Below are 57,671 nucleotides of genomic sequence, written 5' to 3'. Positions count from 1 at the left end.
GCCGCTCCACGACGCGGGCGTCTTCGGCTTCAAGTGCTTCCTGTCGCCGTCCGGCGTCGAGGAGTTCCCCGAGCTCGACCAGGAGCAGCTCGCCCGCTCCATGGCGGAGATCTCCGGGTTCGGCGGGCTGCTGATCGTGCACGCAGAGGACCCGCACCACCTGGCCGCCGCGCCGCAGCAGAGCGGCCCCCGGTACGCCGACTTCCTCGCCTCCCGGCCCCGGGACGCGGAGAACACCGCGATCGAGGGCCTGATCTCGCACGCCAAGCGGCTCGGCGCCCGTGTCCATGTCCTGCACCTGTCCTCCAGCGACGCCCTGCCGCTGATCGCCGCCGCCAAGCGGGACGGGGTCGCCGTCACCGTCGAGTCCTGCCCGCACTTCCTCACGCTCACCGCCGAGGAGGTCCCGGACGGCGCCACCGAGTTCAAGTGCTGCCCGCCCATCCGTGAGGCCGCCAACCAGGACGCGCTCTGGCAGGGCCTCGCCGACGGCACCATCGACTGCATCGTCTCCGACCACTCTCCCTGCACCACCGACCTCAAGACCCCGGACTTCGCATCCGCCTGGGGTGGCATCTCCTCGCTCCAGCTCGGCCTGCCCGCGATCTGGACCGAGGCCCGCAGGCGCGGCCACACCCTCGACGACGTCGTCCGCTGGATGGCGAAGGCCCCCGCGGAGCTGGCGGGCCTGACCGCCAAGGGCGCCATCGAGGCAGGCCGCGACGCCGACTTCGCGGTCCTCGCCCCCGACGAGACCTTCACCGTCGACCCCGCCCACCTGTTCCACCGCAACCAGGTGACCGCGTACGCGGGCAGAACGCTGTACGGAGTCGTCAGATCGACGTGGCTGCGTGGCGAGCGGATCGTGGAGAACGGCAACCTGGCCGCGCCGACGGGCCGGCTGCTCGAAAGGAACAACTGAACCGTGTCTGCATCCTCCATCCCCTCCTTCACCGGTGACGCCAGCCCGTACGGCGGCGGCGACCCGTACGCCGACTACCGCGCGGCTGACTTCCCGTTCACCCAGTACGCCGACCTCGCCGACCGCCGCCTCGGCGCGGGCGTCGTCGCCGCCAACGACGAGTTCTTCGCCGAGCGCGAGAACCTGCTGAAGCCGGAGCCCGCCGAGTTCGACCCCGAGCACTTCGGGCACAAGGGCAAGATCATGGACGGCTGGGAGACCCGCCGCCGCCGCGGCGTCTCCGCCGAGCAGCCCCACCCCACCGCCGAGGACCACGACTGGGCGCTCGTACGCCTCGGCGCCCCCGGCGTCGTACGCGGCATCGTCGTCGACACCGCGCACTTCCGGGGCAACTACCCGCAGGCCGTGTCGGTCGAGGGCACGTCCGTCGCCGGCTCGCCGTCCCCGGAGGAGCTCCTCGGCGACGACGTGAAGTGGACGACGCTCGTCCCGCGCACCGCCGTCGGCGGCCACGCCGCCAACGGCTTCGCCGTCGACGTCGAGCAGCGCTTCACCCACCTGCGCGTCAACCAGCACCCCGACGGCGGCATCGCCCGGCTGCGGGTGTACGGCGAGGTCGTGCCCGACCCGCGGTGGCTGGCCGCGCTCGGCACCTTCGACCTCGTCGCGCTGGAGAACGGCGGCCAGGTCGAGGACGCCTCCGACCGCTTCTACTCGCCGGCCACCAACACCGTCCAGCCCGGCCGTTCCCGCAAGATGGACGACGGCTGGGAGACCCGCCGCCGCCGCGACCAGGGCAACGACTGGATCCGCTACCAGCTGGCCGGCCACTCCGAGATCCGCGCCGTCGAGATCGACACCGCGTACCTCAAGGGCAACAGCGCGGGCTGGGCGGCGCTGTCCGTACGGGACGGGGCGGAGGGCGCCGAGTGGCGCGAGGTCCTGCCGCGCACCCGGCTCCAGCCCGACACCAACCACCGGTTCGTGCTCGACGCCCCGGCGGTCGGCACCCATGTGCGGATCGACATCTACCCCGACGGCGGCATCTCCCGCCTGCGGCTGTTCGGCTCCCTGACCGAACAGGGCGCGGCCCGTCTGACCGCCCGCCATCAGGAGCTCGGCGGCTGACGAGCCGTCACAGGACGGGGAGGCACGACACCCTCCCTCCCGCGCGGGGCGCACCGGCCGACAGCAACGGTGCGCCCCGCGCGTTTGCCTCCAGCGGCCCGGAGGCGTCCGCTCAGGCCGCGTGCCCGCCGTCCACGGAGAACTCGGCGCCCGTGACGTACGCCGCCTCGCCGCCCGCCAGATAGGCGACCATCGACGCGATCTCCTCCGGGGCGCCGAATCGGCCGAGCGCCGTGTCCGCCTTCTGCGGCTCGGCGTACGGGCCGTCCGCCGGGTTCATGTCGGTGTCGACCGGGCCCGGGTGGACGATGTTCGCGGTGATGCCCCGCCCGCCCAACTCCCGTGCCAGCGCCTTCGTCAGACCGATCAGCGCCGACTTGCTCATCGCGTAGAGCGTGCCGCCGGGGCCGGGCACACGCTGGGTCATGCAGGTGCCGATCGTCACGATCCGCGAGCCGCTCCCCATCCGCGCGGCGGCCGCCCGGGACGTCAGGTACACGCCCCGTACGTTCACGGCGAGCACCCGGTCCACATCGGCCGGCGTGATGCTCTCCAGCGGCCCGAGCAGGCCCAGGCCCACATTGTTGACGAGGATGTCGAGCCCGCCGAGGGCGTCCGCCGTGCGCTCCACCGCCCCGGCGGCCTCGGTCGCGTCGGCCGAGTCCGCGCGCAGCGCCACCGCGCGCCGGCCCGTCGCCTCGATCCGCCGGACGACGTCCTCCGCGGCATCCTTCCCCGCCACATACGTGATCGCCACATCGGCGCCGTCGCGGGCCAGCCGCAGCGCGGTCGCCGCACCGATTCCCCGGCTGCCGCCGGTCACCAGAGCCACCTTGCCGTTCATCGAAGCCTCCAAGAGTCCTAAGTGGTTGCGGCTTCAATCACATCGGTTCCGGCGGTCCCGTGCTGGCGGCGATCGGACATCACGCTCGGCACGCCGATGAGTTCGCCGGCCCCGTCCGGTCAGAGCTGTGAGACTCATCGAAACCCGTTGAAACACAGCGACAGGCGGAAGAACCATGGCACAGCTCTCCCTCACCCAGTTCCTCACCCTCGACGGCGTCTACCAGGCCCCCGGCGGGCCCGAGGAGGACACGTCGGGCGGCTTCGAACACGGCGGCTGGTCCGTGCCGTACGGGGACGAGGACTTCGGCCGGTTCATGGACGAGGTCTTCGGCCGGGTCGGCGCCTTCCTCCTCGGCCGCCGCACCTACGAGATCTTCGCGGGCTACTGGCCCCAGCAGACCGACCCCGACAACCCCATCGCGTCCAAGCTCAACTCCCTGCCCAAGTACGTCGCCTCGACCACCCTGAAGTCGGCCGACTGGGAGAACACCACCATCATCGGCGGCGACCTCGTCAAGGAGGTCACCGCACTCAAGGACCACACCGACGGGGAACTCCAGATGCACGGCAGCGGCAGGCTGGCCCAGACCCTGATGGCGCACGACCTCGTCGACAAGCTCCACCTGGTCGTCTTCCCCGTCGTGCTCGGCACGGGGATGCGCCTCTTCCCGCAGGGCGCGAGGCCCACGGCGTTCCAGCACATCGAGGCACGGACCACCGGCGCCGGTGCGGCGATCCACACCTACGAACTCGCCGGCCGCCCCCAGTACGGCAGTTACGGGACTCTTTAAGAGCCCCGGCGTTCACGCCGGGGATGAATGCATCTCAAGGCTGCTCTGACGTGCACCTTAGAGCGGATGTTTTTGCTGCTCGATGTACTGGCGGACGATTGCCAACGGTGGTCCGCCGCACGATGAGGAGAGATATGAGGGCGACCACAGGTGCCCGTGCATGATGGCGCGGTTGTTCCGGCTGGTGAACTCCTGTCGTAGCCGGCGAGCGGAGACGCCCTTGAGGCTGTTGACCAGCTTTGAGACGGCGACCTTGGGCGGGTAGTGCATCAGGAGGTGGACGTGATCATATTCGCCGTTGAACTCCTTCAGCTCCTTCGAAGTCCTCGCAGACCTTGCGCGTGATCTCTTCGCAGCGCGTCAGCATCTCGTCGTCGAACACCCGCGCCGGTACTTCGTCCCAAAGACCAAGTGCACATGCATCGTAGAAACAACATGCCTGTCATGTCTGTAGCCATTCTGCCCATTTATGGGACCAAATCGCAGTAGGATCTTGGGCGTGCAGCTCCGCTACAACTACCGGGCCTACCCAGACGCCTCCCAGCGCCGTGCGCTGGCGCGTGCGTTCGGGTGCGCCCGCGTGGTGTGGAACGACTGCCTGCGCGACCGCAAGGAAGCACACGCGGCAGGACTGCCGTACGTGAAGTCGGCCGAGCTGTCCCGGCTTCGTATCACCCAGGCCAAGCACACCGAGGAACGCGCCTGGCTCGCCGACGTGTCGGCGGTCGTCCTGCAACAGTCTCTGCGGGACCTGGACACCGCCTACAAGAACTTCTTCGACTCGGTCAAGGGCAAACGGCAGGGCCGCAAGGCCGGCCCGCCCCGCTACAAATCGAAGAAGGACACCCGGCAGTCGATCCGCCTCAACACCAACGCCTTCTCCCTCCACGACGATGGCAGGGTGTACGTGGCCAAGGTCGGCCACCTCAAGGTCAAGTGGTCCCGCCGGCTTCCGGCCGCGCCCACGTCCCTGACCGTCACCAAGGACAGCTCCGGCCGGTACTTCCTCAGCTTCGTCGTGGACACCGAGCCGGACATCCTGCCGGAGCTGGAGACCGAAGCCGGTATCGACCTCGGCCTGTCCGCCTTCGCCGTCCTGTCCGACGGCAGGAAGATCGACAGCCCCCGCTTCCTGCGCCGGGCCGAGAAGAAACTCAAGCGCCTTCAGCGGGAGCTGTCCGGCAAGGCCAAGGGATCGAAGAACCGGGCCAAGGCCCGGATCAAGGTCGCACGCCAGCACGCCAAGGTGGCGGACCGGCGCCGGGACTGGCACCACAAGGCTTCCACACAGATCATTCGCGACAACCAAGCGGTGTACGTGGAAGACCTCGCGGTGTCCGGCCTCGGCCGTACCCGGCTCGCCAAGTCCGTGTACGACGCGGGATGGTCCGCGTTCGTCGGCATGCTGGAGTACAAGACGGCCGCACCTTCGCCAAGGTGGACCGCGCCTTCCCGTCATCTCAGGTCTGCTCGGTCTGCGGATTCCGGGACGGCCCCAAGCCCCTGCATGTCCGCGAGTGGACGTGCAGCGAGTGCGGCACCGTGCACGACCGCGACCACAACGCGGCCCGTAACGTCCTCTTCGAAGGACGTCGAATCGTCGCCACCGGACGGGTGGAGACGCCAAACGCCTGTGGAGCGCCGGTAAGACGGGCACACGTGCCTGCACAGCGCGGTGAAGCAGGAAGCCCCCGGAAGGGTCAGACGACCCAGACCGGAATCCCTGGACTTTAGGCCAGGGAGCACGTCAATGAGAAGACACCCGCGCGGGCGCCCCGGTACGGTGATCGTCCCCGCGTGCGAGCCGCCGACGTCTCCACCTCTGCCGAACCCCAGGAGACCCGGTGTCGTCGATCGCCGTACCCGCGGCCGCCCTCGCCCCCCGCCGCGCCTGGCTCACCGACCTGCCGGTGCTGCTCGTCGCCGTCGTCTGGGGCGCCAGCTATCTCGCGGCCAAGGGCATCACCACCACCCACACCGTCGTCGCCGTCCTCGTTCTGCGGTTCGCGCTCGCCCTGCCAGTCCTCGTCGTCGTGGGGCGGCGCAGGCTGCGGGCGCTGACCGCCGCCCAGTGGCGGGGCGCGGCGCTGCTCGGACTGATCCTGAGCGCCGTCTTCCTGCTCGAGACGTACGGCGTCGTCCGCACCTCCGCCACCAACGCCGGGCTCATCATCAGCCTCACCATGATCCTCACCCCGCTCGCGGAGGCGGCGGTGGTCCGGCGCCTGCCGCCTCCGTCCTTCCTCGCCGCGGCCGCCGTGTCGCTGGCCGGAGTGGTGCTGCTGACCCAGGGTGCGGGCTTCACCGCCCCGTCCGCGGGAGACCTGCTGATGCTCCTGGCGGCCGTGGTCCGCACCGTCCACGTCCTGGCGCTGGCGCGGATCAAGGCGGTGCGCGGCGCCGACTCGCTCTCCCTGACGACCGTCCAACTGGGCGCGGCCGTCGCGGTCTTCGCCGTACTGGCCGCGCTGCCCGGCAGCGGGGCGTCGCCGTGGGCCGTGGCGGTCGGCTTCGGGCCGCGCGAATGGGCGGGGCTGGTGTTCCTGTCCGTGTTCTGCACCCTGTTCGCGTTCTTCGTGCAGATGTGGGCGGTGCGGCGCACCTCGCCGTCCCGTGTCAGCCTGCTGCTCGGCACGGAGCCGCTGTGGGCCGCCACGGCCGGCATCGCCATCGGCGGCGAACACCTCGGCACGCTCGGCCTGGTGGGCGCCGCACTGGTGCTCACGGGGACGACCTGGGGCCGCCGCGCCGCCGACCGGGCCGACTGCTAGTTTCGACGGCCATGCGATCGCTCCAGTACGACATGGCCTTCCGCGCCCGCGCCAAACGGACGCGAACCTGGGGCGGCGCCCTGCTCTCCGCGGCAGCGATGCTGTGGGTCTGGTTCGGCGCTCTGCTGCTCCTTCCGTACACGGTCGAGCGCCCGTACAGCGACGACCGGGAGTGCGAGTCGCGGCTGCTGACCGACCGGGGCACGGCCAACGAGGGCGGCGACGACACCTGCGCGTCCGAGCGCGACTGGCCCGAACTCCTCGCCGTCCTCGGGCTGTCGGTCCCGGTCGCCGTCGTCGGCACCGCGCTGTGGACCAGCGGCGGCGTCAGCCACCGCCTGAGCGAGCACGCGGCGGAGGTCGCCCGCCTCTCCAAGGCGGAGAACACCGCCTAGAGCTCACCGGAAGCGGTCCGAGGCCACCATCAGCGCCCCGCCGAGCACGGCCAGCACGATGCTCGCGTACAGCTCGTGGCCGTCCAGGAAAGCGAGCCGGTCCACGACGCCCCACAGTCTGAACCAGCCGGTGAGCTCATGGGCCACGCCCGCCGCGCCCCAGAGGAACAGAAGGAAGCCGCCGACCTCGAGGATCTTCTTCATGCCGGAAGCCTCGCGCGCGGCGGCGGCAGTGCGCGTCGGCCGCACGGCCACCGGTGGACCGACGAAAGTATCCGGTTCGGCGACTTCGGTAGTTTCCGGCCGGGCCACGGCCCCGTCCACGCCGGGCGTTGCATAGCTTTGTCGACATGACGCGCACGGAGTACCCATGGCTGCTGCCCTCGGCCATGTCCGATCCACCCGACCCCGGCCCGCCCGGCGACCGGGGCAGGGCCAGACCCCGGCGCACCGTACGCGACTGGGTCGTCGACACCTTCGTCTTCCTGGCCGCCGCCCTGATCGGCGCGCTCGCCAGCGAGGCCAGCGCCCAGGCCGGCAACTCCGAAGCCGTGATCCTCGGCGACCAGCTGCTCGGCGCCGCCGCCTGCTGCGCCCTGTGGGCCCGCCGGCGGGCGCCCGTGCCGCTCGCCGCGTCGCTGACCGTCGTCTCCGCCGTCGCCCCGGCGGCCGGCGGAGCGCTGATGCTCAGCCTCTTCAGCCTCGCCGTGCACCGCCCGTTCCGGCCCGTCGCGGTCGTCGGGGCGCTGGCGATGGTGTCCGGCGCGGTCCAGGCCGCCGTACGGCCGGACCCGAGCACCTCCTTCCTCGTCTCCACGGTCGCCGGGGTCGTGCTGGTGCTCCTGATGACCGGCTGGGGGATGCTCGTACGCTCCCGGCGGCAGCTCGTCCTCGCCCTGCGCGAACGCGCCCGCCGGGCCGAGGCGGAAGCCGCCCTGCGGGCCGAGCAGGCGCAGCGGCTGGCCCGCGAGGCCATCGCGCGCGAGATGCACGACGTGCTCGCCCACCGGCTCACCCTGCTCAGCGTGCACGCCGGCGCGCTCGAGTTCCGGCCCGACGCACCCCCGGCCGAGGTCGGCAGGGCCGCCGGCGTGATCCGCGACAGCGCCCACGAGGCGCTCCAGGACCTGCGCGAGATCATCGGCGTGCTCCGGGCGCCCGGCGACGGGGAGGGGACGGACCGGCCGCAGCCCACCCTCGCGACCCTCGACGCACTGGTCGCCGAGTCCCGGCGGGCCGGGATGCGGGTCGTTCTCGACAACGGGATCACCGACCCCGGCGCCGTGCCCGCCGCCACCGGCCGCACCGTGTACCGGATCGCCCAGGAGGGCCTGACCAACGCCCGCAAGCACGCGCCGGGGGCCGAGGTCACCGTCACCGTGCGCGGCCGGCCCGGCGACGGACTCACCGTGGCGATCGACAACCCGGCGCCCGAAGCCGGGGCCGGTGACGTGCCCGGTTCCGGCCAGGGTCTGATCGGCCTGACCGAGCGTGCCGCGCTCGCCGGCGGCAGGCTGGAGCACGGCCCGCGGGACGACGGCGGATTCCGGGTCCGGGCCTGGCTACCGTGGCCGACATGACTATCCGGCTGATCGTCGTCGACGACGACCCGCTCGTACGGGCGGGCCTCACCCTCATGCTCGGCGGCGCCGACGACATCGAGATCGTGGGGGAGGGGGCCGACGGCTCGGAGGCGCCGGGGCTGGTCGACCGGCTCGCGCCCGACGTGGTCCTGATGGACATCCGTATGCCCGGCGTCGACGGCCTCACCGCCACGGAGGCGCTGCGCCGCCGCCCCGGCGCGCCCCAGGTCGTCGTCCTGACCACCTTCCACGCCGACGAGCAGGTGCTGCGGGCGCTGCGGGCCGGGGCCGCCGGGTTCGTGCTGAAGGACACGCCGCCGGCGGAGATCGTCGCGGCGGTGCGCAAGGTCGCCGCCGGCGACCCCGTGCTCTCCCCGGCCGTCACCCGCCAGCTGATGACCCATGTCGCGGGCAGCGGCTCGGACACCAGAAGAGCGGCAGCGGCCGGCCGTCTCGCCGTACTCGCCGACCGCGAACGGGAGGTGGCGCTCGCCGTGGGCCGGGGCCGGTCCAACGCGGAGATCGCCGCCGCCCTCTACATGAGTGTGGCCACCGTGAAGGCGCACGTCTCGCGCATCCTGGCCAAACTGGACCTCAACAACCGTGTCCAGATCGCACTGTTGACCCACGACGCCGGGCTGCTCGACGACGACCCCGACGTACGCTGAGATCATGACCATCGTCGATCTGGAGGCGTACGGGCCGGACTTCACCGCCGACCCGTATCCGTACTACGAGCGGCTGCGCGCCGCCGGCCCCGCGCACCGGGTGCGCGGGGCCGACGGCGCCGAGTTCTGGCTGATCGTCGGACACGAGGAGGCGCGGGCCGCGCTCGCCGACCCGCGGCTGTCCAAGTCGCCGGCCACCATGGGGCTGACGATGCTCGACGAGCAGATCGTCGGCCCCAACCTGCTGGTGATCGACCCGCCGGACCACACCCGGCTGCGCAAGCTGGTCAGCCGCGAGTTCACCCCGCGCCGCGCCGAGGCGCTGCGGCCCCGCGTCCAGCGGATCACGGACGACCTCCTGGACGAGATGGTGCCGGCCGGCCGGGCCGACCTGGTCGACGCGCTGGCCTTCCCGCTCCCGATCGTCGTGATCTGCGAACTCCTCGGAGTCCCCACGGCCGACCGCGCCGCCTTCCGCACATGGTCCAACGAGGTCGTCGCCCCGACCTCCCCGGAGAAGGAGGAGGACGCCGTCCGGCAGCTGGGCGCCTATCTCGACGGGCTCATCGAGGACAAGCGCTGCGCGGGCCCGGCGGACGACCTGCTCTCCGCCCTTGTCCGCACCAGGGCCGAGGACGGCGACCGCCTCTCCTTCGCCGAACTGCGCGCCCTCGCCTACCTCCTGCTCATCGCGGGCCACGAGACGACCGTCAACCTGATCTCCAACGGGGTACGCGCCCTGCTCGCCCACCCCGGTCAACTCGCCGAACTGCGCGCCGACTTCTCCCTCCTCGACGGCGCGATCGAGGAGATGCTGCGCTACGACGGCCCCGTCGAGACCGCCACGCTCCGCTTCAGCGCCGCGCCCGTACCCGTCGGGGACCAGGTCATCCCGGCGGGCGAAAGGGTGCTGATCGGTCTGGCGGCCGCCGACCGCGACCCCGCCCGCTACCCGGACCCCGACCGCTTCGACATCCGCCGGGACACCCGCGGCCATCTCGCCTTCGGCCACGGCATCCACTTCTGCCTCGGCGCGCCGCTGGCCCGCCTGGAGGCCCGGGTCGCCGTCCGCTCCCTCCTGGAACGCTGCCCGGACCTCGCCCTGGACGCCCCGGCCGACACGTACGCATGGCTGCCGGGCCTCCTGATGCGCGGTGTCCGCCGGCTGCCGGTGCGCTGGTAGGGCCCGGCCGTGGCCGAGCGGGCACGCTACGCGGTGGTCGGGAACGGGGCCTGGCAGCAGTACTACTGCCGCTGGGGCGGGCCGCGCCTGGCCGTCGACGCGGCCGAAGGGCCCGAGGCGTTCGGCCGGTTCGTCGCCGGTCAGGAGCGGGTGGGGCCCCGCAGCTGGATGGACGACGTCTCGTGCGAGGCCGCGGCGGTCGTCGACCACGACCGACGCGTCCTGCTGCTGTTCACCTGGCACCTGGAGACGTACGAGGAGCGGCGCACCCTGTTCGCCGTCCTCGCCAGGACCTGGCCGGGCTGGGAGGTCCGCTGGGCGTACGACGGACTGGAGGACGTCGTCGCCCACGTGGGCCTGGAACGGGAGTCGGTGCGCTCGGAGTTCGGCGCCCGGCCCGGCGGCCCGCTCCTTGCCGCCTTCCCCGACGAACCGGACTTCACCGTCGCCGTCACGGTGACCTACCGCGACGGTCCGCAGGCGCACGCGGTCTCGGGCGAGAACGTGTCCGACGTGCTGGCCCACGGCCCCGGCGTCGTCCGCCAACTGCTGCCCGGCACCCGGATGTCCACGCCGGCCCGCATTCCCTACGGCGGGGTGCACATCGACGTGGCCGCCCGGCGCGTCGCCGCCTGGACCCGCGGGAACTTCCTCGGCGGAGCGGCGGCCGCCGGCCGGCTCCCCGGCTGGCCAGGCTGGGAGTGGACCTGCTGGTACGACGACTATGAGCGGCAGCAGCAGGCGAGCGCCGGGGCACTCGCCTTCGCCGTGCCCGACCCGGCCGCCGGAGTCCGGGCCTGGACCGAAAAGCTCGACGAACTACGGGCGGCCGACGGCACGGAGAGCGAGGCGCGAGCCGCCCTCCGTGCCGTACTCGACGCCCTCGGACCCACTTCCACGGAAGGCGCACATGACCGGACTTGAACTGGACACCGCCCGCAAGGTCCTCGACAGCCAGCCGTTCAGCAGACTGCTGGGCGCGCGGATCACCGCCTTCGGGGACGGCGAGGCGGTCCTCGAAGTGGACATCCGCGAGGAACTGCACCAGCAGAACGGGTATCTCCACGGCGGTGTCCTCGCGTACGCCGCCGACAACTCGATCACCTTCGCCGCCGGAACCACCCTCGGACCGGCCGTGCTGACCGGCGGCTTCTCCGTGCAGTACGTGCGGCCCGCCACCGGGCGCACGCTGGTCGCCCGCGCCGCCGTCGTGCACACCGGGCGGCGGCAGGCCGTCGTCCGCTGCGACCTGTTCGCCGTCGGCGCGGACGGGGACGAGACGCTGTGCGCCGTCGCGCAGGGCACCGTGCTGTCCGCCGGGCCGTCGTGACCTCCGGGCGCCGGTGACGGGCCGGCGTGACGTCGTCAGGGCCGACGGCCTGCCCGCCGCGTCAGGGGGCCGGGGCGGCGTGACCTCCGGCCCGGTGAAGCGCCCGCCCCGTCAGTCCGCCGGGATCTCCTCCAGCCGGACCGGCCGGTGCTCCCGGCGGGAGAGCTCGCAGGCCTCCGCGACCCGCAGTGCCGTCAGCGCCTCCCGGCCGTCGCACGGGTTCTCCGTCTCGCCCGCCACCAGCCGGACGAACGCGTCCAGCTCCGCCTCGTACGCCGGGGCGAAGCGCTCCAGGAAGCCGGGCCACGGCTTGTCGACGGGTGGCAGGCCGTGCGGCTCCGTCGAGCTGATCGGCGTACGGTCGTCGAGGCCGACGGCGACCTGGTCGAGTTCGCCGGCCAGCTCCATCCGCACGTCGTAGCCCGCCCCGTTGCAGCGGGTGGCGGTCGCCGTGGCCAGCGTCCCGTCGTCCAGGGTGAGCAGCGCGGCGGCCGTGTCGACGTCGCCCACCTCGCGGAACATGGGGTGGCCCGCGTCCGAGCCGGTCGCGTACACCTCGGTGATCTCCCGGCCGGTCACCCAGCGCAGGATGTCGAAGTCGTGGACCAGGCAGTCCCGGTACAGCCCGCCCGACAGCGGCAGATAGTCGGCGGGCGGCGGCGCCGGGTCGGAGGTGATGGCCCGCACGGTGTGCAGCCGGCCGAGCCTGCCGGAGCGGACCAGTTCGCGGGCCGCGGTGTATCCGGCGTCGAAGCGCCGCATGAAGCCGAGCTGGAGCTCGGTGCCCGCCTGCTCGACCTCGCGCAGCGCGGCCAGGGTGCCCGGCAGGTCCAGGGCGATCGGCTTCTCGCAGAACGTGGGGAGCCCGGCGCGGGCCGCGCGGGCGATCAGTTCGGCGTGCGCGGAGGTCGCCGAGGCGATCACCACCGCGTCCACGCCCCAGGTGAAGACCTCGTGGGCACTGGGGGCGGCGGTGGCCCCGCAGCGGTCCGCCACCTCGGTGGCCCGGGCCGCGTCGGTGTCCGCCACGACCAGTGAACCCACCTCACGATGGCGGCTGAGCACGCCCGCGTGAAAGCTGCCGATACGGCCCGTACCGATGAGTCCGATGCGCATGGCCCAAAGGTGGAGGCGCGGCCGCCACGATGTCAAGACTTTGTCCTGACAATCGAACCTCACGACTTCCCGTCAACATGGCGTGCGACTACGCTCCCCCACGTGCCCAAGCAGCCCAGACACGAGACGGAACCGTCCCTGTCGCTCCAGCTGAGCGTGGACCGGACCAGTCCGGTTCCGCTCTATTTCCAGCTTTCGCAGCAGCTGGAATCGGCCATTGAGAGGGGGGCCCTCACCCCGGGCAGTCTGCTCGGCAACGAGATAGAGCTCGCGGGCCGGCTCGGCCTGTCCCGGCCGACCGTCCGCCAGGCCATCCAGTCCCTGGTCGACAAGGGGCTGCTGGTGCGCCGCCGCGGGGTGGGCACCCAGGTCGTGCACAGCCAGGTCCGCCGCCCGCTGGAGCTCAGCAGCCTCTACGACGACCTGGAGGCGGCCGGCCAGCGGCCCGCGACGGTCGTGCTCACCAACGAGATCGAGCCGGCGAGCGCCGAGGTCGCGGCCGCGCTCGGCGTGCCGGAGGGCAGCGACGTCCGGCGGATCGAGCGGCTGCGCTACGCCCACGGCGAGCCGATGGCCCGGCTGCGCAACCATCTGCCGGCCGGTCTGCTGGACTGCGGCACCGAGCGGCTGGAGACCACCGGCCTGTACCGGATGATGCGCGCCGCCGGCATCACGCTGCACAGCGCCCGCCAGTCGGTGGGCGCCCGCGCCGCGACGGCCGAGGAGGGCGAGCTGCTGGGCGAGCCGGCCGGCGCGCCGCTGCTGACGATGGAACGCGCCACCTTCGACGACACCGGCCGGGCGGTCGAATTCGGCTCGCACGTGTACCGCGCGTCGCGCTACGCCTTCGAGTTCCAGCTCCTGGTCCGGCCGTAGCAACTCGGCATTCCTGGTAAGAATGTTCGGACAAAGTCTTGACTGGGTCGCGGGGCGGCCGTAGAAACTCACCCAGCCGCAACCGGGCGGCCGGGAGAGAAGGCGGACCCCACGATGCGTACCACCCGCACGGCAGCAGCCCTGCTCGCCGCATGTGCCCTGGCCGTCGTCGCCGGATGCAGCAGCTCCGGCGGCAAGGGCGCCGACGAGAAGCCGGCCGGGGACGGCGCCGGCGGCGAAGCCGCGAAGACGCCCCGGATGAAGATCGCCATGGTGACGCACTCGGGCCAGGGCGACACCTTCTGGGACATCGTCCAGTCCGGCGCTAAGGTCGCCGCCCGCAAGGACAACGTCGACTTCCTCTACGCGGCGCACCCGGAGGGCAAGGAGCAGGCGCAGCTCATCCAGACGTACATCGACCAGAAGGTCGACGGGATCATCGTCACCCTCGCCAAGCCGGAAGCCGTCAGCGCGGTGGTGAAGAAGGCCGTCGCGGCCGGTATCCCCGTCGTCACCATCAACTCCGGGGCCGAGTTCTCCCAGGGGCTCGGCGCGCTCAGCCACATCGGCCAGGACGAGTCGGTGGCCGGCGAGGCCGTCGGCGAGGAGCTCGGCGAGCAGGGGAAGAAGAAGGCGCTCTGCGTCATCCACGAACAGGGCAACGTCTCCCTCGAGGCGCGCTGCGCCGGTGTGAAGAAGACCTTCGGCGGCACGGTCGAGAACCTCAACGTCGAGGGCACCAACATGCCCGCCACGACCTCCTCCATCGAGGCGAAGCTGCAGAGCGCCAAGGACATCGACGCCGTCGTCACCCTGGGCGCGCCGTTCGCCGCCGCGTCGGTCAAGGCCAAGCAGGGCGCCGGGTCGACGGCGGAGATCAGCACGTTCGACCTCAACGCGGAGGTGGTGAAGCGGCTGAAGGCCAAGGAGATCACCTTCGCCGTCGACCAGCAGCCCTACCTCCAGGGCTACCTCGCCGTCGACGAGCTGTGGCTCAACAAGGTCAACGGCAACGTGATCGGCGGCGGCAAGCCGGTCCTCACCGGCCCGGCGCTGGTCACCGAGAAGGACGTCCCGGCGCTCGAGAAGCTCACGGCTGCCGGTACCCGGTGAACGCGCTCCGTACGGCCCCCGCCGCCGCCCGCCCGCCGCTGCCGCCCCCTCCGCACACCCCGCGACCAGCGATGACCGATACTTGGGCGGCGGCCGGCCAGGTCCGACCCGGAGCCGGCCGCGGCAGTCGGCACAGCGAGTACGGCAAGAAGGGCACCACACCGTGGCAAGGGCAAGGACAGGGGTACGCGCGCTGGGCGCGGTGCTGGCGGCGGTGCTCGGAGTCTCCCTCGTGGGATGCAGCAGCACCGGCGGCAAGCGCGCGGAGGACGCCCGCAAGGCAGAGGCGGCGGCCGGGAAGGCCGCGGTGAACACCCCCCGCTGGACCTTCGCCATGGTCACGCACTCGGGCGACGGCGACACGTTCTGGGACATCGTGCAGAGCGGCGCCGAGCAGGCCGCGGCCAAGGACAACATCAACTTCCTCTACGCCCACAGCGACGAGGGACAGCAGCAGGCGCAGCTCGTCGACTCGTACATCTCCAAGAAGGTCGACGGCCTGATCGTCACCCTCGCCAAGCCCGACGCCATGAAGGCCGTCGTCGCCAAGGCCCGCAAGGCCGGCATCCCCGTGATCACGGTGAACTCCGGCTCCGAGCAGTCCAAGGCGTACGGCGCGCTCACCCACATCGGCCAGGACGAGACCGTCGCCGGCGAGGCCGTCGGCGACGAGCTCGACGCCCGCGGCAAGAAGAAGGCCCTGTGCGTCCTGCACGAACAGGGCAACGTCGGCCACGAGCAGCGCTGCGCCGGCGCCAGGAAGACCTTCGACGGCACGCTGCAGAACCTGCACGTCGACGGCACCAACATGCCCGACGTCCAGGCGTCCATCGAGGCGAAGCTGCAGACCGACCGGTCCATCGACGCGGTCGTCACCCTCGGCGCGCCCTTCGCCGACGCGGCCGTGCGGGCCAAGGAGAGCGCCGGGTCCACGGCAGAGATCGACACCTTCGACCTCAACGCGCAGGTGGCGGACGCACTGCGGCAGGGCTCGCTCGGCTTCGCCGTCGACCAGCAGCCGTATCTCCAGGGCTACCAGGCCGTCGACCTGCTGTGGCTGTACCGGTACAACGCCGACGTGCTCGGCGGCGGCCGCCCGGTCCTGACCGGACCGCAGATCATCACCGAGAAGGACGCCGCCGAGCTGCAGGAATACACGGAGCGGGGGACCCGATGAGCCAGGCCGCACCAACAGCGACACCCGACAGGACACCGCAGAAGCAGGACGAGCGGCTGCTCGGTACCTCGCCGCTGCGCAAGCTGATGGGCCGGCCGGAGCTGGGCTCGGTCGTCGGCGCGGTGGCCGTCTTCCTCTTCTTCTCGATCGTCGCGGACGCCTTCCTCCAGGCGTCCAGCCTCGCCACCGTGCTGTACGCGGCGTCGACGCTCGGCATCATGGCCGTGCCCGTCGCCCTGCTGATGATCGGCGGCGAGTTCGACCTCTCCGCCGGTGTCATGGTGACCAGCTCCGCGCTGATCTCCTCGATGCTCAGCTACCAGTTCACCGCCAACGTCTGGGTCGGCGCGCTCGTCTCGCTGGTGCTCACGCTCGGGCTCGGCGCCTTCAACGGCTTCGTGCTGACCCGCACCAGACTGCCCAGCTTCATCATCACGCTCGGCACGTTCCTGATGCTGACGGGCCTCAACCTCGGTCTGACCAAGCTGATCAGCGGCACGGTCTCCACCAGGGCGATCGGCGACATGGAGGGCTTCGGGTCGGCGGCGAGCGTCTTCGGCGAGTTCACCGTGGCCGGCACGACCGTCAAGGCGACCATCGTGTGGTGGTTCGCCCTGATCGCGCTCGCCACCTGGATCCTGCTGCGGACCCGTTTCGGCAACTGGATCTTCGCGGTGGGCGGCGGCGCCGACGCGGCCCGCGCGGTGGGCGTCCCCGTCAAGCGGACCAAGATCCTGCTGTACATGGGCGTCGCCTTCGCCGCCTGGGTCTCCGGGCAGCATCTGCTCTTCTCGTTCGACGTGGTGCAGTCCGGCGAGGGCGTCGGCAACGAGCTGACGTACATCATCGCGGCGGTCATCGGCGGCTGTCTGATCACCGGCGGCTACGGCTCGGCGATCGGCTCCGCGGTCGGCGCGCTGATCTTCGGCATGACCAGCAAGGGCATCGTCTACGCGGAGTGGAACCCGGACTGGTTCAAGTTCTTCCTCGGAGCGATGCTCCTCCTGGCCACCCTGCTCAACGCATGGGTACGCAAGCGTGCGGAGGCGACCACCTGATGAGTGCCCTTGTCGAGCTCGACGACGTAAGCAAGTACTACGGCAACATCCGGGCCCTCGAAGGCGTCTCGCTGGAGTGCCGCGCCGGTGAGATCACCTGCGTCCTCGGGGACAACGGCGCGGGCAAGTCCACCCTGATCAAGATCATCGCGGGGCTGCACCGCCACGACGCCGGTGTGCTGCGCATCGAGGGCGAGGAGACCTCGCTCGCCAGCCCGCGCGAGGCGCTGGACCGCGGCATCGCCACGGTCTACCAGGACCTCGCCGTCGTACCGCTGATGCCGGTGTGGCGGAACTTCTTCCTCGGCTCCGAACCGACCAGGGGCAGCGGGCCCTTCAAGCGCCTCGACGTCGAGACGATGCGCGAGACCACCCGCTCCGAACTGCTGCGGATGGGCATCGACCTGCGCGACGTCGACCAGCCGATCGGGACCCTGTCCGGCGGCGAGCGGCAGTGCGTGGCGATCGCCCGCGCCGTCTACTTCGGTGCCAAGGTCCTGGTGCTGGACGAGCCGACCGCCGCGCTGGGCGTCAAGCAGTCCGGCGTCGTCCTGAAGTATGTGGCCGCCGCCCGTGACGCCGGCCTCGGAGTGGTTCTCATCACCCACAACCCGCACCACGCCTATCTCGTCGGCGACCGTTTCGTACTGCTCAAGCGCGGCGTCATGGCCGCGAGCCACACCAAGCAGACCGTCACACTCGACGAACTCACCCGGCAGATGGCGGGCGGCAGCGAGCTGGAGGACCTGCGCCACGAACTGGAGCGCGCCCCCGAGCCGACCCACCTCGGCGGCCACCCGGCCGGCGGCGACCGGGCCGGCGGCTGACGCGCGGTTCGGGGGAGCGGCCGCCCGCCTACTAGCATCGAGGGGGCGGACCCCCACCCGCCCCGGACCCCACCCCGCCGAGGAGCCGGACCGGCCACCACGACCCGCAGGGACGACTTGAGTACGTACCGCGACTTCACGAACCGAGGCACCGCACGCGCCACCGTCCTCAAGACGATCGGCACCCGGGAGCGGCGCTCGCACCTCACCGCGCCGCGCGTCCCCACGGTCGGTATCGACATCGGCGGCACGAAGGTGATGGCGGGCGTCGTCGACGCCGACGGGATCATCCTGGAGAAGATCCGCACCGAGACCCCCGACAAGTCCAAGAGCCCCAAGGTCGTCGAGGACACCATCTGCGAGCTGGTCCTCGACCTCTCCGACCGCCACGACGTGCACGCCGTCGGTATCGGCGCGGCCGGCTGGGTCGACGCCGACCGCTCCACGGTCCTCTTCGCCCCCCATCTCGCCTGGCGCAACGAGCCCCTGCGCGACGCGCTCACCGCCCGGCTCGCCGTCCCCGTCCTGGTCGACAACGACGCCAACACCGCCGCCTGGGCGGAGTGGCGCTTCGGCGCGGGACGCGGCGAGGACCACCTCGTGATGATCACGCTCGGCACCGGGATCGGCGGCGCGATCCTCGAGGACGGGCAGGTCAAGCGCGGCAAGTTCGGCGTCGCCGGCGAATTCGGCCATATGCAGGTCGTGCCCGGCGGCCACCGCTGCCCATGCGGCAACCGCGGCTGCTGGGAGCAGTACAGCTCGGGCAACGCCCTGGTCCGCGAGGCCCGCGAACTGGCCGCCGCCGACTCCCCGGTCGCGTACAGCATCATCGACCGGGTCGGCGGCAACGTCGCCGACATCACCGGGCCGCTGATCACCGAACTGGCCCGCGAGGGCGACGCGATGTGCGTCGAGCTGTTCCAGGACATCGGGCAGTGGCTCGGCGTCGGCATCGCCAACCTCGCCGCCGCCCTCGACCCGTCGTGCTTCGTCATCGGCGGCGGCGTCAGCGCCGCCGACGACCTGCTGATCGGCCCGGCCAGGGACGCCTTCCGCCGCCAGCTGACCGGCCGTGGCTACCGTCCCGAGGCGCGGATCGCCAAGGCCCAGCTCGGCCCCGAAGCCGGTATGGTCGGCGCGGCCGACCTCGCCCGGCTGGTGGCGCGCCGCTTCCGCCGCACCAACCGCCGCCGCGTCGAACGCCATGAGCGCTACGAGCGCTACGCGCAGGCCCTGCGCAGTCCGAGCTCCGCACGCCTCACCCAGGAACCTCCCTCATGACAACGCTGACCACCCGCCGGCCGACACCGCAGACCCCGCCCCCCGAGGGCCGGCGCCACATGATCGTGCGCCGCTGGATCACCGCGATCGTCATCGTGCTGCTCATCGGCATCCCGGCCGGGTATCTGGTGATCTCCGCCGAGCAGAGCCGCGCGAGCGGCCGCGACAAGGCGGCGGAGTCCGCCGCGAACGGCCTGCGCGACTTCTGGCCCTCCCTGATGAAGCGCCGCATCTTCGAGGTGCCGATCCCCGAAGGCTCCACACGGGTCGCGTACTACGAGACCAGCAACTGGAAGACCAGCCGGCTGTACGTCCAGTTCCGCACCTCCGACAAGGGCCTCGACGCCTTCCTGAAGGGCGTCGGCACGAGCCGCGCGGCCCTGGAACCGGGCAGGGTCACCATCGGCGACCGCGACGCCGGGGTCGTCGGCTGGAACTTCGGCCTCGAGGACCACGCCTGGGCGGGCACCGTGCACACCCAGAAGGACCCCCGCCCGAGCCAGGACATCACGGTCGACCTGACCAACCCGGACCGGCCCTGGGTCTACGTCGTCTCGACGGCCAACCCGTAGGCCCGCGGGGGCCGGCGGTCGTTGAACCGCCGGCCGAGCGGCACGGCGGGGTCAGACGCGGTCCGCCGCGATCAGGACGTACTGGAACGAGCCGTCCTCGTACGACTTGATGAACGCTTCCTCGATCCCGGTGACCAGGGAGGACGTGGCCCGCAGCTTCCAGTAGGGCAGCGTGTCGGGGGTGAGGTCGATGACGGCCTGCGGTACGAGGCGGTTGTCGGCCATGGCGCGCAGGTATTCGCGGCGGGAGTGGATGTTGCACTCGAAGTGGGCGTTGATCTGGGAGACCCACTTCGACGGCTGGCCGTAGCGGGGGTTCCAGCAGCCGGTGATCGTCACGTACCGGCCGCCGACCTTGAGGAAGCGGGAGTGCTCGGCGAGCAGGTCGTGCAGGTCGACGTACATGGTCGACTCGTTGTTCCACGAGGCGGCGATGCTGCCGTTCTCGAACGGCGTGTCGAGCATGTTGCAGACGTGCGCGCGGACGTGGTCCCGGATGCGGAGGTCCCGCGCGCGCCCGTTGCCGAAGTCGGCCTGTGACGAGGAGAGGGTGACGCCCTCCACCTTGCAGCCGAAGCGCTGATGGGCCATGACCATGGACCCGCCGCGCCCGCAGCCGGCGTCGACGAGGGTGTCGTCGGCCGTGATCGGTCCGAGGTGGTCCAGGAGGACGTCGGTCTGGGCCGACTCGAGGCGGTGCAGCTCGGCGATCAGCCGCTTCTCGTACGCGCTGTCCTCGGGGTCGCCGAGCGCGTCGTGGTCGACGGCGCCGACGCCGTAGTGGTGGTGGTAGAGCCCGTCCACGTCACCGAGGCGCAGGTTCACCGGCCTGGCCTCGCTGTTCCAGTAACGGGCGATGTCCCGCTGGTAGGGCGTCGCCGGGGCCGGGATCATCGGGGTGGCGGTGGGGTTCAGTTCGGTGGTCACAGAGATGTCCATTCCTTACCAGAAGTCGGGCAGGCTGTAGCGGTAGGTGTTGGTGCGGTGCCAGTAGTGGTTGCCGTCGACCCACGCGGCCACGCCCTTGAGGAAGCGCGCCACGGCGGGCAGGGGACAGTCGGCGGCCAGGCCGGCCGCGGAGGCCTCGAAGGCGTGCATGAGCTCGTTGTGGACCTCGACCGCCTTCAGGTACGCGTCGCGCTCGGAAAGCTCCTCGCGTTCCGCGAGCACCACCGGGAGGTTCAGATGCCGGCCGGGGCTGTCGAGCTCCTTGGTGTACGAGTAGAGGTCGTTGACGATGGTGGTCGCGTTCCCGGCGAGGGCGATGACCCGCTGCATCTCCGGCCGGGCGTGCAGGTCCGCCGGCAGCTCGTAGCCGCCCACGGTGTCGGTGATGGTGGGGCAGGGACGGAAGTTGTTGAACTGGCGCATGGCCAGGTACTCCCACACCTCCGGGACGTGATCCGTCTCGGCCCAGGCGGCCTCGGCCAGATACCCCAGGTGCAGCCGGGCCATGTCGTGCCGGTAGCGGTCCGCCTGGGAGGGCGTCGCGGCCCGTACGAAGTGGTCCATCGCGCTGCGGTACGCGCGCCGCGGGGCGTCCGCGCCGAGGGACTCCGCCCACGCCGGCTCGTACTCCGAGGTGGTGTGGAGCCGGTCGAGCGCGGTGTGCGCGAGGAGGAGACGGCCGCCGAGACCGACGGGTGAGCCTCCGTGGTCCTCGCAGTAGCAGTCGTCGACGGCGTTCTCCGCGACCATCAGCCGGGTGGCGAGCATCAGATGGTCGACCGTGGGGGCGTCCGGGTGGCAGGCGGCCATGTAGCGGCCGACGGAGAAGCCGTCGAACTGGCCCTCCCAGTCCTCGGGGTAGAGCTGGACCTCGTCCTCGGCCCAGCGCTTGATGCGGCGGCTGACCTCCTCCACCCGTACGGGATCGGGCTCCGGTACGGGGTGGTGGTAGAGGCCCGGCACGGCCCGGCCCTCGGCGGGCGGCGCGGGCTCCGGGAGCACCTGGTCCGGTTGGCGGGCCAGGGAGAGCGACGCCGTGCCCAGGCCGCCCGGTCCGCGCAGGACCCGGTGGAGGGCGGAGTCCGCGGCGGGCACCGCCGGGACGGCGGAGACGGTCGCCGGGACGGAAGGGGCCGCCGGGACCGAACGGGCCGCCGGGACGACGGAGACGGTCGCCGGGACGGAAGAGGCCGCCAGGACGATCGGCGGATGCGGCGCGGCCGACAGGCCGGGAGCCGCCGGCGCGGGCGCGTCGGGCACCGTCGCCGCCGGTAACTGCGCGGGCTCAGGGACGGGCGCCGTGGAGCGGGTGGCGGCCCCGGCGGGAACGGGGACACCGGCGCGGGCCGCGGCGGCGGGCGGCCTCGACTGCTGAGGGAAGGGTCCAGGGTCGGGCATTCCGTAGCTCCTTGCTGCGTGGGTGGGGCCGTTCCGGATCCGCGCCGGGTCCGCCGGACGGGACGGATCCGGGCCGGCCGGGGCCGTCAGCAGGTTCCCTAGGGTCTTTCGTTTGGATCAGGCCGGATCGGTGAGCGGGGTCTGGTGCATGGGGTCTCCCCAGGCCCGCCAGGGCCGAGGGGACGCCTCGGAAGGCGGAGGATGGGGGTCCCCCAACGCCGAAGGCAGGGGGAGAGTCCACGCGGTGGGGGCACCTCCCGTGCCCGAAGGGCTACGGGGGAGTAGGCGACTGACGACAACGCAGCGAGGTGCGGTGCCGGGGCACGCGAGCCCGGCAAGATCCGAACGAGAGGCCCTAGTCGCGCCTACGGGCGATCTGCACGTTCTCCAGCACGCCGAGCGCATCGGGGACGAGCACCGCGGCGGAGTAGTACGTGGTGACGAGGTACGAGAGGATCGCCTGCTCGCTGATGCCCATGTAGCGCACGGAGAGCCCCGGCTCGTACTCGTCCGGCAGACCGGTCTGCCGCAGGCCGACGACCCCCTGGTTCTCCTCGCCGGTGCGCATCGCGATGATGGAGCTGGTCTGCTCCTTGCTGATCGGGATCTTGTTGCAGGGCAGGATCGGGACACCGCGCCAGGCCGGGACGGACTGCCCGCCCAGGTCGACGTGGTCGGGGTAGAGGCCGCACGCGTTGAACCCGCGGCCGATCGCGGCGATCGTCCTCGGGTGGGCGAGGAAGAGCTTGGTGCCGCGGCGGCGGCAGAGCAGCTCGTCCATGTCGTCCGGGGTCGGCGCCCCGGAGTGCGGCTGGATCCGCTGCTTGAAGTCGGCGTTGTGCAGCAGGCCGAACTCGCGGTTGTTGACGAGCTCGTACTCCTGGCGCTCGTGCAGCGCCTCGACGGTGAGCCGGAGCTGCTCCTCCGTCTGGTTCATCGGGCCGTTGTAGAGGTCGGCGACGCGGGTGTGGACCTTCAGGACGGTCTGCGCGACGGAGAGTTCGTACTCGCGCGGCTTAAGCTCGTAGTCGACGAAGGCGCCCGGCAGTTCGGCCTCGCCGACGTGGCCCGCCGACATGGCGATCTCGGCCTCGCCGTGCTTGTTCTGCCGCTGCCGCGCGAGCGAGCTGAACTCCTCGATGTGGTTCTGGAGACTCGGCGCGGCAGCCTGTACGGCGGCGAAGTCGGCACGGGAGAGGGTCAGGAGCGTGCCGGAGGTCTCCGCGGTGGCCGTGCAGTCGTACCGGGCGTCGGCGTCCAGGAGGGCGTTCTCCCCGAAGCGGTCGCCGTCCGCGAGCACCGCGATGGCGATCTCCCCGCCGTACTTGCCGTCGGAGGTCTGGCGGACGCGACCGTGGGCGATCATGTGGATCCGGTCGGCCGGGGCGCCGCGCTCGACGAGGACCTCGCCCGCCGCGAAGTCGCGCTGCGTGCAGCGGCCGGCGAGGGCGGTGAGCGCGTCGAGGTCCTCGAAGCCGCGCAGCAGGGACAACTCACCGAGTTCGCGGGGGATCACCCGGACCGCGGCGCCCTCCTGGACGAACTCGATGCGCCCGTCGCCGACGGTGTGGCGCAGCCGGCGGTTGACCCGGTAGGCGCCGCCCCTGGTCTCGACCCAGGGGAGCATGCGCAGCAGCCAGCGGGAGGTGATCTCCTGCATCTGCGGGGCGGACTTGGTGGTGGTGGCGAGATTGCGGGCGGCGGCGGTGCCCAGGGACTGCTGGGAAGGCACCGGTGCGGTCTGGACTTCCGGACTGCTGTCGATGGTCATCGAGGGGGGTTCTCCTTCGCGACAGGCGACGGCCGGCGCACACGGGTGCGCCGAATGGCGAACGGGGAGGAACGGCGTGGTCACGGCTCCGCGCAGGTCCCGGAGGACCGTAACGACCAGTTGAGCCGCAACGCCCGGAGAACCCAGACTTATTACCTCGAAGAAGTGATCAACAATAGAATGCGGTTTATCTGCCCAATCAGCGACATTGCGCCACTTCGCTGGAGCGCGACGGGCGGTTCAGGCCCCATCACCGTTCCCTGACGCCCGTGCGGCTCTCGGGTCGCACGGGATCCGGCCAACTTGCCGCCGGCGAGGCTCCGGCCGGGCTCCCCACGGCTGCTCGCTGATCGAACCGACCCGGAGATCTACTGGGACGAGGACACCAACGAGCCCGAACGGCAGCGGCCCGGTTGTCGCAGGCATATTGCTGGGCGATCAGTCGGTCCCACTCCGCGACAAGGTGGCTACGGGCGAGGGGGGTGAGGACATCGGCGTCCTGCGCGTGCTCGGCGTCATCGCCAGGATGCGTCAGGGCCAGCAGGCAGGTGGCGATGAGCAGAGGACAAGGAATGAGGTGGCAGAGGAGCGTCGAGGAGGCCGCTGAGGGCCGCCGCTCACGAATGCCGGCTACCTGTCCGGACGCGGGCCGGCACTGGCGTAGTAGAAGGCTCGTGCCTGTTTGACGCTGTCCCGACTGTCGCCAGGCTCCGCTCCGTCGACATTCAGCGGCGGGTGCAGACGGGAGATCAGTTCCTTCTCCACTGGGACGGGGTCGGCGTGCTCACTCCAGGTGAGGGTGAGGTGTTGATGCATCCAGTGGGTGAGGCGCTGCTCGTCCTCGGGGAACAGGACGACACGATCGGTCCAGGTAGTGCCATAGCCCTCGGTTGGCATGAGGAGTCCGGCCAGGGTCCGGCGCAGGGTGGACCGTCCCGAGTCCCTCAGATGGTTTGACACGACGCGGGACCGCAGTCGGCCGGCCTTGCCCAGGTAGAGCAGTCGGCGTCCGGCATCACCGGAGTTGACCGGTCCGGGGAAGGAAGCCAGGACCTCGGGCGGCGCCCACCAGGCGTACACCCCTGCGGTCGTGGGCAGGGTGGTAGCCGAGCGACTGAGGGACCGGGGCGCGGAGAGTAGATCCGCTGTGGCCTTCCGAATGGTCACGTCGTCGAGCATGGGAGCACCCTAGCTCGATCCCTGATCCCGGGCCCGAACGCGTCCTCGTACTTGATCATTCGGACTGGTAACTGCCGTACGCGCAGGTGGCTTTCGGCTACAGGTCGTCAGCTGCCTCAAGCGATACGTGGCACGCGAGGTATTCCACTTGTCCGGCCTGAGGGTACGCAGCGGTCCGGTGAGAATGAATCGCATGGACCATCTGCTGCATCTCGACCGCACGCTCGACGAGTTGGACCCACCCCGGTGGGCGCCTCCTGCCGCTGATGCGACCCGTTTGGTGCGCACCGTGCATCGACTTCGGTGTGTTCCCTTGGGCGAACTCGGTCCGGCAGACCTGCGCACCCTCATTTCACAGCAGGTGGCACTGCCCTACGTCCTCCCACTCGCTGTGCGCCTGCTGATCGAGGAGCCGCTGCTCGACACCTACTTCTACGAGGGCGACCTGCTGCTCGCCGCCGCCAGTGCCCCTGCCTCGGCCTGGGCCCTGCTGCCGGAGTCCGGCGCGCGGCTGCGGACCGTCATCACGACATTGCCGGAGGCCTCGGTCGCCGGCCTGCCACGCGGTGCCGCAGAGGAGCTTGCCCGCTTCGTCGAGGGGTCTGCACCGCCTCTCTGACCTGAAAGCGGATCTGCGAACTACCGCCCACCGGGCGTAGAAGGATGCCCTGAAAGGCGACGTGACCTGGGAGGTTCGGGCTCTCGTGGCATGATGCGGTCCGCCTTCCTGCGAGCCCCCGCCACGGGGCTTCCGTGATACGTGAGAGGGTCCGGGGCGTGAGTGAGACACCACCGAACACCCTGCAATACCGCGTTGACGGGCCAGAAGACGCTCCGGTCCAGGTCCTCGGGCCGTCGCTCGGTACCACATGGCACAAGTCGTAGGGACCGTCCAGAGGCGTCCAGCTGATCCAGCGCAAGGGCTTAATACCAGGTCAGAACCTCACATGCGGGGGAGTCCGCTCAGTCGGTGAGAGCTGTGTGAGAGCGTGAAGACGACGCCCCCCGGTTTACTCCGGCGGGGGTCGTCGTGCGGCGGCTTGCGATGGCGTTCAGCGTCCGGCGTGGGCACCGCTGTACTCCGGCTCGCCGCTTTCGAGTACGCGGAGCAAGGAGGCGGTGACGACACGTGTACGACGGCCGATGCGCAGCACACGGCACGGAAACTTCCCCTGGCGAACCAGGCTGTAGCCCTGTGCCCGTGAGCATCCAAACGCCTTGGATGCTCCCTCCAGGCTCCCGGCCGCTCGCAGGGGCCCAAAAGCGGGCCCAGCCCGGTCGACCGCGCACGGCCGGGCAGCAAGCACCACCTCATCGTCGACGTGCAGGGCATCCCGCTCGCGGTGTCGCTGACCGGCGGAAACCGCAATGACGTGACTCAACTCCTGCCGCTCCTCGACAAGATCCCGGCCACCGCGGGCCGAGTCGGAACACCGCGCCGACGGCCGGATGCCCTCCGGGCCGACCGTGGCTACGACCACGACACGTACCGTCGTCTGCTCTGGCAGTGCGGGATCCGCCCCGTCATCGCGGAGCGGGGCCAGCCACGCGGCACCGGCCCGGGCATCTTCCGCCATGTCGTCGAGCGCACGATCTCCTGGCTGCACGGCTTCCGCCGCCTGCGCATCCGCTGGGAACGACGCGACGACACCCACGAAGCCTTCCTCGGCCTCGCCGTCTGCCTGATCACCCACCGCCACGTCCAACGGCTTTGTCAGGCCAGTTAGAGCGGGGTGGCCAGCTACCCAAGCGGGTGCCCAATCCTCCGGCGGCACCGCAGAGGTTGATGGCCGATTCATCAGTGTCCCTTGGGGTCTGTCCGGCGGATCTTGCCGCAGCCGCGTGCCCTGGCAGGCGCTGCCCCAAGGTCTAAAGGACCGGGGCCCTCTCCGGCGCTGTCGGCGGTCGCCGACGCTTCGCGTCGACTCGCTCCTCCGGCTTGCGTCTGCACGCACCAGACCCCGCTCGACAGCAGGGCGAGCGCGGGAGCCTGTCAGTGGATGACGTCGAAGACGTTCTTCTGCAGGCCGTTGGCGTACGCCTCGTGCTCGACGAGCTTCAGCTGCTGGGTGTCCTTGTCCGTGTCGCTGAACAGCCGCTTGCCGGCGCCGAGCAGCAGCGGGAAGACGAGCAGGTGGTAGCGGTCGATCAGACCGGCGTCGGAGAGGTTCCGGTTCAGGGTGGCGCTGCCGTGCATGATGATCGGCCCGCCCTCGGTCTTCTTCAGCGCGGCCACTTCGTCGAGGGAGCGCAGGATGGTGTTCTCCCCCCAGCCCGAGACCAGGGCGTCCTCGGTGAGGCTGGTGGAGACGACGTACTTCGGCATGTCCTTGTAGTGGGCGAACTCCTCCATGCCCGGCCAGACCGGGCTGAACGCCTCATAGCTGGTCCGGCCGAACAGCATCGCCGTGGCCTCCTGCTGCTCCCGGCCCTTGATCTCGAAGGCCTCCAGGACGAACTCGATGTCCTTGAAGGTCCAGCCGGAGTTGCGGTAGCCGGGCTCGCCGCCCGGGGCCTCCACGACACCGTCGAGCGAGACGAAAGCGGTGCTGATCAACGTACGCATCTCAAGATCTCCTGGTTAGCTGTTGCGGGTCCCGTCACCGCCTTGCGGTTACGGTTCATTGACTCTGGACCACGCGGGAAATCATCGGTCGTGCTCCGATCTGCCCGCCGCGCTCGTGGTCGGCGGGCAGATCGGTGTGGCTTCACCGGCCGGAACGGCGCACTGAACCCACGGTGTTCAGAGACGGCTGAGCGGCAATGCCGGTGAGGCGTCAGACCGATCGGGTGCCGCTGAAGCCGTAGTGGCGAAGGCCCTTGCCGTCGTTGTTCCAGTTGAGCTTGAGCGCGCCATCGGCGTAGGCGCTCTTGCCGCCCACGTACTTCTTGGCCGTCGACGTGGTCCATGAGCCGTTGCCGGCGCCGTTCATGGCGGCCAGGTTGTCCTGGATGTAGAAGGTCTTTTTGCCCAGGACGGTGTCCGCACCGGCGTCCGCGTGCTTGACGTACAGTCGGAAGTACGCGCTGTCGAAGGTGTTTGACAGGTCGGTTCCGGCGTACCACGGAGGCGCGTCCCAGGTCACCTTGGCCTTGGAGTAGACATAACCGCCGGACCGGGCCACGCAGTTCTTGACCGTGAAGTCCCAGTTGTCGCCCGCGGGACCGGAGTACGACGCGTCGTCGATGGTGCGGGAGCTGGAATCGCACTTCCAGCTCAGCGCGGACGCCGGGGTGACGGTCAGCACCGTGGCGCCGACGACGCCCGCGCCGACCAGAGCGAGCGATACGGCCTTCCTGGACGCGGACGAACGCGGCACGGGCAATAGACGTCGCACATTCACTTTCATGGTTCCCCTCGTTGTTGTCAGGCCCTGCCCAAGCAGCCCTTCTCCGCCACGGTCCTGCCGCAACCAACCGTTCTCGCGTGACAGCGATCGTGTCACCCGGCGGCACGACCGATCATGCAGGCGATTGCGATGTCGGCGCGGGCCCGGCACCCTTCAAGATTCAGCAGTGCACGAACATGAACGGGGGACTCATGTGCGGAAAGCCGGATGGAAACCGACAGAACGCCGGCACACGACTATGTGGCCTCGGGATCGCTCGCTACCGCGAGGCGGTGACGCGAGGTCGAATCTTGGGTGAGATCCCGGAATGCCTCACCCGGACCGGCCTCGTGCGGCCGATAGCGGACGATCCCACTGCGCACGCTCCGGTGCCGCCGGACATCGCCGCATCCCATCACACCCGGCCCGTTCAGCAGGAGATCCTCGACCAGCAGCAGACCCTGCTGCGCATCCAGGACTCCTTCGCCGAGGCCGAGCGGATCTACGACGAGGTACGGCAGCGGACCGCCGCCTCCGGACGCCTGTTGCAGGGTCAGACCACCATCTACGCGGCGCTGCGGGAAGCAGCCGACAACTGCCGCGAAGAGGCACTCACCCTGCAGCCCGGCGGCGCCCGCCCACAGGCCGTGCTGGCCACTGTCCTGCCCTGGGAGTTCGACATGATCGGCCGGGGGGTCCGGCGGCGGACCCTGTACCAGCACTCGGCCCGGTCCGACGCCCCCACACTCGCCTACATGGAGCAACTGACCGCGGTCGGCGGCCAGATCCGCACCGTGGACGAACTCTTCGACCGCCTCGTCATCTATGACCGGACGATCGCGTTCATCCCCGATCCGCGCGTGGACCAACGGGAGAACGCGCTGCTCATCGAACATCCCGGGATCGTCAGGTACCTTGCCCGGGTCTTCGACCACGCCTGGGACCGAGCCGACCCGGTGACTTTCGGCACGCCCCAGTCCCGCCCCGCGCCACTGACCGACAGGAAGCGCCGCACCGTGCTGCGCCTCATGGTGGACGGGCACACCGACCGGGCCATCGCGGCGCGGCTCGGGATGAGCACACGCACCGTCGCCAACCACGTCAAAGCCGTCTCGGACCAGCTCGGCAGCCGCAGCCGGGCCCAACTCGCCTACCGCCTGGCACAGTCCGGTCTACTCGATGACATCGAAACCTAGAAGTCCAACGAGGATACGCAGATCGAGTGTGCGGCGTTGGAGCTCATCATGGTGGCGGTCCTCAGGAGTGGCCATGGTTGTGGCTGGGTCCACCGCCGACTCTGTCGGGCTTCTGGCCAGGGGCGACCACCACGAACTGGCCCATCAGGCCCTGGTCCTCGTGGTACAGCACATGGCAGTGGTACATGTACGGGAACCTGGGGTCGCTGTGGTCGCGGAACCGCAGGGCGAGGCGGATCGGCACGCCGGGTGGGGTGTGGATGGTGTCCTTCCAGCCGCCGAGTTCAGGCGGCGGCTGCTTTCCGCCGACGGACAGGACCTGGAACTGGACATCGTGGACATGGAAGTTGTGCTGTACCGCGTCGCTGGCGGTGACCTCCCAGACCTCGGTGGTGTCCCGTGGAGCGGTGAAGTCGATGCGTCTCATGTTCATGCTCTTGCCGTTGACGGAAAAGCCCGACAGCTCGAACGTGCGGTCAACTTTCGTGCTCTTGGCGGCCAGTGCGGGTGCCTCGGCAAGCCGCTGCGGCAGCTTGGGTGAGGGCGCCAGGCGGGGCGCGGCCCGCAGCTGGAGGATGTCCAGGGTGTCGTCACAGCCGTTGAAGCGGCGGTCCCAGAAGTTCAGATCGAGGTCCGGGGGAAAGCTACGCAGGACGGCCCGCTCACCGGGCTCCAGAGTGACCACGATCTCGGCGCGCTCGGCCGGGGAGAGCTGGATGCGCCGCGTCTCGTGCGGGGTGGGCAGCAGCCCGCCGTCGGTACCGACGAGTGCGAACGGCCGGTCGTCGGCAAAGCCGAACCGGTAGAAGCGGGCGTTGGAGGCGTTGAGCAGCCGCAGCCGGATCCGCTCGGTCGTGACCCGGTGGTACGGCGCGGTGGTGCCGTTGACGCAGATCAGGTCACCGAGGATACCCACGCCGCTCATCCGGGGTGCGCTCTCATCGAGCTGGTTGTCGCCGTCAAGGCGCTTGTCCTGCACGATGACGGGGATGTCGTCCACGCCGTAGCGGTTCGGCAGGGCACCTCGGGCGGCATCCGGCTCGGCGCCGGCGTCGGCCTCGTCGATGATGAACATGCCCGCCATGCCGCGGTAGACGTGCCGGGCGGTCTGCTCGTGCGGATGGGGGTGGTACCAGAGGGTGGCAGCCGGCTGGTCGACGGTCCAGGTCGGGGACCAGGTTTTGCCTGGTTCGACGGCCTGGTGCGGGCCGCCGTCCATTCGCGCGGGCAGGTGCATTCCGTGCCAGTGCAGGCTCGTCGTCTCGGGCAGGTCGTTGCGCAGGTTCACCACCACTGTGTCGCCGCGGGCGGCCCGCAGGGTCGGCCCGAGGTAGGGGGCGTTGAGCCCCCAGGTCTCGGTCGTACGACCGGGGCGCAGGCGGTGTTCCCCTTTGGCCGCGCGCAGGTTGAACACCCGTCGGCCCGAGGAGTCGCGGCGGCCGGTGTCCAGCGGCGGGATGGCGAGGCGGTTGGTGAACTCGACCTCTCCGGCGGTGTCGATGTCTGCCGTCGTGTACATCCATCCCACCACCCCGCCGGCGGCCGCCGCTGCGACGGCCACGGTGCGCCCTCCGGCTTTCAACAGGGTGCGTCGGCTGATGCGGCGGTTCACGTCGTACTCCCAGGGTTGCTGCGGATGTCGTCGAATCGTGTGTGGTTCGTCGTGCGAAGGGGGCTGTGGTGGCAGCGGCCTGACATGTGCCGAAGGGCGGCGGCGGGCTTCACAGATCCAGGACGATCCGGGGGCCGTGCGCCCGCGACACGCACGGGTGGATGACGTCCCTGCGGGCGCGCTCATGGGGCTGGAGGACGTGGTCACGGTGGTCGGGCACACCGTCGAGCACCCGGGTCGCGCAGCTGCCGCAGAGCCCGTCCTCGCAGGAGAAGTCCAGTGTGGGCTCGGCCTCCTGGAGGGCGGTCAGCAGGCTGGTGCCCGCGGGCACCGGAACGACCCTGCCGCTGCGGGCGAGCTCGGCCTCGAAGGGCGTGTCCGATCCCGCACCGGACCGCGCGGAAGCGGCGAAGCGCTCCAGGTGCAGTCGCCCTCGAGGGCAGGCCGAGGGCATGGCCGCCGCGACCGCGTCCATCAGCGGGGCGGGCCCGCAGCAGTACACCGCGACGCCACGCGGCGCGCCGGCCAGGAGCCCGGCAAGGTCGGGGCGTGGATCTGTGTCCGAGGCCGACACCAGGACCCGGTCCGGGTGGTCGCGCAGGAGGTCGTCGGCGTAGGCCATGGCCCGCCGTGATCCACCCCGGTAGACCAGCCGCCAATCGACGCCCCGGCACTCCAACCGGCGGATCATCGGCAGGAGCGGTGCGATGCCGACGCCGCCCGCCAGGAACAGATAGGACGGGGCATCGGCGAGGGGGAAGTGGTTGCGGGGGCCGCGCACCGCGACAGCCGTACCGGGTGCAAGGGTGTGCGCCTCGACCGAGCCGCCGCGGCCACGCGGTTCGCGCAGTACCGCGATCCGGTAGACATCCCGCCGCTCGGGATCACCGCACAGCGAGTACTGGCGTACCGTCCCCGACGGCAGGACCAGGTCGACATGGGCCCCCGGCTGCCAGGCCGGCAACTCCCCGCCCTCCGGGCGCCGCAGCTCCAGTTCCACGACCTGCTCGGCGGCTCGGCGGACGGCGGCCACGGTCATCGGCGTCTGCGCTGCGGGCACCCGCTTCGGACGCAGGTCCGTGGATCGCGCCGCCGCGGCCCGGCGACCCCAGTGGGTCCTGCCGCCGGGCTTGAAGACGGAGAGGAACACCGCGGTCCACAGCAGAACCGTGAAGACAACCAGGCAGACCGTCAGGGTGAGGCCCGTGCGGCCGGGCTCCTGGGAAGGGCCGAGAGCCCGGAGCTCCTTGATCCACTTGTGCTCGAAGAAGGCCGCGAACAGCGGCAGGCTCAGGGCGATCACGAACTTCAGCAGCACCCACCAGTGCCGGACCAACCCCCACGGCGTGCCCACGGAGACGACGACACCGGTGATCAGGGCCAGCGCCATGCTCGGGATGACCAGTGCGAGGTCGAACAGGTGCATGATGTCGTACGCGGCACTCCGCGTTCCGCGTCCGTCGGCGGTCAGCCCCACGACGGACATGACCGCCATCGCCAGCGAAAGGCCCAGCCAGCTGACGCTGAAACCGATGTGCAGCATCAGCCAGACCTTGCGCGCCCGGCGCCCCAACTGCCCGAAGCGCGGCTTCATCAGCACGGCAAGCACCGCCGAGGCGAGCATCCCTCCCAGCGGTTCGTAGTTGCCGAAGCTGAAGAGGAACTGCAATGGGACGAAGGCAAGGTGAAAGACGATCAGCGTCCGGCGGGCACGGGCCCCGGACGCCGGCTGTCCCAGCGCCCATCCGGCGACGGCCACCAGCGGCGCCGCCAGCAGATACCCGATCACTCCGGCGGTCTGGAGCACGGGGAACGCGGGCTCCGGGCGGACGTACAGTACGACAGCTGCGGCCAGGCAGAAGAGGGCAAAGACGCCTTGCGCCGCCCGCGACGCACCGCTGTACCGCCGACGCGGGGCGCCGTTCAGGCCGGTAATCGGGCCGGGCTCCGTGGGCCGTGCGGGGCTATGGGGATTCGTGTGGGTCATGCCCGCAGCGTCGTCCGGGCGGCACCTCCCGGACATCGGCCATTCCCCGCCCGCCGATCGGCGGAAAGGTGCAGGCCGCACCCGTCCGCCTACGACGAAAGGCTGACCCTTCCCGGTTCGCGGCCCGGTTAGGGTCGTGCGTCATGGAACGAAGTCCCCGGTACGCGGCGGCCGTCAGACGCTTCCACCCGGTCATCGAGGTGCTGGTCGCAGTGGCCGTGGCCGTCAGCACGGCTACCCGGGACGGTGGTTCGGCGAACTTCGCGTATGTCGACCATCCCGGCGGGCAGCCGCCCCTGTGGCTGGCCGCCGGCCTTGGCCTGCTGGTCGGCGCTGCGGTCTGGCAGCGACAACGCCGTCCTGAGCTGCTGTTGGTCGCCGCACTTGCCGCCTTTGTGGTCCTGTCGGCCTGGATCGTGGTGATGCTCGCCCAGTTCACGCTGGCGGAACGGACGGCCTCCTGGCGCAAGTCGGCGGTCGCCACCACCGCCGTCCTGGCGGTGGTGATCGTCCCGGTCTGGCGGATGGGCGGCCCCGATGCCAGCGCCCCCATGGGCCTGGTGATCGGTGTCGTACCGGCACTGATCGGGCTGTACGCGGGAACGCGCCGCGAGTTGCTGGTGGGGCTGGGCGAGCGGGCGGACCGCGCCGAGCGTGAGCAGCAGCAGCGGGTGGAGCGGGCACGCAGCGACGAGCGCGCCCAGATCGCCCGCGACATGCACGATGTCGTCACCCACAGGGTGTCGCTGATCGTGCTGCATGCCACAGCACTGGAGGCGACCCACGGCGACAACGCCGTCACCATCGGCCGGCAGATCGGCGCCATCGGACGCGAGGCACTGACCGAACTCCGCTCGCTGGTGGGTGTGCTGCGCGCCGACGAGGCGGCGCCGACCGCGCCGCAGCCCGGTCTGGCCGACCTGGAAGCGTTGGTCGATGCCTCGCGCCGTGCGGGCACTCCGGTCACCCTGGAGACGGCCGATCCCAATGGAGCGGTGCCCGCGGGTCTGCCCGCCCTGATCGAGCACGCCGTCTACCGCGTCGTCCAAGAGGCCCTGAGCAACGTCCGCAAGCACGCGGGACGGGCCAGGACCCGCGTCCGGATCTCCTGCACGCCGCAGCGGCTGCACCTGGCGGTGACCAATGAGCAGGGCGCCGCCGGACCCGAGCACGGACTGCCGGGCGGTGGCCACGGACTGCTCGGCATCGCCGAGCGGATCCGGCTCCTGGGCGGCACCCTGGAAGCCCGGCCGACCTCGGAGGGCGGATTCGAGATCTCCGCGCAGGTCCCGCTCGACCCGAATGCGCTCAGGCCGGAGGCAGTCCGATGAGCGGGAGCGACCCGACGCGCGTGCTGATCGTGGACGACGAGTGGATGGTGCGCTCGATGCTGCGCACCATCATGGAGTCCGCACCCGATCTGACGGTGGTGGGCGAGGCCGCCGACGGCGCCGCCGCTCAGCGCATGGCCGCGGCCCTGCGGCCCGACGTGGTCCTGATGGACATCCGGATGCCGGGGGCCGACGGGCTGACCGCCACCGAGCGGATCACACAGGCTGCCTCCGCCCCACGCGTCGTGGTCCTCACCACCTTCGACCTGGATGAATACGTACGCGCGGCGATCCGCAACGGCGCTGTGGGCTTTCTGCTCAAGGACGCATCGGCGGAGGAGATGATCACCGGGGTGCGCAGCGCCGCGCGCGGCGACGCGATGCTCGCGCCCCGGGTGACCCGGCTACTGCTGCGGCACTTCGCGGCCGACGACGCGCGCGATACGCGGGACGACCGTCGCAGGACGGAGGCCCGCGAACGAATCCAGGTGCTGACGGCGAAGGAGGGCGAGGTGCTCGCGGAGCTGGGCGGCGGGTTGTCCAACACCGACATCGCCGCCGCCCTCGGGATGAGCGAGGCGACGGTGAAGACCCATGTCAGCCGGATCCTCACCAAGCTCACCTGTACCAATCGCGTCCAGGCGGCCATCCTCGCCCATCACGCCGGACTCCTCGATTGAGGCTTGACCGAGCGAATCACTTCCGCCAGAACAGGTGGTGAGTCACGCCGCTCGGGCTGGGTACGACATCGAGGTGGAAGCGGTCGAGCAGCTCGTCGGGTGACTCCCAGAGGCGTGCCCCGGAGTCGAGCTTCAGCGGTGAGACCGCCACGTGCAGGGTGTCGACGAGGTCGCCGTCGAGGAACTGCCGGATGGTGGTGGCCCCGCCGCCGAGCCGGACGTCCTTGCCCTGCGCCGCGTCCCGCGCCTGTTCGAGGACCGTGGCCGGGTCGCCGTCGACGAAGTGGAAGGTCGTGTCGGAGAGCGTGAACGAAGGACGCTTGTGGTGGGTCATGACGAACACCGGGGTGTGGAACGGAGGTTCGTCACCCCACCAGCCCTGCCACTCGTGGTCCTGCCAGGGGCCGCGCTGGGGACCGAACTTGTTGCGGCCCATGATCTCGGCGCCGATATTGCGCGCGTAGTCCCGCGTGAAGTAGTCGTCGAGGCCACGGCTGCCACCGGGGTCGGCGCGCCCGGGCCAGCTCGCCGTGGCGCCGGCCCAGGCGACCAGCTTCCCGGGATCGGCGTGGCCGAAAGGACGCTCAAGACTCTGGCCCTCACCGGCCCCGAATCCGTCACTCGAGACGGTGAAGTTCTGAACTTTCAGTAGCTGAGCCATGCGTTCCTCCTGTGTTGTCGACAACGGTGGTAAGACTCTCCGATCCGGGCAGACTCATCGCTGCATCCGTGACCGGTCAGAAACTGGGCTGCCTAGTACTCGACGATCCGGCGGACCTCGACCTGCCCGTAGCGAGCCGTCGGCACCCGCTCGGCCCAGGACAGCGCGGCGTCCTCGTCCGCCACCTGACCTCGATGTATCCGGCGACCGTCGTGCCCGCGCCGATCACAGCGCCTGCCCGCACCTGGGTCCGTCCGTCCCGGACCTTGACGGTCTGCGCCTGACCTGCCGGGTGGAACCCGGACTCGTGGAGGAAGTTACCGGCTATCGAGGACGTGACAACGAAAGGGGGAGTGGATTTTGGTGCGTGTCGGACACCGAAGGACTCGGTACGCGCGGCACGGACGGCGACGGAGTCGGCAGGTAGTGAGATCGGTGCTGCGGCAGGCCAGGGCTCGGCAGCCGCAGGGGCGACTCTCGTTGGCGGCCCTGACGGTTCGACACAAGGGCCGGTTGGTGTTGTGCCCGATGTCGGGGACGACGAGGACGTCGTGGCCCGGGCCACCCGCGTCACGCTGAGCCTGCTGGCCCAGCGCATCGAGCAGCTCACCGGGCAGATCTATGAGCTCAATCAGCGCCTGACCCGGCTCGTCGAGCGCCACGCCCCGCAGCTACTCGTGCCGGTGGGCATCGGCCCGGACAGCGCCGTCACTCTCCTGATCACCATGGGAGACAACCCCGAGCGGCTGAACACCGAGGCGTCCTGCGCCGCATTGTGTGGAGTCAGTCCCGTCGAGTACTCCTCCGGCCGTCGGAGCTCGCGCCGGCTCAGCCACGGCGGCGACCGGCAAGCCAACGCCGCCCTGCACCGCATCGTCTTCACCCGGCTGCGCTTCGACCCCCGCACCCAGGCGTACTACGAACGCCGCACCCAGGAGGGCAAGACCCGACGTGAGATCATCCGATGCCTCAAGCGATATGCCGCCCGAGAGGTCTTCAACCTGGTCAGGACGGTATCCACCGAACCCCAGTCATAGGGGCGTCTGTGATCGCTCGTGATGCGTGAGGACCCCCGTCGGCTTGCTCAGACGGGGGGTCCTGCGTAGACGGGGACCTGATACGACGGCTACGCCCCGGACCGCCCGTGGCGGATTCTCGGGGTCCTCGCAACACCTGATGGCTTACGCGGCTGTCAGTAGATCACGCAGGCGCTCGGCTGGGGTTCTCCAGCCGAGCGTTTTGCGTGGCCGGCCGTTGAGTTGCTGGGCGACGTGTTCGAGGTCTTCGGCGCTGTGCAGGGACAGGTCGGTGCCCTTGGGGAAGTACTGCCGCAGCAGGCCGTTCGTGTTCTCGTTCGACCCGCGCTGCCAAGGGGAGTGAGGATCGCAGAAGTAGACCGGTACTCCCGTGGCCACGGTGAACTGCTCGTGCGCGGCCATCTCGCAGCCCTGGTCCCAGGTCAGCGAGCCGCGCAGGTGCTCGGGCAGGGTCTGGATCAGCGGCACCAGCACGTCGCGGACCTCCTCGGCGGTGTGCCCGCCGACCAGATGCCCGAGCATCACGTAGCGGGTGGAGCGCTCGACCAGGGTCACGATCGCGCTGTCGCTTCGAGGGCCGACGATCAGGTCGCCTTCCCAGTGGCCGGGAACCGCCCGGTCCTCCACCTCGGCAGGACGCTCGGAGATCATCACCATCTCGTCGACGAACCGGCGGGTGCGCTGCTCCGGGCTGCGGCGGGGCTTGCGGCGGGTGCGCCCGCTGCGCAGTGCGACCGCGACTTCGCGGCGCAGGCCGCCACGGGCCTGGACGTAGATCGCCTGGTAGATCGTTTCCGGACTCACGCGCATGCTCTCGTCGTCGGGGAACTCGATGACCAGAGCGTGACAGGTCTGCTCGGGTGACCACTGTTCCCGCAGCTTGTCCGCGACGAACCGGCGGAGCGGGCCGTCCTGGGCGAGCTTGGAGTCCTTGGGCCGTGACCGGCTCCCGGCCCGGCCCATGGGCCCGGTGCGGCCGGCAGACGCCGTCGACCGCCCGGGCGTCGATCTCCCGCTTGATCGTGGACGCCGGTCGCCCCAGAGCCCGTCCAATCGCCCGCAGCGAGTGGCCGGCCCGGTGCATGTCAGCGATCGTCTCCCGCTCGGTCACGTTCAGGAACCGGGAGTGCAGCCGCGCGTCGACCACCGCGAGGGACGGCTCGGTTGCGCTGGCGCCGATGGTGGTCACACCGGTCTTATAGTCGATCAGACGGCCGTCAGCGTGCAGTCGCGAATGGCCGATCTGCCGGATGCCCTGGTCCCAGTCCTGGGCCGTGCGCTCGTGGACGCCGGCCTGCGCGGCGGCGTCGCGGCGTCGGACTCCGGCCGCACGCAGCCGCTCGTACTCCGCCCGACCGGGATGCCCGGCCGTGCCGGGCTTGCCACGACCGCAGACACCGGCCTGACGGGCCCATCCGAACGCCGTATTGCGGTTCACTCCGACTGCGCGAGCGGCAGCGGTGATGCTGCCGTCCTCCCTGTCCAGCGCCTCGAAGAACCTTGCCTTCAGCACCCCAAAACCCCCGATCCCCGCAACTCCCTGAACTCCAGGGTGATGCGGGGATCGGGACGGCACCGCCCCCCGATGCTGCTCGCACGGTCCCGGCACGCTCCGTCCGCTCTCTGGAGCGGTACACACGCCCCAGCGTCGACGCCGTCGCCCGACACGTCGCCCAGCGCGGTACCCGTCTGATGCACTCGCCACCAACGTCGACACCTGTCTGATTCCTACCGCCCGCGGGCAGGCGGCAAGCGGTTGTCCCATCCCTCTTGGGGATCCATCTGTGTGTCAGGATGCGGTGGTGGACGACCTCATACGCGCCTGGGAGCGCATCGAGATCTGGCTTCGAGAGCATCAGTGCACCAGTGCTCTTTCCGCGGTGCACCCGCCTGCTTCCGAAGAGGCCATCCAGTCCCTCCTGGACGCCATTCCGTACCCGCTCCATCCGCATCCCGTGCAGTGGCTCAGCATCCACGATGGCGCGCACGAGCATGGCGCGCCCGTCTGGCCAGGCGGCTACGTCCCGTACGACATCGAAGTACTCAAGGGCGGGCTGGGGGCATGGCGGACATGCTCGAAGAGTTCCACGACCAGTTTGCCGGGGAAGAGATCAAAGATTTCGGCCTGACTCCATGGGCGGACCCGATCTGGTTCCGCATCGCAGGCACGAACACGGAGGCGAGCCTCCTCATCGACCACCGGCCCGGCGATACTTGCCGTGTCGTCCTGGAGATCGACTACGGCCTTGATTTCTGGGGGTACGTCCGCTGGATGAATCTGAGGGAGATGGCCGGACTCATGGCTGGGTCCCTGGAGGCCAGATCCCCTATGCCGTATTCGCGTGAATATTCGCTTGCTTCCCAACCAGACGGCGAGCCCTCGGCACGCCATCTCAACTGGAAGTTGGACACGGGCCAGTGACCGACGACGGTGTTCGGCAACAGCCTCGACTCCGACGGGCGAAACGCTGGCTCCTGGCAGCTGCCGCGGTGGTCGCTGTCACTGGGGCCGCGGCCACGCAGGTTCTCAACGCCAGTGTGGAGCCCCGCCCGACCGGGTCCGGAGTCGACTTCAGTGCCTCGTCTTCGACACCGGTTGTCCCCACTCCAGGGTGTGGCAAAGACGCGGACTTCGCCCCCTGCAGCCTGGGCCGTATGACGTGCGAGGAGCTCGCCGCCCACTACCGGGCGCATCAGAGCCCAGACCCCAGCCCTGCCCGCATAACGGTCCGCCTGTGCGCCGACGGCACACAGGCCCAAGAAGGAAGGTAAGAACAGGATGAGCGAACAAGCCCGGGTGGACGTCGCGTTGGGCCGCATCGAGACGTGGCTGAGCGAGCATGCCCCCATGTCGTACCGGGCGCTTCGGCCACCCGTGGGGAAGGCGGAACTCGCCGCCGCGGAGGCGAACATGAACGTGACCATTCCCAGCGAGCTGCGGGCGCTGCTGAGTCTTCATGACGGGGCGGAGTGGTTCGAGGTGGAGGGCGAAGTGGACCCTTCCGCGTTCCTTCCTCACGGCGCGCTGTATTCCCTTGAACGGATGGAGCACGCGCACACCCTGTACGCGAATCCGGGGCCGGGGATCGGTGACGCGAGGTTGCGGACCCATGTGCCGTGGGCGGGGGACGATGACGGGTTCTACGGGCTGTACGTAGACGTGGCCGGGGAACGCGTGGGCAGGTTCGCCAACCCGCCCGAGTTCTCGCCCCTGCCGTACGGGGGGTGGCCTGAAGGGGGAGGCAGGGGCGACGGAACGTGCGCTGCTTCTGCCCCGGCTGTACTTCCAGCACTTCACCACCACCAGTTTTCTGGTCGAACGCGGCAGTGGAGAAGTTGCCGCCTTCCTGGTCGGCTTCCTGTCGCAGACAGAGCCCGAAACCGCCTATGTGCACTTCGTCGGTGTCGACCCGGCGCTGCACGGGCAGGGTGTCGGGCGTGCCCTTTACCGGGCCTTCTTCGCGCTCGCTCGGTCACACGGGCGCCGTTACGTGCACTGCATCACCAGCCCGGAGAACACTGCGTCGCGGGCATTTCACACCCGACTCGGCTTCACGGCCTCAGCCGTGAAGCCGGACTACGACGGCCCCGGATTCGACCGGGTGGCGTTCACCATCGACCTTTCCGTGCAGCCGGTGGCCATCCCCTAAGGGCTTGCAGGGAATCAAGGTGTTGCTTCTCGTCCTGAAGCTCGTTGGTGTGGTATGTGCATCCCGGACGAGACTCGTGACCAACTCGCTGTGGAGTTCGCGGTGTTGTTCCCGCATCTGGACGAGCGGCAGCGGCGGCTGCTGATGGCTGCGGAGGCCCGGGCGCTGGGACACGGCGGTGTTCGGGCCGTGGCACGGTCCGCTGCGGTCAGTGAGACGACGGTCCGCAAAGGTGTGTTCGAACTTGAGGCGGGTGAGGAGCCGCTGGGGCGGGTGCGTCGTCCGGGCGGGGGCCGCAAACGGGTCGCGGATCTGGATCCGGGGCTGCGGCCTGTGCTGTTGGCGCTGGTTGAGCCGGATGTACGGGGTGACCCGATGTCGCCGCTGCGGTGGACGGTGAAGTCCACCCGCACGCTGGCGCAGGAGCTGACCCGGGCGGGGCACCGCGTCAGTGCCGACACCGTCGCCGGCCTGCTGCGGGAGGAGGGCTTCAGCCTGCGGGCCAACGCCAAGACGATCGAGGGCAGCCAGCACCCGGACCGCGACGCCCAGTTCCGCTATCTCAACGAGCAGGCCCGCGAGCACCGGGACGCCGGCCAGCCGGTGATCAGCGTGGACACGAAGAAGAAGGAGCTCGTCGGCGCGTTCATGAACGACGGCTGCCAGTGGCGGCCGACGGGTGAGCCGGCGCCGGTGAGCGTGCATGACTTCGCCGACCCGCATCTGGGCAAGGCTGTCCCCTACGGGATCTACGACGTCGCGGTGAACACTGGCTGGGTCAACGTCGGCACCGATTACGACACCGCCGCGTTCGCCGTGGAGTCGATCCGCCGCTGGTGGCACGGCCAGGGCCAGGCTGCCTACCCGCAGGCGGCACGGCTGCTGATCACAGCCGACGCGGGCGGCTCCAATGGCTATCGCACCCGGGCCTGGAAACTCGAACTGGCCCGGCTCGCGGCCGAAACGGGACATCCACACCGCGATCCCGCTGACGCCTACCCCCTGCCACCCCACCGCCCACTCACACAGGACTTCGGCGAGCTCCAGTTCCCGGTCCGTGACCGGTGCCGAGGGCAGGGGTGACCAAGCGGCTGTTGTGGTGTGGCTAGCAGGTTGTGGAGGGCCCGCACGTTCATGTGCGGCGCCGTACGGACAACCCGAACCGGGCCCTGGCCAAGTCCAGACACCCCCGCTACCTCCCCGTCACCCCCGACATCGTCTCCCTCTACATCGACTACCAGCACGAACGGAACCCGGTGGCCGAGGCGGCCGAGACAGGCATGGTGTTCGTGAACCTCTTCCGCCCGCTGCTGGGCCGGGCCATGACCTACCCGAACGCCAAGAACGTCTTCGACCGTCTGGCCCGCCGCGCCGGACATCCGGCTCGGCCGCACATGTTGCGCCACTCCGCTGCCACCCACTGGCTGCGCGAGGGAGTGGACCGGGACGTAGTGCAAAAGCTGCTGGGTCACGCCTCGCCGCTGTCCATGGACCGCTACCGCCACGTCGATGAGTCCGACATCATGAGCGGGCACGGGATCGGTCAGTTCGTCCCACCACACGGGACGGCGGTTACTTGGCGATCAGGAGGAGGGTGGCGCGGCCGTTCAGCCGGTAGACGGTTCCGGCGCCGCCGATCAGCGCCTCACTTCCGGGCTGGGCGACCTGGTTCGCGCCTTCGGCCCAGGTGGAGGTGTCGGTGACGCGGTACCAGTTCTTGCCCGCGCCCGGAGAGGGAAGGGTGAAGTCGACAGCGCCGGACCACCCGTTGTAGCCGACGTAGATCGCGCTGTTCGGGTCGCCGAGTTCCGTGCCGTCGTAGCGCCAGGCGAGGGCGTGGTTGTTGGGGTTGCCCCAGTAGGTGCCGTCGGGTGCGCTGCCGGCGGGGGTGAACCAGTCCAGCTGGCCCATGCCGTTGCCGTTGGTGTCGGAGGCGCTGTAGAAGCCGGCCGGGCGCAGCGCCGGGTGGGCCTTGCGGAAGGCGATCAGGCGCTGGGTGTAGGTGCGGAAGGTGCTCTGGTCGGCGGTCCAGGATGTGCTCAGCCAGTTGGCGGAGGAGTCCAGGTTGTAGGGGTTGTTGTTGCAGTTGACGGAGCGCAGGTACTCGTCGCCCCCCGTCATCATGGGCGTGCCTGCTGACAGCATCAGGAAGGCCAGGCCGTTGCGGGCGGCCTTGCGCTGGTCCGCCTGGTTGCCGCCCTGGTCCCAGGACAGGTTGTAGTCCGAGCCGCCGTCGGACGGGCCGTACGGCCAGGGCTGGTTGTTGTTCTTCGTGTTGCAGTGGTACAGGTCGGCGAGGGTGAAGCCATCGTGCGCGACGATGAAGTTGACGGAGTTCCACGGCGCGCGGCCGTTCGGCTGGTAGAGGTCGGAGGAACCGGCGAAACGGGTGGCCAGGTCGCCGGGGGTGACGTTCTCCGCGCCCATGGCGTTCTGGTCGCGGCGCATGGTGTCACGGAACTTGTCGTTCCATTCGGACCAGCCGACGGGGAAGTTGCCGACCTGGTAGGTGCCGTCGCCCAGCGCCCAGGGTTCGGCGATCCAGTCGGTCCCCGCACCGCCTCCCGCCGGCCGGGGAGGCATGAGCGCGGTGATGCGGTTGAGCGCGGTGTTCGGGTCGGTGCGGCTGTACTGGAAGCAGCCGTGCTGGCAGGTGTTGCCGAGGACGGGCGCGAGGTCGAAGCGGAAGCCGTCAACGCCGAGGGTATCCTTCCAGTGCGCAAGCGAGTCGGTGATCAGCGCCCGGGTGACGGGGTTGTAGGTGTTGAGGTTGCCGTTGACGCCCGTGTTGTCCCAGGACGCCTGCATGTCGCTGGTCAGCGAGTAGTAGGTGGGGTTGTCCAGGCCTCGCATGTTGAACAGGCTGTAGGTGTTCTTGTCGCCGGCGTTCCAGGGCCCGCCCTCGGCGGCGTGGTTGTAGACCACGTCCGTGAAGACCTTGATCCCGGCGTCGTGGAACGCCTTCACCATTTCCTGGAACTCGCGGGTCGGCCCGCCCGGACTCTTGTTGGCGGCGTAACGGCGGTCCGGGGCAAAGAAGTTGAGGGTCTCGTAGCCCCAGTAGTTGTCGCCCGCGGTACCGGTGGGGTCGACGTCAATCGCGTCGTTCTGCGTCTCCTGCACGGGCAGGAACTCCACGGCGGTGACCCCGAGCGCCGCAAGGTCGGCGGCCTTGAGCCCGGCACCCTTGTACGTACCCCGATAAGCCGCCGGAACGGAGGGGTCGTTCTTCGTCAGGCCCCTGACATGCACCTCATAGACGACGTCGTCCTTCAGCGCCCGGGTCGGCTTGCTTCCGGTGCTCGTCGCGTCGGCCGCCAGCACGATGCCCTTGGGTGCCTGGACCCCGTTGTCCACCGAGCGGTACGACGGGCCGGTGCCGTAGACGGTCTTCGACGGGCCGTTCGGTGTGAGCGGGTCGTGGGTGAGCTCCCGGGCATAGGGGTCGGTCAGCAGCTTGTTCGGGTTGAACCGGTTGCCGGCCGCGTCCACGTCCGCCACGAAGCCCGCGGTGGAGCCCTTCGTCCACGCTGGATTGTAGGGCCAGTTGGGTCCCCAGACCCGGTAGCCGTAGTAGAGGGGGCCGGTGATGCCGTACTGCTGCCGGATTGTGGTGACCGGCACGGTCGTGGACCAGACTCCGGTCGCGGAGTCCTTGGTGAGCGTGAGCGCGGCGGCCTCCTGGGCGCCGGTCGGCGCCGCGTAGAGGTACAGCTCGATGCGGGTGGCGCGGGAGGAGTAGATGCGGAACCGCACGTTTGCCCGGGAGGCATCGTAGTGTGCACCGAGCGGCCCGTAGGCTGCGGCCGCGGCAGGGGGAACGAGAGGCGTGGGAGCAACGGCACCAGTGAGGGCGGCCGCAGCCGCGAGACCAACCGTCGCGCCGCGCAGGACAAGGCGCTGCCCTCTTCGGGTGCAGGCAGGGTGGACCGAGGACATGGCGGCTCCTGAAGGCAGACCACGGGAAGCCCCGGCGCCGTCCCTGACGCCGATGACTGAAGAGCCTTGCTGAATCTTTCCGAAAGGTAGTGCAGGCGCATGCGGGCGTAAAGACCCGCTGCACAGCCTGTTTCACCACGGATGCGAGCCGACCCCCGCCGCGGAGGCGGCGGAGCCGGGCGGCCAGGTCGTCGATCTCATGGCCGCCCTGAACGCCTCCGTCGAGAAGGCCCGCGAGTCCCGCGGCGAGGGCCCGCCTCGCCGCCGGCGCGCTGACGGCCCGGGTCCACCCGGTGCGCCGCTCGGACGCCTGGGCTCCCGCGCCCGGCCGCATACCGTCGCCGTGCCCGCTGCCCCGAGGCCCTCCCTGCGGCCGTCCCGCACGGACCGGAAGGCGAGCCGCCACCAGGAAGAGACGACCGACGTCGCCACGGTCGAGCAGACCCGGCGGGTGTTCGAGGCCGCCGCCAAGATGACCGCCAAGCTCAAGGACGGCGTCCGGGACCGCGCTGTCGCCCGCGGCCCCGACCACAGCCCACCCCGGTGACGTCCCCGCCGCCACACACCCAGCAGCCCGGCGCGCAGCCCGGCCGGACACCCACAGGAGGAGTCGCGTGAGCACACCGGAGGACCCGAGGATCGAGGACATCTTGCGCGCCTGCGGCAGAGCACCCAGGAGCGGGCCGAGGCGTTCGGGCCGCCGCCGTGGGAGCCGATCTGGAAGCGGCCCCGGACACCGAAGTCGAAAGCCCGGAAGAAGCAGGAGCTGTGCAAGCAGCGCAGGCGGCTCCAGGACGCAGGACGCTGCCGTCTCGCCGCCGGGGAGTCCCGCCGGCCCCGCGCCCGCTCGAACCGGATCGGCAACACCGCCGCCCGCCGCGACGCACAGGCCCTGTCCCGGCTGTGGCACTCCACCGCCCGGCCGTGGTGACGATGCTGCGCATCGCCCACTCAGTGCACCGCACGATGTTCTGCATACGGTGCGCGATGCACGACACCGGGTGCAGAAAATCCGGTGCGCGCCACCCGGTGGCCTCCACTCTCGTACGCACCCGATGCCGGTGGACGCCACTCCCGTGCGCACCAACGATGTTCCACACCGCACCGGCGCGCACCACCCGACGATGTTGGGCACTGAGCCTCCGCCAACTTGAAGTCGCAGGTTAAAGGGCTGGTGTGACCGGTTCTCGGGGTGCTCACGCTGGTCGTCGGCAACTGTCTGCGGAGTAGATCGTCTGTCAGCGGTTGACTTCGAGGTTCGTCAGAACGAGTAAGACGTTGTTTCAGTTGGTGAGGCGGCGGTGGCAGATGAGGGTTGCGGCTATGCCGACGAAGGCAAGGAAGTGATCGGGCTTGCGTTCGTAGCGGCGGTGGAGGCGTCGGCAGCCGGCCAGCCAGGACACGGTCCTTTCGACCACCCATCGATGTCGGCCGAGCCGCTGTGAGGACTCGACGCCCTTGCGAGCGATGCGGTGGCGGATGCCGCGCTCACGGAGCCAACGGCGCAGGTGGTCATAGTCGTAGCCCTTGTCGGCATGGAGCTTGCCGGGCCGTCGGCGGCGCGGGCCGCGAGGGGAGCGGATGGGCGGGATGCCGCGCACGAGCGGCTCAAGGCCCTGGCTGTCATGCACGTTGGCGCCGGAGATGCCGAGCGACAGCGGCAGTCCGTTCCGGTCGGTGATCAGATGGATCTTCGACCCCAACTTGCCACGATCGGTCGGATTCGGTCCCGTCAGTGCCCCCCTTTTGCCGCCCGCACGCTGACGGAGTCGATCGCGCACCTCGACCAGTCCAGCTCGCCACGGGCACCGAGTTCGTCGAGAACGACGCGGTGGAGATTCGCCCACACCCGGGCCCGGCTCCACTGCGCAAAGCGCCGGTAGACCGTGGGCCAGGCCGGGCCGAACACCGGCGGGAGCTGCCGCCACGTGCAGCCCGAGGTGGCGACAAAAATGATCGCGGCCAGGGCCTCGCGGTCACCCGCCCGCCGCCGGCCCCCGCCCTGTGGACGCTTCACCTCCGTGGGCGGCGCCACCCGCCGGAACAGCACCCACAACTCGTCCGGCACCAAACGCTCAACCAGATCCGTCATGCACGGTTCAACGAACGATCAGGCCATAAGAAACGACGTCTGAAGTGCCCACAGAACCCCGAAGCGTGTGGCCCTGTTGCGGTCGGTCACGGCTGGACGCCGTCGCCGCCGAGCTGAACAGCCGACCACGCAAAACGCTCGGCTGGGAAACCCCGGCCGAGCGCCTCGCTGAGCTCCTGGCCACAGCCAGTTGATCACTTGTGTTGCAACGGCCCCTGGAATTCGCGGGACCGAGGCTGGGGCAGGTCCGGTCCAGGCATGTGCCTACGGCCGGTCGGCGCGGGCTGCCCCAGCCCCGGCCTGGGGCAGCCTATGCGCCGTCATGACTGCGGTACCCGGTGGTGCAGGCGTTCAGCGCGGCAGGTTCGCCGGCGCGGTGGCCCACCCCTTGTCCGGCTGGTCGGACAGCTGGTAATCCAGCCGGCCACCCGACTCGACGAGACCGCCGTCGTCCCAGGAGCGGTCACTCGGGCTCCCGTCGACCTGCACCGAGTCGATGTAGCGGTGCGAGTCGCCGGCGTCCGGAGCACTGATGGTGATGCCGCGCTCCCCGGGCCGTTCGATGATCGCCTGCGGAAACACCGGGGTGCCGAGCAGCATCGCCGCACTGCCGGGCTGCTGCGGGAACAGGCCCAGCGTGGAGAAGACGTACCAGGCGGACATGGTGCCCAGATCGTCATTGCCGGGCAGGCCCCTCGGTCCGGTGCCATAGACCGTGTCGACGATCTCCCGGACCGTTTCCTGTGTCTTCCACGGCTGCCCCAGCGCGTTGTAGAGCCATGGCGCATGAATGCCGGGCTCGTTGGTGGCGTCGTAGCGCAGCGGGTCGCCGCCCCGGAACGACCAGGAGCCGTCCGGCTTGTGGAAGAAGCCGTCCAGCCGTCCAGCCGCCGCAGACCGTCCGCCCATGGCGTCGGCCAGACCCTGGACGTCCTGCGGCACCATCCAGGTGTAGGTGGCGCTGGTGCCCTGCGCGAAGCCCAGGCCGCTGCCGGGGTCGAAGGGGGTCACCCATGAGCCGTCCAGATTGCGGGCCTGGATGTAACCGGCGCCGTCGGTCGCCTGCGGATTGAAGACATTGCGCCAGTAGCCTGCCCGCTCGGTGAACTCGTCGGCCTCCTTCTCCCGCCCCAGGAGCCGCGCCCAGCGCGCGAGCGCGGAGTCCGCGACCGAGGCCTCCAGGGTCTCGGCGGCCCCGCCCCAGCAGTGGCAGACGTCGTGTGCCGCGTAGTGACTGGCCATGTACTGCTCGAGGTTGGGCCGCTGTCCGACGCACTGGCCCGGGCAGCCCGCGTCAAGAAGGCCGTCGGGATGGGGGACGGTAGCCTGGCGTACCAGTGAGTCGAAGGCACCTTGTGCGTCGAAGTTTCGTACGCCCATGGCGTAGAAGGTGGCCAGCGTCGCCGCCGAGGGGTCGCCGGTCATGACGTGGGTGGCGCCACTGATGTGCACCCACCGGTCCCACACGTCGCCGTTCTGGCGGGCGAAGTTGTACAGCGACTGGGCGTAGTCACCCGCGATGTGCGGCTTGAGCAGCGCCAGGAGTTGCACGTGGGCCCGGTACTGATCCCATCCGGAGAAGTTGCTGTACTGCGCCCCCTGGCCCTTCTCGATCTGGTGCGGTTCGCCGTCCATGCCCGGGTAGCGGCCGTCGGTGTCGCTGACCAGATTGGGCTGCAGCAGCGAGTGGTACAGCGCGGTGTAGAAGGCGGTGCGCCGGGCGGGCGTGCCGCCGCTGACCCTGACGCTACTCAGCTCCTGGTCCCAGGTGCGGAAGCCGGCCGCGGCGACGTCCTCGACACCGTCGCCCGGCTCGATCTCCTCACGCAGATTGGCCTCGGCGCCGGCCAGGCTCACATACGAGATGCCCAGCCGCATGTGGACATCGTTGTCGCGGCTGGTGTCGAACCCGACGTACCCCCCGGAGCCGCGGCCCGCCCGGTCCGCTCCGGTGGCGTATCCCTCGCCGCCCCCGGCAGAGGTTGAGCCCGGCGAGAGGGTGCCGTCCTGCCAGGTTCCCGTGGAGGTGAACGCCCGGTCGAAGGAAGCGCTGAAGTGCAGCTTGTAGTAGCTCTTGCGGTTGTTCACCCCGCCGTTGGCGCGCCGCCCGCAGAAGGCGCCGGTGTGGACCCAACCGGTGACCTTGCGCTTGGCGGTATCGATGTCGATGTGCGCGTCCTGGCTTCCGTTGAGCGAGTTCGAGACGCGGAAGAGCAGGTTGGCGGGTTTTCCGGCCGGAAAGGTGAAGTCGGCGACGCCGGCGCGCCTGGAAACGGCCAGGTCGGACTTGACGCCCGAGTCCAAGCCAAGTGTGTAGCGGCCGGGTACGGCTCGTTCGTTTTCGTGGGAGAAGTTGGCCGCGTAGACCTCGTCCTTGGTGTCGGCGGACGGGGAGGAGGTGACGTCTCCCGCGAAGGGCATGATGGGGACGTCGCCCGCGGCACCGGGGTGGCACCCGGCGCCGTTGACATGAGTCAGGCTCAGGCCGCGGATGCGCGTGGCGTCGTACTGGTAGCCGTTGGCGGCACCGGTGCTGGTCTGGTCGCCGGTCGTGCTGGTCGGGGACAAAGAGATCATGCCGTACGGCAGGACGGCGCCGGGATAGGTATTGCCGCCGTTCGCCGAGCCGATCAGAGGGTCGACCCAGGTGGCGGGGTGCTCAACCGGATCCGTTGCCGCGGATGATGCGGGCATCGGCAGCGCGACGGTGAGGGCCGCGGCGAGGGCTGAGATCACCCCGATGGTGGTGGCGCGCGTGACGCCCCGTTCTATCAACGACCGCATCGGTCTTGAGGACATGACCTGACAACCTTTCGCAGAACCTGCGCGGGTCGGCTGACCCGCACCCCGGCGAGATCATTGCCCAGCGCGGAGCCTGGACACCAGTGCCTGGTGCGGTGAATCCTGAATGAACAACCTTGTCGGCCGATCTTGGGGTTTTGGAGGTAGGCGGAGTCCGAGGTGACCCATCGGCTGAGGATCTGGCTTCGCAAGGGTCGCCTGCACCAGACGGGTCGGCCACGCCGGCCGGCCCCTGTTTGGCCGAGCCGGCGAGGGCAGAACGCGGGAAAGCCGGCGGAGACCGCCCACCAGCGGCCTCCGCCGGCATTGCCATGTCGCCGTCTTCAGCTCCGCAGGTCACCCAGGGCCCGACGGGTCCGGTCGGTCAACGGGTGCTCTCCGCCCAGCACATCAACCTGCAGCGGCAGCAGCGCGGTCAGCAGCTCCGTGGCTTCCGCCGCGCGCCCGGAGCGCCGCAACAGATCCGCGAGCCGCGCTCGCGTGGTCATCGTCTGCGGATGCCGCTCACCGAGCCCCGCTTCCTCTCCCGCCACCAGAATCCCGCGCAGCAGGGCCTCCGCCTCGTCCCGCTCGCCCTCAGCGCCGGATTTCGCCAGCAGCTCGCCCAGCGCGGAGGCCGCGGCGAAGGTGTCCGGATGCCGGTCGCCGAGCACCCGCGTCCTGTCGTCACGTACACCGCGCATCAGGTCCGCGGCGGTCGCGTACTCGCCCTCCTGTCCCAGGACCCAGGCACGCCCGTACCGGGTGGTGATTACCTCGGGGTGGTCAGCGGTCCCGTACCCGGCCAGCCGCTCTTCCCACAGTGCGTCCAGCTCCGCCAGGGCGGCCTTCGTGTCGCCGAGCTCGGCCTTCAGCATGGCCATGTTGTAACGCGAGATCAGCACCGTGGGATGGTCCGTGCCGCTGATCCGCCGCTGGTCGCGGATCAACGCCTTGTGCAACGCGAGCGATCCCTCGGCGTCGCCGAGTTCCCAGTTGAGGCGAGCGATGTTCAGCCTCACGATCAGCGTGTTCGGGTGGTCGGGACCCCGGTGCCGCTCCACGCTCGGGAGCAGCTCCCGGTAGCGGTCGAGGGACTCCCTCAGCCGCCCGGCGTCTCCCAGGAAACGGCAGATGTTCATTCGGCTGAAGACGACCTGCGCATGGTCCTCCCCGAACACCGCGATGCGGTCGCGCAGCAGCTCGTCGTGCATCGCGAGCGCGTCCAGCGGCCGGCCGAGACGGCCGTACCAATAGGCGATGTAGTGGCGGCTCTCCAGCACGTCGCGGTCCCGTTCACCCAGCGCGCGCCGCTGGTCCTCCAACAGTTCCTTGTGCAGGCGGAGGCCTTCGGCCATGTCACCGCCCCGGCCGGTCCAGTATGCGATGTGGTGGCGAGTGGCGAGGGTGCGCCGGTCCTGCGGGCCCAGCAGACGCAACTGGTCCGCCAGTACGGTTTGGTGCAGCGCGACCGCGTTGCGGAACCCGGCCAGCTCACCGGTGGCGTAGGCGATGCGATGCCTGCTCTCCAAGATGCCCGGATGGTCATCGGGAAGGACACGCCGCTGCACCTCCAGCAGCCGCTCGTACAGCTCCCGGGAGGCCCCGTACGCACCGGCCTTGCCGGTCCAGTACGCCGCCCGCTCACGCGCCCTCAGCTCGACGGCGGTCTCCGCCCCCAGATGCTCGGCCAGCCGCCCCGACCAGGCGGCCCACCGGTCCCGGTTGACGGCGGCGGAGGTCGAGGCGCGGCTCTCCAGACTCTGAAGCAGCCGCCCGTAGAGCGCTTGGGCGGCCTCGTCCCCGTCCGCCGCCTTCGCAGCGTGCCACAGGTGGAACGGCTCGGCCTCCTCGGCGTAGGTGTGCAGGGGGTCGTCCGCTGTGTGCTGATCCATAGGAGCCATTGTGGCCAGCGCCTCCGCCAGCGCCTCATGGCCCGACGGCAAGTCAAGTTCCTCCGTGGCGTACTCCACAAGCGTCTGGTGATGCACACCGAAGAGCTCGCTGGCGGTGGCATGCTCCGCCCTTTCCAGCAGACCGGGCAGCAGTTCGAGGACCTGGTCGAGCTCCGTGTCACCATCCGGGCCGCCCAGCCGCCCGGCCGCCTCAGTGAGCAGCGCGCGGGGCAGACCGGCGCCCAGTCCGGACGCGGCCAGCACGACGACGACGCTGTCGATCCACTCGTTGTTGCCGTCCGGTGCCAAGGAGCGGGCCCGGTTGAGCACCTTCTCGTACACCTCGTCGTACAAGACGGGACCGTCGCCCTCCAACGGTCCGTAGTCCGCCAACAGCCGGACGATCTCCCAGTTCCCTGCCGCCTGCGCCAGGATGCGCCCTTGCAAGGCGTTCTGGCCGCGAGCCGCCAGATAGCCGGTCAGTAGGCTCTCCTCCGCCTTCGGCGCGACCTGTCTGCGGTGCCACTGCTCCGGCAGCCGCACGCCCTCCCGGGTCGTGACCACCGCGCCGAACCAGGCCGGCGCCAGGTCGTCCAGGATCCGCAGGGCGGCCGAGACGTCGGAGCGGCCCACAGCGTCGAGCTGGTCGAGACCGTCGATGACGACCCGTACCGGACCGGGTGGTTCCATCAGGCCGAGGGCCCCCGCCACATCGATCTCCGCGCTCGGCTTCGCCTTGTCCTCGCGCTTCAGCTTCGACTTGTACGTCTGGGCCGCCTCGGCGAATCCGGGTAGATAGAGCGCGAGTTGCCTGGCCACCTTCCGCATCACACCGCGGCCGTTCGTGTTCCGGTCGGTCAGCCTGATGAGCGCACGTACGGGTGCCACGTCCTCTCCCCGCGGCAGCAGCTCCGGCCGGCACAGCGCGGCTGCCAGCGTCGTCTTCCCGGTCCCCATCGCGCCGACCACGGCCACGAAACGGTGCCGGCCGACCGACGCGGCCAGCTCGTCCAGCCCGCCCGGCACCTGGAAGAGCCGCAGTCGGCCGAGGAGTTGCTGATTGTCCTCGCTGGCGGCGAGCACACTCAGGGAGGCGTCTTGCGCCACGTTCTTCGCGAGCCAGGGACCGTACAGGTCGGCGGGGCCGGTCCGGCCTCCGTCGTATGAGACGGACTGCGGGTCCTGGCGCACCAGGCCGGGGCCGATCAGCCGGCGCAGCGGCACGGTGTGCAGCTTGTCGAGCAGCCGCACGTGCCCCTCCCGCATCACCTTGTTGACGGCGAGCGAGAACTGGAGCCCGTAGGCCGGGCGGCCGTCCGACGAGGCCAGGACGTCGATCTTCCGGCCCGTCTGCATCGCGTAGGGGAACCACTCCCGCGCCGCCGCGAGAGCGCCGTAGCCGGCCATACAGGCGTCGATCAGGACGGTCAGTTCCTTTATGCCTCCGTGCCGCAGAAGCAGCTCGCGCAGCACCTCGGGCACCGGCAGCGCTGTATCGGGCCCAGGAGCGGCCGGAGTGGAGGTCACGGGAAAGAGGAACTCGCCCTCCCGCGCGGCGTATCCATGGCCGACGAAGCCGATCAGGAGCGACGCCCCCGCGGCCGATGCGCCGGCGAACGCCTCGGTGAGGGCGGCGATCACATCGCTGGGCGCCCGGGGCCCGTCGAGCAGTCCGTCCCCGCACGCCGGGGCGCAGCCGCCCCTGCGCGGGTCCAGGAGCAGATCTCTGAGCTCCAGGGCACAGGGCTCCAGCAGATCCAGCCGCTGCCGGGCCGTCTCCTCCCTGGCGTCCCAGTGCGATGCCACGACCAATACTCGGCGCTCGTCTCCCATGCGCTTCATTATCAACAACCGACTTCCCCAACTCGGGTTTCGTACGGACAATTTGACGAACACCCACAGGCGAACACACACAGAGGAGGCGCCACGGTGGCCGAGGTCGTACTGGTGCATGGGATCGGCCCTGAGGGACAGACCGAGGAGGAACTGAGGACGGACTGGACCACCGCGCTCGTACGCACCCTGCGCGAGCACGGCCACGGCGGGCACGCCGACCGCCTGGAGGCGGGCGGGACATCCGTGGCGATGGCGTACTACCGCGATCTCTTCTCACGCTACGCACCGAAGGACGACCTGGACGTTCCGTTCCCCGAGGAGATGGCCCTCGTCGCCGAGATGGCGGGCGAGGACATCATGGACAACATCCGCCGGAACGCCTCCGATCCGACGGAGCGTGACGAGGCCGCGCGCGAACTGGACTGGCTGCGCGCCGAGGTGGGCCCTGAACAGGGCCCGTTCGAACCGGTGCGCCTCGTCATCTCCATGCTGGGGCGGCTCGGCCCGGTCGCCCGCTCCGGCTTTGCCACCCTCAGCCGGTACGGGATCTTCTACCTTGGCCAGGTGGCCGCGTATCTGGACGACGAGACGGTGCGCGAGCGGGCGATCGAGTCCGTCCTGTCCCAGGTGACACCGGACACCAGGGCCGTGGTCGCCCACTCGCTGGGCACGGTCGTCGCTTACGAAGCCCTGCACCGGCTCGACCAGCCGCTGCCGCTGCTCATCACGTTCGGCTCACCGCTGGGGATGCGGTCGATCATCCAGAAGCGACTCCGTCCGCTGCCGCTGCGCAGCCCGGGCCAGGTGAAGCGCTGGGTGAACGTCGCCGACCGCGACGACTTCATCGTGTCCGTGCTCAAGCTGAAGAAGCTCTTCCCCGAGACGGACGACGTGCTGGAGCCCACCGTGCTGGTGAAGAACTCCAATATCGATCCGCACGCCGCGACGGAGTATTTGGGGCACCGCGAGACGGTCGAACCGCTGGCGAGCGTCCTGTGAGCTGCTTTAGCGATCAGCCGTCGCTTTGGGCGAGCATGACTCTCTTGTCGGCGGTGGTGACCGGCAGCTCGTACGCGAGGGCGACCGGCGTCGAAGCGGACCGCGTAGGAGCAGCGGACCGTGCACGAAGGTGGACACCACAGCGCTCGCGGATGCGACCCACCGCTGTCGTTACCAATTGCTCGACCGCCGCCGCATCGCCGCCCGCACAGACTGCGTCTCTTGATGAGCCAGTCGGGCAGGTGGACGGGTTGACCGGGCGGTGGTGCCGTGGGGGAGGAGTGCCCGTGGGTGCGAGGTGATCGTTTGTGTGGCATGAACTGCCGTGTTGAACCCTCGAGTTGGTGTGATTGACGGCCCGCGTGGGGAGCCCGGCTGTCACGCTCCGGGGCGGGCGCGGTGCGCGTGCGCGGCGAACGGTTTGGTGTGGTTGTCTCCAGGAGATGGCGGTCGCTGACGGTCGGCGCGCTGATCCTCTCCTTGAGCGCGGGGACAGCGTCCGGGCAGGCAACTTGGGCGAGCGCCTGAGGGTGCAACGATGGCACGGACGGGAGGCTCGTGGCCGTTCGGCCTCCTCCGCAGATGGGACCGGGCCTCGACGGCACTTGAGCTCCAGGGCAGGGTGAGGCCGGCGATGACGGCGTCGCGGTCGCGGTCGATGCCTGCGGCGAGGGTGTGGCGACTGGTTCGGCCATGAACTGCGGACCTGGCGCAAGAAGCGCAGCCCTCTGACTCACTCCGAGTTAGGAGTGAAGGTGCAGGTCAGCGGCTCTCTTATTGAGAAGATCGAGAAGGGGACCGCCACCTGCTCGAAGGTTGGCCGAGCGCCTGGACGAGGTCTTGGAAACCGGAGGAGTCCTCACCAGGGCGTGGGGGATGGTGTTCGGGCAAACGGAAAAACCCCGCCCCGAAACGGAAAGGGCACCCCTGGCAGGGCGGAGGCGTCGGTTCAGGTCCATGAAGGCCGCATCCTGGGCAGAGGTCGTACAACACCTCCAAGTGGGAGCCCTGACTCTGTGGACCGTCGAGCCTTCCTCGCCACGAGCGGCCTTGCCGCCATCGCCCCCATAGACCTCGTCCACCTGGTTACCCCAACCGCCCCCTGGGAGATCCCGACTCAGATCCGCCCACGCGAGATTGGACAGTTGAAGTCGCTGGCCGATGTCATCCACCGCCAGGACAACGAGTACGGAGGAGGCGGCGCGGTACGGGAACTCGCCCGCGGTGCCATCATGTGGGGCGCCTCCCTGCTCCCGGTTCCCTGCCCCGAGGCACTGCGCCCCGAACTTCTGGCCTCCGTAGCCCGGTTGGGAATCGTCGTCGGCGCATCGCAGTTCGACGCGTATGCCCACGACGATGCCCGAGTCAGCTTCCGACTGGCCGCCGAGTGCGCGGAGGAAGCCGGGGAGTGGCACCTGCGCGCCAAGACGTACTCGTTCATGGCCCGCCACGAAATCTGGGTCGGTGACCCGGACACCGGCCTCACCCACGCGGAGAAGGGCCTGGTGCGCTCCGACCGCCTTACTGCGACCGAGCGTGCCATGCTGCACACCGCACTCGCCCGCGCCTTCGGCAAGATGCGTGACGTGGCCAACACCCTGCGCGCGGTCGGAGAGGCCGACGTCGCCTTCGAACAGTCCGACCCGGCGCAGGATCCGCCGTGGATGGCGTACTACGACTACGCTCAGCATCACGGCGACACAGCGCACGCGCTGTTCGATCTCGCTGTCCACGCGGACCAGGACCCGGGGCAAGCGGCCCGCCGCTTCGAGATCGCCGCGAAAGGCCACGGCAACGCCTTTGCCCGCTCGCGTGCCATTTCAGAGACGAAGCTCGCTTCTGGTTATGGCAAAGGGCGACGACCCGCGGCACGCGGTCGCTCTCGGCCATCGAGCCCTGGACGACGTCGGCAGGCTGACCTCGTGCCGGGCTGCCGACGACCTGCGGGAACTCGCCCGGTTCTCGGGCAGGTACCGGAAGCTCTCCGAGGCCGGCGACCGGCGCGAGCGCATCGCCGCTACGGTGCAGGCGTGACCACGACACCCACGCCTACCCAAGCCGTACTTCAGACGGCGTGCCTCGCCGTCGGCCTCGACGCGACCGATGCTGAACCGATACGGCTCGCCGAGAACGCCATATGGCGCCTTCCCGGGGGAGTGGTGGTGCGTATCGCCCAGCCCGGTCAGTCCGTCGCCGCGACGCGCGAGGTTCAAGTCGCCCGCTGGCTGGCCACCCAGGATGTGCCCGCCGTACGTGACCTGCGGCAGCCGGTAGCGGCCAACGGGCACCCGGTGACGTTCTGGCAAGAGCTGCCACCACACGAAATCGGGACCGTCGCGGACGTCGTCGCGCTCCTCAAGCAACTGCACGCCCTGCCGAAACCAGACCTGCCGCTCGGCGAGCTGGACCCCTTCGTCCGATTGCCTGAGCGCATCGACGCAGCGAGCACAATCTCTGACGATGACCGGCAGTGGTTGAAGCGCCGACTCAAAGACCTCAAGGCCCAGTGGGCTGTGAGGCCGAGGGGCCTGCCGGAGTGTCTTGTCCACGGGGATGCCTGGGTCGGCAACGTGGCGCGCACGGAGGCCGGCCCGCTGTGGATGGACTTCGAGCGCGCTTCGTACGGCCCCCGGAGTGGGACCTCGTGTCAACCGCAGTCAAGCTCACCACGACCGGCGCGGTGTCTGCCGAAGAGTACGCCGCGTTCTGCGAGACCTACGGCGCTGACGTCACGGAGTGGGAAGGGTATGAACTTCTGGCCGGCGCGCGAGAGCTGCGGATGACGACGTACGCCGCGCAGCATGCTACCAGCCGCCCGGAGTGGCGGCGTGAGGCGCAATACCGCATCGACTGCTTGCGCGGTCGGGCAGGGACACCGCCGTGGCGATGGAAGGCAATCATGTAGCCCGCGGACAGGCTGACAACCAGATACGCAGGCAGGGGCGGTATCGGTGTTCGGCATGCGGGGACATCAGGTGGGCCGGGTGATCAGCACTGGGCGATCGAGCGACCAGTTTGGACACAGCCTGGAGTCCTCTTCCTGCCTAGGGGAGTAGCACTGCGCGCAGCTTCCGCGCTCCTCCAGGGCGTTGCATCCAGTGCCGCTGGTGAAGCACACAAATGCCGCTGGCGCGGGGCGGAGAGCACGGTGGATCAGGATCTCGGTCTCGTAGCAGTCGGGGCACTGGGCGACATGGATGCCTGGTCTGCACCCGGCAGCCGTGATTTCGGCGCTCAGCCAGGTGTGGCGGCAGATCCGGCAGGACAGCGGCCCAGGAACGGAGCCGAGGATCACGGCCCGCTTGGCGTACAACGGACACTGCGCGGTGACATCGCAGGTGTTTCCCCAGCCAGGGACGGAGTTGGTCGTGGCTCTTTGGGGAAGGACGGGATCGTGCCGAGTCTCGCGCGGACGTATGCCAGCTCCGCTTCGACCATGTTGAAGGAAGACCGGCTGCGAGAAGAGTCCGGCGTGGATGAAGTCCGTCCGGAAGGGGGCCGATTCCAGCCGCCCGGGTGGGCCGCCGAACGACGTCGCGGCCAACCCTGCAGGTGCGCTGGCGGCGCACGTACGACCGGGTACGTCCGGTGCTCGCGGAGTTGGAGTAGGGGTGGCCGGCTAGGACTTGTCCGGTCGATCACGTGACTACTCCGTGCCGGGGCCGTTGATGTGGACATGGGGCGGGGTGATCTGAGTGATGCCGAGTGGG

Annotated in this window: 42 protein-coding genes and 9 pseudogenes (1 of these 51 running past the window's edge); 33 read left to right on the top strand and 18 right to left on the bottom strand. The window is 70.1% G+C overall.

The annotated features are described in order from the left end of the window. On the top strand, window positions 1-922 hold the 3' portion of the coding sequence (gene allB, locus ACWD01_RS09930; protein WP_451160292.1) for an allantoinase AllB. 422 nt of this gene lie to the left of the window's left edge; only the last 922 of its 1,344 coding nucleotides appear in the window; the start codon falls outside the window, past its left edge; the stop codon is at window positions 920-922. A gap of 3 nt (window positions 923-925) precedes the next feature. Further along, window positions 926-2,050: an allantoicase gene (gene alc / locus ACWD01_RS09925; protein ID WP_451159961.1), complete on the top strand. Its 1,125-nt coding sequence runs from the start codon at window positions 926-928 to the stop codon at window positions 2,048-2,050. A gap of 112 nt (window positions 2,051-2,162) precedes the next feature. On the opposite strand, the gene ACWD01_RS09920 is transcribed toward alc, so the two are convergent. Continuing rightward, window positions 2,163-2,894, bottom strand: a complete 732-nt coding sequence (locus tag ACWD01_RS09920) for a 3-oxoacyl-ACP reductase family protein (RefSeq protein WP_451159959.1) — start codon at window positions 2,892-2,894, stop codon at window positions 2,163-2,165. A 175-nt stretch (window positions 2,895-3,069) separates the two neighbouring features. Between ACWD01_RS09920 and ACWD01_RS09915 the strand changes: the two genes are divergently transcribed. Continuing rightward, a complete protein-coding gene (locus ACWD01_RS09915) occupies window positions 3,070-3,687 on the top strand; it encodes a dihydrofolate reductase family protein (protein WP_451159957.1) in 618 nt (205 codons plus the stop codon). Between the two features lie 57 nt (window positions 3,688-3,744). On the opposite strand, the pseudogene tnpA reads toward ACWD01_RS09915, so the two are convergent. Beyond that, window positions 3,745-4,110: pseudogene (tnpA, locus tag ACWD01_RS09910) on the bottom strand (IS200/IS605 family transposase). Window positions 4,111-4,186: 76 nt separating this feature from the next. Here tnpA and ACWD01_RS09905 point away from each other — a divergent pair. From ACWD01_RS09905 to ACWD01_RS09895, 3 genes and pseudogenes are all read left to right on the top strand, one after another. Next, window positions 4,187-5,421, top strand: a pseudogene (locus ACWD01_RS09905) (RNA-guided endonuclease InsQ/TnpB family protein). 110 nt (window positions 5,422-5,531) lie between these two features. Next, on the top strand, window positions 5,532-6,458 hold the full coding sequence (locus ACWD01_RS09900; protein WP_451159955.1) for a DMT family transporter: 927 nt from the start codon (window positions 5,532-5,534) through the stop codon (window positions 6,456-6,458). Between the two features lie 11 nt (window positions 6,459-6,469). Continuing rightward, on the top strand, window positions 6,470-6,853 hold the full coding sequence (locus tag ACWD01_RS09895; RefSeq protein ID WP_451159953.1) for a hypothetical protein: 384 nt from the start codon (window positions 6,470-6,472) through the stop codon (window positions 6,851-6,853). A 3-nt stretch (window positions 6,854-6,856) separates the two neighbouring features. Here the strand turns inward: ACWD01_RS09895 and ACWD01_RS09890 are convergent, their stop codons facing one another. Then, a complete protein-coding gene (locus tag ACWD01_RS09890) occupies window positions 6,857-7,057 on the bottom strand; it encodes a hypothetical protein (RefSeq protein WP_451159951.1) in 201 nt (66 codons plus the stop codon). 146 nt (window positions 7,058-7,203) lie between these two features. On the opposite strand from ACWD01_RS09890, the gene ACWD01_RS09885 reads away from it, so the two are divergent. The 5 genes from ACWD01_RS09885 to ACWD01_RS09865 are packed head-to-tail and all read left to right on the top strand — an operon-like array spanning window position 7,204 to window position 11,617. After that, on the top strand, window positions 7,204-8,433 hold the full coding sequence (locus ACWD01_RS09885) for a sensor histidine kinase (RefSeq protein WP_451159949.1): 1,230 nt from the start codon (window positions 7,204-7,206) through the stop codon (window positions 8,431-8,433). Next, complete coding sequence (locus ACWD01_RS09880) at window positions 8,430-9,104, top strand: response regulator transcription factor (protein ID WP_451159947.1); 675 nt, start codon at window positions 8,430-8,432, stop codon at window positions 9,102-9,104. The genes ACWD01_RS09885 and ACWD01_RS09880 overlap by 4 nt, the downstream gene beginning before the upstream one ends. Window positions 9,105-9,108: 4 nt before the next feature. After that, a complete protein-coding gene (locus ACWD01_RS09875) occupies window positions 9,109-10,287 on the top strand; it encodes a cytochrome P450 family protein (RefSeq protein ID WP_451159945.1) in 1,179 nt (392 codons plus the stop codon). Between the two features lie 9 nt (window positions 10,288-10,296). Continuing rightward, window positions 10,297-11,211, top strand: a complete 915-nt coding sequence (locus ACWD01_RS09870; protein ID WP_451159943.1) for a hypothetical protein — start codon at window positions 10,297-10,299, stop codon at window positions 11,209-11,211. After that, window positions 11,198-11,617 carry a PaaI family thioesterase gene (locus ACWD01_RS09865; RefSeq protein WP_451159941.1) on the top strand — a complete coding sequence of 140 codons (420 nt, stop codon included), beginning with the start codon at window positions 11,198-11,200 and terminating at the stop codon, window positions 11,615-11,617. Before ACWD01_RS09870 ends, ACWD01_RS09865 begins: the two co-directional genes overlap by 14 nt. 111 nt (window positions 11,618-11,728) lie before the next feature. Here ACWD01_RS09865 and ACWD01_RS09860 read toward each other — a convergent pair whose 3' ends face one another. After that, the gene (locus ACWD01_RS09860) at window positions 11,729-12,733 is read right to left on the bottom strand and encodes a Gfo/Idh/MocA family protein (protein ID WP_451159939.1); all 1,005 of its coding nucleotides are present in this window, start codon (window positions 12,731-12,733) and stop codon (window positions 11,729-11,731) included. 156 nt (window positions 12,734-12,889) lie between these two features. Between ACWD01_RS09860 and ACWD01_RS09855 the strand changes: the two genes are divergently transcribed. From ACWD01_RS09855 to ACWD01_RS09825, 7 genes are all read left to right on the top strand, one after another. Further along, on the top strand, window positions 12,890-13,609 hold the full coding sequence (locus ACWD01_RS09855; RefSeq protein ID WP_451160290.1) for a GntR family transcriptional regulator: 720 nt from the start codon (window positions 12,890-12,892) through the stop codon (window positions 13,607-13,609). Window positions 13,610-13,723: 114 nt separating this feature from the next. Further along, window positions 13,724-14,722, top strand: a complete 999-nt coding sequence (locus ACWD01_RS09850) for a sugar ABC transporter substrate-binding protein (RefSeq protein WP_451159937.1) — start codon at window positions 13,724-13,726, stop codon at window positions 14,720-14,722. Between the two features lie 163 nt (window positions 14,723-14,885). Beyond that, window positions 14,886-15,899, top strand: a complete 1,014-nt coding sequence (locus ACWD01_RS09845; RefSeq protein ID WP_451159935.1) for a sugar ABC transporter substrate-binding protein — start codon at window positions 14,886-14,888, stop codon at window positions 15,897-15,899. After that, window positions 15,896-16,957, top strand: coding sequence for an ABC transporter permease (locus ACWD01_RS09840; protein WP_451159933.1), 1,062 nt, complete (start codon window positions 15,896-15,898; stop codon window positions 16,955-16,957). Before ACWD01_RS09845 ends, ACWD01_RS09840 begins: the two co-directional genes overlap by 4 nt. Then, window positions 16,957-17,784 carry an ATP-binding cassette domain-containing protein gene (locus ACWD01_RS09835; RefSeq protein WP_451159931.1) on the top strand — a complete coding sequence of 276 codons (828 nt, stop codon included), beginning with the start codon at window positions 16,957-16,959 and terminating at the stop codon, window positions 17,782-17,784. The genes ACWD01_RS09840 and ACWD01_RS09835 overlap by 1 nt, the downstream gene beginning before the upstream one ends. 117 nt (window positions 17,785-17,901) lie before the next feature. Then, window positions 17,902-19,068 carry an ROK family glucokinase gene (locus ACWD01_RS09830; RefSeq protein ID WP_451159929.1) on the top strand — a complete coding sequence of 389 codons (1,167 nt, stop codon included), beginning with the start codon at window positions 17,902-17,904 and terminating at the stop codon, window positions 19,066-19,068. Beyond that, window positions 19,065-19,640 carry a hypothetical protein gene (locus ACWD01_RS09825; RefSeq protein ID WP_451159927.1) on the top strand — a complete coding sequence of 192 codons (576 nt, stop codon included), beginning with the start codon at window positions 19,065-19,067 and terminating at the stop codon, window positions 19,638-19,640. Before ACWD01_RS09830 ends, ACWD01_RS09825 begins: the two co-directional genes overlap by 4 nt. 51 nt (window positions 19,641-19,691) lie before the next feature. Here the strand turns inward: ACWD01_RS09825 and ACWD01_RS09820 are convergent, their stop codons facing one another. From ACWD01_RS09820 to ACWD01_RS09805, 4 genes are all read right to left on the bottom strand, one after another. Continuing rightward, window positions 19,692-20,567 carry a geranyl diphosphate 2-C-methyltransferase gene (locus ACWD01_RS09820; protein ID WP_451159925.1) on the bottom strand — a complete coding sequence of 292 codons (876 nt, stop codon included), beginning with the start codon at window positions 20,565-20,567 and terminating at the stop codon, window positions 19,692-19,694. Between the two features lie 15 nt (window positions 20,568-20,582). Continuing rightward, on the bottom strand, window positions 20,583-21,986 hold the full coding sequence (locus ACWD01_RS09815; protein WP_451159923.1) for a family 2 encapsulin nanocompartment cargo protein terpene cyclase: 1,404 nt from the start codon (window positions 21,984-21,986) through the stop codon (window positions 20,583-20,585). Between the two features lie 355 nt (window positions 21,987-22,341). Next, the gene (locus ACWD01_RS09810; RefSeq protein WP_451159921.1) at window positions 22,342-23,757 is read right to left on the bottom strand and encodes a family 2B encapsulin nanocompartment shell protein; all 1,416 of its coding nucleotides are present in this window, start codon (window positions 23,755-23,757) and stop codon (window positions 22,342-22,344) included. A gap of 630 nt (window positions 23,758-24,387) precedes the next feature. Then, a complete protein-coding gene (locus tag ACWD01_RS09805; protein WP_451159919.1) occupies window positions 24,388-24,936 on the bottom strand; it encodes a GIY-YIG nuclease family protein in 549 nt (182 codons plus the stop codon). 193 nt (window positions 24,937-25,129) lie between these two features. Here ACWD01_RS09805 and ACWD01_RS09800 point away from each other — a divergent pair, with 193 nt between their 5' ends. Further along, window positions 25,130-25,555 (top strand): contact-dependent growth inhibition system immunity protein, encoded by a 426-nt coding sequence (locus ACWD01_RS09800; protein ID WP_451159917.1) that lies wholly within the window; start codon window positions 25,130-25,132, stop codon window positions 25,553-25,555. Window positions 25,556-26,186: 631 nt separating this feature from the next. Then, window positions 26,187-26,663, top strand: a pseudogene (locus tag ACWD01_RS09795) (IS5 family transposase); the annotation flags it as partial. 266 nt (window positions 26,664-26,929) lie between these two features. On the opposite strand, the gene ACWD01_RS09790 reads toward ACWD01_RS09795, so the two are convergent. Both ACWD01_RS09790 and ACWD01_RS09785 read right to left on the bottom strand, forming a co-directional pair. Continuing rightward, on the bottom strand, window positions 26,930-27,502 hold the full coding sequence (locus ACWD01_RS09790) for a dihydrofolate reductase family protein (RefSeq protein ID WP_451159915.1): 573 nt from the start codon (window positions 27,500-27,502) through the stop codon (window positions 26,930-26,932). A gap of 211 nt (window positions 27,503-27,713) precedes the next feature. Next, window positions 27,714-28,256: a hypothetical protein gene (locus tag ACWD01_RS09785; protein ID WP_451159913.1), complete on the bottom strand. Its 543-nt coding sequence runs from the start codon at window positions 28,254-28,256 to the stop codon at window positions 27,714-27,716. A gap of 107 nt (window positions 28,257-28,363) precedes the next feature. On the opposite strand from ACWD01_RS09785, the gene ACWD01_RS09780 reads away from it, so the two are divergent. Further along, entirely contained in the window at window positions 28,364-29,461 is a 1,098-nt protein-coding gene (locus tag ACWD01_RS09780) for a LuxR C-terminal-related transcriptional regulator (protein ID WP_451159911.1), read from the top strand. Between the two features lie 61 nt (window positions 29,462-29,522). Here ACWD01_RS09780 and ACWD01_RS09775 read toward each other — a convergent pair whose 3' ends face one another. Both ACWD01_RS09775 and ACWD01_RS09770 read right to left on the bottom strand, forming a co-directional pair. Then, complete coding sequence (locus ACWD01_RS09775; protein WP_451159909.1) at window positions 29,523-31,073, bottom strand: multicopper oxidase family protein; 1,551 nt, start codon at window positions 31,071-31,073, stop codon at window positions 29,523-29,525. Window positions 31,074-31,182: 109 nt separating this feature from the next. Then, complete coding sequence (locus ACWD01_RS09770) at window positions 31,183-32,880, bottom strand: 2Fe-2S iron-sulfur cluster-binding protein (protein WP_451159907.1); 1,698 nt, start codon at window positions 32,878-32,880, stop codon at window positions 31,183-31,185. Between the two features lie 323 nt (window positions 32,881-33,203). Here ACWD01_RS09770 and ACWD01_RS09765 point away from each other — a divergent pair, with 323 nt between their 5' ends. Then, a complete protein-coding gene (locus ACWD01_RS09765; protein WP_451159905.1) occupies window positions 33,204-34,391 on the top strand; it encodes a sensor histidine kinase in 1,188 nt (395 codons plus the stop codon). Beyond that, the gene (locus tag ACWD01_RS09760; protein WP_451159903.1) at window positions 34,388-35,071 is read left to right on the top strand and encodes a response regulator; all 684 of its coding nucleotides are present in this window, start codon (window positions 34,388-34,390) and stop codon (window positions 35,069-35,071) included. The genes ACWD01_RS09765 and ACWD01_RS09760 overlap by 4 nt, the downstream gene beginning before the upstream one ends. Window positions 35,072-35,087: 16 nt before the next feature. Here ACWD01_RS09760 and ACWD01_RS09755 read toward each other — a convergent pair whose 3' ends face one another. Next, on the bottom strand, window positions 35,088-35,732 hold the full coding sequence (locus ACWD01_RS09755; RefSeq protein ID WP_451159901.1) for a dihydrofolate reductase family protein: 645 nt from the start codon (window positions 35,730-35,732) through the stop codon (window positions 35,088-35,090). A 542-nt stretch (window positions 35,733-36,274) separates the two neighbouring features. On the opposite strand from ACWD01_RS09755, the pseudogene ACWD01_RS09750 reads away from it, so the two are divergent. Further along, window positions 36,275-36,769, top strand: a pseudogene (locus ACWD01_RS09750) (transposase); the annotation flags it as partial. Window positions 36,770-36,913: 144 nt separating this feature from the next. Here ACWD01_RS09750 and ACWD01_RS09745 read toward each other — a convergent pair. Continuing rightward, window positions 36,914-38,105: pseudogene (locus ACWD01_RS09745) on the bottom strand (IS30 family transposase). Between the two features lie 726 nt (window positions 38,106-38,831). On the opposite strand from ACWD01_RS09745, the gene ACWD01_RS09740 reads away from it, so the two are divergent. From ACWD01_RS09740 to ACWD01_RS09720, 5 genes and pseudogenes are all read left to right on the top strand, one after another. Continuing rightward, a complete protein-coding gene (locus tag ACWD01_RS09740) occupies window positions 38,832-39,191 on the top strand; it encodes a hypothetical protein (protein WP_451159899.1) in 360 nt (119 codons plus the stop codon). Window positions 39,192-39,548: 357 nt separating this feature from the next. Further along, window positions 39,549-39,926 (top strand): annotated as a pseudogene (locus ACWD01_RS09735) (SMI1/KNR4 family protein); the annotation flags it as partial. Between the two features lie 73 nt (window positions 39,927-39,999). Next, entirely contained in the window at window positions 40,000-40,419 is a 420-nt protein-coding gene (locus tag ACWD01_RS09730) for an N-acetyltransferase family protein (RefSeq protein ID WP_451160288.1), read from the top strand. 54 nt (window positions 40,420-40,473) lie between these two features. Beyond that, a pseudogene (locus tag ACWD01_RS09725) lies at window positions 40,474-41,388 on the top strand (ISAzo13 family transposase); the annotation flags it as partial. 146 nt (window positions 41,389-41,534) lie between these two features. Further along, window positions 41,535-41,921: pseudogene (locus ACWD01_RS09720) on the top strand (tyrosine-type recombinase/integrase); the annotation flags it as partial. Between the two features lie 70 nt (window positions 41,922-41,991). Here the strand turns inward: ACWD01_RS09720 and ACWD01_RS09715 are convergent. Continuing rightward, window positions 41,992-44,358, bottom strand: coding sequence for a glycogen debranching protein (locus ACWD01_RS09715; RefSeq protein WP_451159897.1), 2,367 nt, complete (start codon window positions 44,356-44,358; stop codon window positions 41,992-41,994). A gap of 343 nt (window positions 44,359-44,701) precedes the next feature. On the opposite strand from ACWD01_RS09715, the gene ACWD01_RS09710 reads away from it, so the two are divergent. Further along, window positions 44,702-44,905 carry a hypothetical protein gene (locus ACWD01_RS09710; protein WP_451159895.1) on the top strand — a complete coding sequence of 68 codons (204 nt, stop codon included), beginning with the start codon at window positions 44,702-44,704 and terminating at the stop codon, window positions 44,903-44,905. Window positions 44,906-44,972: 67 nt separating this feature from the next. Beyond that, window positions 44,973-45,289, top strand: a pseudogene (locus ACWD01_RS09705) (hypothetical protein). 352 nt (window positions 45,290-45,641) lie between these two features. Here the strand turns inward: ACWD01_RS09705 and ACWD01_RS09700 are convergent. From ACWD01_RS09700 to ACWD01_RS09690, 3 genes are all read right to left on the bottom strand, one after another. Further along, window positions 45,642-46,450, bottom strand: a protein-coding gene (locus ACWD01_RS09700) for an IS5 family transposase (protein WP_451159893.1) whose coding sequence is annotated in 2 segments (ribosomal slippage) — window positions 45,642-46,100 and window positions 46,103-46,450 — 807 coding nt in all. Because the reading frame shifts where the segments join, the coding sequence is not laid out codon by codon here. A gap of 351 nt (window positions 46,451-46,801) precedes the next feature. Beyond that, window positions 46,802-49,234 (bottom strand): GH92 family glycosyl hydrolase, encoded by a 2,433-nt coding sequence (locus ACWD01_RS09695; RefSeq protein ID WP_451160286.1) that lies wholly within the window; start codon window positions 49,232-49,234, stop codon window positions 46,802-46,804. Window positions 49,235-49,575: 341 nt separating this feature from the next. Then, a complete protein-coding gene (locus ACWD01_RS09690; protein WP_451159891.1) occupies window positions 49,576-52,959 on the bottom strand; it encodes a tetratricopeptide repeat protein in 3,384 nt (1,127 codons plus the stop codon). 96 nt (window positions 52,960-53,055) lie between these two features. On the opposite strand from ACWD01_RS09690, the gene ACWD01_RS09685 reads away from it, so the two are divergent. Both ACWD01_RS09685 and ACWD01_RS09680 read left to right on the top strand, forming a co-directional pair. Beyond that, window positions 53,056-53,961 (top strand): hypothetical protein, encoded by a 906-nt coding sequence (locus ACWD01_RS09685; protein WP_451159889.1) that lies wholly within the window; start codon window positions 53,056-53,058, stop codon window positions 53,959-53,961. Window positions 53,962-54,977: 1,016 nt separating this feature from the next. Next, window positions 54,978-56,744, top strand: coding sequence for a phosphotransferase (locus tag ACWD01_RS09680; protein ID WP_451159887.1), 1,767 nt, complete (start codon window positions 54,978-54,980; stop codon window positions 56,742-56,744). The last annotated feature ends 927 nt before the right edge of the window (window positions 56,745-57,671 follow it).

This window comes from Streptomyces sp. NPDC002835, from assembly GCF_053591995.1.
This window is presented reverse-complemented; position numbering and strand designations above follow the sequence as displayed.

Coding starts and splice junctions, on each gene's coding strand:
- ACWD01_RS09920 (WP_451159959.1), bottom strand. CDS start 2,894: ATGAACGGCAAGGTGGCTCTGGTGACCGGCGGCAGCCGGGGAATCGGT.
- ACWD01_RS09915 (WP_451159957.1), top strand. CDS start 3,070: ATGGCACAGCTCTCCCTCACCCAGTTCCTCACCCTCGACGGCGTCTAC.
- ACWD01_RS09895 (WP_451159953.1), top strand. CDS start 6,470: ATGCGATCGCTCCAGTACGACATGGCCTTCCGCGCCCGCGCCAAACGG.
- ACWD01_RS09890 (WP_451159951.1), bottom strand. CDS start 7,057: ATGAAGAAGATCCTCGAGGTCGGCGGCTTCCTTCTGTTCCTCTGGGGC.
- ACWD01_RS09885 (WP_451159949.1), top strand. CDS start 7,204: ATGACGCGCACGGAGTACCCATGGCTGCTGCCCTCGGCCATGTCCGAT.
- ACWD01_RS09880 (WP_451159947.1), top strand. CDS start 8,430: ATGACTATCCGGCTGATCGTCGTCGACGACGACCCGCTCGTACGGGCG.
- ACWD01_RS09875 (WP_451159945.1), top strand. CDS start 9,109: ATGACCATCGTCGATCTGGAGGCGTACGGGCCGGACTTCACCGCCGAC.
- ACWD01_RS09865 (WP_451159941.1), top strand. CDS start 11,198: ATGACCGGACTTGAACTGGACACCGCCCGCAAGGTCCTCGACAGCCAG.
- ACWD01_RS09860 (WP_451159939.1), bottom strand. CDS start 12,733: ATGCGCATCGGACTCATCGGTACGGGCCGTATCGGCAGCTTTCACGCG.
- ACWD01_RS09850 (WP_451159937.1), top strand. CDS start 13,724: ATGCGTACCACCCGCACGGCAGCAGCCCTGCTCGCCGCATGTGCCCTG.
- ACWD01_RS09840 (WP_451159933.1), top strand. CDS start 15,896: ATGAGCCAGGCCGCACCAACAGCGACACCCGACAGGACACCGCAGAAG.
- ACWD01_RS09835 (WP_451159931.1), top strand. CDS start 16,957: ATGAGTGCCCTTGTCGAGCTCGACGACGTAAGCAAGTACTACGGCAAC.
- ACWD01_RS09825 (WP_451159927.1), top strand. CDS start 19,065: ATGACAACGCTGACCACCCGCCGGCCGACACCGCAGACCCCGCCCCCC.
- ACWD01_RS09815 (WP_451159923.1), bottom strand. CDS start 21,986: ATGCCCGACCCTGGACCCTTCCCTCAGCAGTCGAGGCCGCCCGCCGCC.
- ACWD01_RS09810 (WP_451159921.1), bottom strand. CDS start 23,757: ATGACCATCGACAGCAGTCCGGAAGTCCAGACCGCACCGGTGCCTTCC.
- ACWD01_RS09805 (WP_451159919.1), bottom strand. CDS start 24,936: ATGCTCGACGACGTGACCATTCGGAAGGCCACAGCGGATCTACTCTCC.
- ACWD01_RS09800 (WP_451159917.1), top strand. CDS start 25,130: ATGGACCATCTGCTGCATCTCGACCGCACGCTCGACGAGTTGGACCCA.
- ACWD01_RS09790 (WP_451159915.1), bottom strand. CDS start 27,502: ATGCGTACGTTGATCAGCACCGCTTTCGTCTCGCTCGACGGTGTCGTG.
- ACWD01_RS09765 (WP_451159905.1), top strand. CDS start 33,204: ATGGAACGAAGTCCCCGGTACGCGGCGGCCGTCAGACGCTTCCACCCG.
- ACWD01_RS09760 (WP_451159903.1), top strand. CDS start 34,388: ATGAGCGGGAGCGACCCGACGCGCGTGCTGATCGTGGACGACGAGTGG.
- ACWD01_RS09755 (WP_451159901.1), bottom strand. CDS start 35,732: ATGGCTCAGCTACTGAAAGTTCAGAACTTCACCGTCTCGAGTGACGGA.
- ACWD01_RS09740 (WP_451159899.1), top strand. CDS start 38,832: ATGGCGGACATGCTCGAAGAGTTCCACGACCAGTTTGCCGGGGAAGAG.
- ACWD01_RS09715 (WP_451159897.1), bottom strand. CDS start 44,358: ATGTCCTCGGTCCACCCTGCCTGCACCCGAAGAGGGCAGCGCCTTGTC.
- ACWD01_RS09695 (WP_451160286.1), bottom strand. CDS start 49,234: ATGCGGTCGTTGATAGAACGGGGCGTCACGCGCGCCACCACCATCGGG.
- ACWD01_RS09690 (WP_451159891.1), bottom strand. CDS start 52,959: ATGGGAGACGAGCGCCGAGTATTGGTCGTGGCATCGCACTGGGACGCC.